General features: G+C 45.7%; 60 protein-coding genes and 2 tRNA genes (1 of these 62 running past the window's edge). 48 read left to right on the top strand and 14 right to left on the bottom strand.

The window, feature by feature from the left end; genetic code table 11:
• Window positions 1-416, bottom strand: a 416-nt coding sequence (locus tag ICN31_RS02930; RefSeq protein ID WP_255530893.1) for a molybdenum ABC transporter permease, incomplete at its 3' end; no start/stop codon positions are given.
• A gap of 112 nt (window positions 417-528) precedes the next feature.
• Between ICN31_RS02930 and ICN31_RS02935 the strand changes: the two genes are divergently transcribed.
• The 16 genes from ICN31_RS02935 (at window position 529) to mnmH (ending at window position 12,939) form a co-directional block, all read left to right on the top strand.
• Window positions 529-864 (top strand): metalloregulator ArsR/SmtB family transcription factor, encoded by a 336-nt coding sequence (locus tag ICN31_RS02935; RefSeq protein WP_216258419.1) that lies wholly within the window; start codon window positions 529-531, stop codon window positions 862-864.
• Between the two features lie 28 nt (window positions 865-892).
• The gene (gene soxC, locus ICN31_RS02940) at window positions 893-2,293 is read left to right on the top strand and encodes a sulfite dehydrogenase (RefSeq protein ID WP_216258422.1); all 1,401 of its coding nucleotides are present in this window, start codon (window positions 893-895) and stop codon (window positions 2,291-2,293) included.
• On the top strand, window positions 2,277-3,374 hold the full coding sequence (locus ICN31_RS02945; RefSeq protein ID WP_216258424.1) for a c-type cytochrome: 1,098 nt from the start codon (window positions 2,277-2,279) through the stop codon (window positions 3,372-3,374). The genes soxC and ICN31_RS02945 overlap by 17 nt, the downstream gene beginning before the upstream one ends.
• Window positions 3,375-3,440: 66 nt before the next feature.
• A complete protein-coding gene (soxY, locus tag ICN31_RS02950) occupies window positions 3,441-3,893 on the top strand; it encodes a thiosulfate oxidation carrier protein SoxY (protein ID WP_088526221.1) in 453 nt (150 codons plus the stop codon).
• Between the two features lie 56 nt (window positions 3,894-3,949).
• Complete coding sequence (gene soxZ, locus ICN31_RS02955) at window positions 3,950-4,258, top strand: thiosulfate oxidation carrier complex protein SoxZ (RefSeq protein WP_087909856.1); 309 nt, start codon at window positions 3,950-3,952, stop codon at window positions 4,256-4,258.
• A 44-nt stretch (window positions 4,259-4,302) separates the two neighbouring features.
• Complete coding sequence (gene soxA / locus ICN31_RS02960) at window positions 4,303-5,115, top strand: sulfur oxidation c-type cytochrome SoxA (RefSeq protein ID WP_216258426.1); 813 nt, start codon at window positions 4,303-4,305, stop codon at window positions 5,113-5,115.
• 19 nt (window positions 5,116-5,134) lie between these two features.
• Entirely contained in the window at window positions 5,135-5,773 is a 639-nt protein-coding gene (gene soxX, locus ICN31_RS02965; protein WP_216258428.1) for a sulfur oxidation c-type cytochrome SoxX, read from the top strand.
• 70 nt (window positions 5,774-5,843) lie between these two features.
• Window positions 5,844-7,574 carry a thiosulfohydrolase SoxB gene (gene soxB / locus ICN31_RS02970; RefSeq protein ID WP_255530894.1) on the top strand — a complete coding sequence of 577 codons (1,731 nt, stop codon included), beginning with the start codon at window positions 5,844-5,846 and terminating at the stop codon, window positions 7,572-7,574.
• 22 nt (window positions 7,575-7,596) lie between these two features.
• Entirely contained in the window at window positions 7,597-8,034 is a 438-nt protein-coding gene (locus ICN31_RS02975) for a DsrE family protein (RefSeq protein ID WP_216258430.1), read from the top strand.
• An 11-nt stretch (window positions 8,035-8,045) separates the two neighbouring features.
• Window positions 8,046-9,008, top strand: a complete 963-nt coding sequence (locus ICN31_RS02980) for an MBL fold metallo-hydrolase (protein ID WP_216258432.1) — start codon at window positions 8,046-8,048, stop codon at window positions 9,006-9,008.
• Between the two features lie 58 nt (window positions 9,009-9,066).
• Entirely contained in the window at window positions 9,067-9,384 is a 318-nt protein-coding gene (locus tag ICN31_RS02985; protein WP_255530895.1) for a hypothetical protein, read from the top strand.
• 20 nt (window positions 9,385-9,404) lie between these two features.
• A complete protein-coding gene (locus ICN31_RS02990; RefSeq protein WP_216258434.1) occupies window positions 9,405-10,526 on the top strand; it encodes a YeeE/YedE family protein in 1,122 nt (373 codons plus the stop codon).
• Between the two features lie 25 nt (window positions 10,527-10,551).
• Window positions 10,552-10,989, top strand: a complete 438-nt coding sequence (locus tag ICN31_RS02995) for a YeeE/YedE family protein (protein WP_216258436.1) — start codon at window positions 10,552-10,554, stop codon at window positions 10,987-10,989.
• 1 nt (window position 10,990) lies between these two features.
• The gene (locus ICN31_RS03000; RefSeq protein WP_216258439.1) at window positions 10,991-11,434 is read left to right on the top strand and encodes a YeeE/YedE family protein; all 444 of its coding nucleotides are present in this window, start codon (window positions 10,991-10,993) and stop codon (window positions 11,432-11,434) included.
• A gap of 55 nt (window positions 11,435-11,489) precedes the next feature.
• Window positions 11,490-11,834: a TIGR01244 family sulfur transferase gene (locus tag ICN31_RS03005; protein WP_216258441.1), complete on the top strand. Its 345-nt coding sequence runs from the start codon at window positions 11,490-11,492 to the stop codon at window positions 11,832-11,834.
• Window positions 11,835-11,865: 31 nt separating this feature from the next.
• Window positions 11,866-12,939, top strand: coding sequence for a tRNA 2-selenouridine(34) synthase MnmH (gene mnmH, locus ICN31_RS03010; protein ID WP_216258442.1), 1,074 nt, complete (start codon window positions 11,866-11,868; stop codon window positions 12,937-12,939).
• 4 nt (window positions 12,940-12,943) lie between these two features.
• Here mnmH and ICN31_RS03015 read toward each other — a convergent pair whose 3' ends face one another.
• Window positions 12,944-14,122, bottom strand: coding sequence for an acyl-CoA dehydrogenase (locus tag ICN31_RS03015; RefSeq protein WP_216258444.1), 1,179 nt, complete (start codon window positions 14,120-14,122; stop codon window positions 12,944-12,946).
• Window positions 14,123-14,213: 91 nt separating this feature from the next.
• Between ICN31_RS03015 and ICN31_RS03020 the strand changes: the two genes are divergently transcribed.
• Together ICN31_RS03020 and ICN31_RS03025 are read left to right on the top strand one after the other, a co-directional pair.
• Complete coding sequence (locus ICN31_RS03020) at window positions 14,214-14,924, top strand: queuosine precursor transporter (RefSeq protein WP_216258446.1); 711 nt, start codon at window positions 14,214-14,216, stop codon at window positions 14,922-14,924.
• A gap of 97 nt (window positions 14,925-15,021) precedes the next feature.
• A complete protein-coding gene (locus ICN31_RS03025; RefSeq protein ID WP_216258448.1) occupies window positions 15,022-16,629 on the top strand; it encodes an ABC-F family ATPase in 1,608 nt (535 codons plus the stop codon).
• A gap of 35 nt (window positions 16,630-16,664) precedes the next feature.
• On the opposite strand, the gene ICN31_RS03030 is transcribed toward ICN31_RS03025, so the two are convergent.
• The 4 genes from ICN31_RS03030 to ICN31_RS03045 are packed head-to-tail and all read right to left on the bottom strand — an operon-like array spanning window position 16,665 to window position 20,156.
• Complete coding sequence (locus ICN31_RS03030) at window positions 16,665-16,925, bottom strand: DUF1289 domain-containing protein (protein WP_216258450.1); 261 nt, start codon at window positions 16,923-16,925, stop codon at window positions 16,665-16,667.
• Window positions 16,922-18,097, bottom strand: coding sequence for a GNAT family N-acetyltransferase (locus ICN31_RS03035; RefSeq protein ID WP_216258452.1), 1,176 nt, complete (start codon window positions 18,095-18,097; stop codon window positions 16,922-16,924). Before ICN31_RS03035 ends, ICN31_RS03030 begins: the two co-directional genes overlap by 4 nt.
• Window positions 18,097-18,483: a lactoylglutathione lyase gene (gene gloA, locus ICN31_RS03040; RefSeq protein WP_216258454.1), complete on the bottom strand. Its 387-nt coding sequence runs from the start codon at window positions 18,481-18,483 to the stop codon at window positions 18,097-18,099. Before gloA ends, ICN31_RS03035 begins: the two co-directional genes overlap by 1 nt.
• A 2-nt stretch (window positions 18,484-18,485) precedes the next feature.
• Entirely contained in the window at window positions 18,486-20,156 is a 1,671-nt protein-coding gene (locus ICN31_RS03045; RefSeq protein ID WP_216258456.1) for an electron transfer flavoprotein-ubiquinone oxidoreductase, read from the bottom strand.
• 168 nt (window positions 20,157-20,324) lie between these two features.
• Between ICN31_RS03045 and ICN31_RS03050 the strand changes: the two genes are divergently transcribed.
• The 16 genes from ICN31_RS03050 to ICN31_RS03125 all read left to right on the top strand — a co-directional run bounded on the left by ICN31_RS03050 (window position 20,325) and on the right by ICN31_RS03125 (window position 34,363).
• Window positions 20,325-21,026 (top strand): CoA transferase subunit A, encoded by a 702-nt coding sequence (locus ICN31_RS03050; protein WP_216258458.1) that lies wholly within the window; start codon window positions 20,325-20,327, stop codon window positions 21,024-21,026.
• Window positions 21,027-21,066: 40 nt separating this feature from the next.
• Window positions 21,067-21,717 carry a CoA transferase subunit B gene (locus ICN31_RS03055; protein WP_216258462.1) on the top strand — a complete coding sequence of 217 codons (651 nt, stop codon included), beginning with the start codon at window positions 21,067-21,069 and terminating at the stop codon, window positions 21,715-21,717.
• A gap of 79 nt (window positions 21,718-21,796) precedes the next feature.
• Window positions 21,797-23,620, top strand: coding sequence for an alpha/beta fold hydrolase (locus tag ICN31_RS10675; protein ID WP_216258464.1), 1,824 nt, complete (start codon window positions 21,797-21,799; stop codon window positions 23,618-23,620).
• A gap of 13 nt (window positions 23,621-23,633) precedes the next feature.
• Entirely contained in the window at window positions 23,634-25,646 is a 2,013-nt protein-coding gene (locus ICN31_RS03065) for a bifunctional (p)ppGpp synthetase/guanosine-3',5'-bis(diphosphate) 3'-pyrophosphohydrolase (RefSeq protein ID WP_216258466.1), read from the top strand.
• 18 nt (window positions 25,647-25,664) lie between these two features.
• A tRNA-Val gene (locus ICN31_RS03070) sits at window positions 25,665-25,741 on the top strand.
• A 111-nt stretch (window positions 25,742-25,852) separates the two neighbouring features.
• On the top strand, window positions 25,853-27,775 hold the full coding sequence (gene thrS, locus ICN31_RS03075; protein ID WP_216258468.1) for a threonine--tRNA ligase: 1,923 nt from the start codon (window positions 25,853-25,855) through the stop codon (window positions 27,773-27,775).
• Window positions 27,776-27,828: 53 nt separating this feature from the next.
• Window positions 27,829-28,353, top strand: coding sequence for a translation initiation factor IF-3 (infC, locus tag ICN31_RS03080; RefSeq protein WP_206075464.1), 525 nt, complete (start codon window positions 27,829-27,831; stop codon window positions 28,351-28,353).
• Between the two features lie 128 nt (window positions 28,354-28,481).
• Window positions 28,482-28,679, top strand: a complete 198-nt coding sequence (gene rpmI / locus ICN31_RS03085) for a 50S ribosomal protein L35 (RefSeq protein ID WP_011902674.1) — start codon at window positions 28,482-28,484, stop codon at window positions 28,677-28,679.
• 25 nt (window positions 28,680-28,704) lie between these two features.
• Window positions 28,705-29,070, top strand: a complete 366-nt coding sequence (gene rplT, locus ICN31_RS03090) for a 50S ribosomal protein L20 (protein ID WP_028818624.1) — start codon at window positions 28,705-28,707, stop codon at window positions 29,068-29,070.
• Between the two features lie 26 nt (window positions 29,071-29,096).
• Complete coding sequence (gene pheS / locus ICN31_RS03095) at window positions 29,097-30,143, top strand: phenylalanine--tRNA ligase subunit alpha (RefSeq protein WP_216258470.1); 1,047 nt, start codon at window positions 29,097-29,099, stop codon at window positions 30,141-30,143.
• Between the two features lie 17 nt (window positions 30,144-30,160).
• The gene (gene pheT, locus ICN31_RS03100) at window positions 30,161-32,617 is read left to right on the top strand and encodes a phenylalanine--tRNA ligase subunit beta (protein WP_216258472.1); all 2,457 of its coding nucleotides are present in this window, start codon (window positions 30,161-30,163) and stop codon (window positions 32,615-32,617) included.
• Between the two features lie 48 nt (window positions 32,618-32,665).
• A complete protein-coding gene (locus ICN31_RS03105) occupies window positions 32,666-32,989 on the top strand; it encodes an integration host factor subunit alpha (RefSeq protein WP_216258475.1) in 324 nt (107 codons plus the stop codon).
• Window positions 32,967-33,317 carry a MerR family transcriptional regulator gene (locus ICN31_RS03110; protein ID WP_216258478.1) on the top strand — a complete coding sequence of 117 codons (351 nt, stop codon included), beginning with the start codon at window positions 32,967-32,969 and terminating at the stop codon, window positions 33,315-33,317. Before ICN31_RS03105 ends, ICN31_RS03110 begins: the two co-directional genes overlap by 23 nt.
• A gap of 25 nt (window positions 33,318-33,342) precedes the next feature.
• Window positions 33,343-33,419, top strand: a tRNA-Pro gene (locus tag ICN31_RS03115).
• A gap of 30 nt (window positions 33,420-33,449) precedes the next feature.
• A complete protein-coding gene (locus tag ICN31_RS03120; RefSeq protein ID WP_255530896.1) occupies window positions 33,450-33,869 on the top strand; it encodes a PaaI family thioesterase in 420 nt (139 codons plus the stop codon).
• 209 nt (window positions 33,870-34,078) lie between these two features.
• Window positions 34,079-34,363, top strand: a complete 285-nt coding sequence (locus ICN31_RS03125; RefSeq protein WP_216258481.1) for an H-NS family nucleoid-associated regulatory protein — start codon at window positions 34,079-34,081, stop codon at window positions 34,361-34,363.
• 61 nt (window positions 34,364-34,424) lie between these two features.
• Here the strand turns inward: ICN31_RS03125 and ICN31_RS03130 are convergent, their stop codons facing one another.
• On the bottom strand, window positions 34,425-35,123 hold the full coding sequence (locus tag ICN31_RS03130; protein ID WP_216258483.1) for a helix-turn-helix domain-containing protein: 699 nt from the start codon (window positions 35,121-35,123) through the stop codon (window positions 34,425-34,427).
• 296 nt (window positions 35,124-35,419) lie between these two features.
• On the opposite strand from ICN31_RS03130, the gene ICN31_RS03135 reads away from it, so the two are divergent.
• The 9 genes from ICN31_RS03135 to bamC all read left to right on the top strand — a co-directional run bounded on the left by ICN31_RS03135 (window position 35,420) and on the right by bamC (window position 46,823).
• The gene (locus tag ICN31_RS03135; RefSeq protein WP_216258485.1) at window positions 35,420-38,275 is read left to right on the top strand and encodes a 2-oxoglutarate dehydrogenase E1 component; all 2,856 of its coding nucleotides are present in this window, start codon (window positions 35,420-35,422) and stop codon (window positions 38,273-38,275) included.
• 40 nt (window positions 38,276-38,315) lie between these two features.
• A complete protein-coding gene (odhB, locus tag ICN31_RS03140; RefSeq protein ID WP_216258487.1) occupies window positions 38,316-39,509 on the top strand; it encodes a 2-oxoglutarate dehydrogenase complex dihydrolipoyllysine-residue succinyltransferase in 1,194 nt (397 codons plus the stop codon).
• A gap of 12 nt (window positions 39,510-39,521) precedes the next feature.
• Window positions 39,522-40,958, top strand: a complete 1,437-nt coding sequence (gene lpdA / locus ICN31_RS03145) for a dihydrolipoyl dehydrogenase (protein ID WP_216258489.1) — start codon at window positions 39,522-39,524, stop codon at window positions 40,956-40,958.
• Window positions 40,959-42,062 (top strand): cell division protein ZapE, encoded by a 1,104-nt coding sequence (gene zapE / locus ICN31_RS03150; protein ID WP_216258490.1) that lies wholly within the window; start codon window positions 40,959-40,961, stop codon window positions 42,060-42,062.
• A gap of 9 nt (window positions 42,063-42,071) precedes the next feature.
• Entirely contained in the window at window positions 42,072-42,923 is an 852-nt protein-coding gene (locus ICN31_RS03155; protein ID WP_216258492.1) for a 3',5'-nucleoside bisphosphate phosphatase, read from the top strand.
• Window positions 42,924-42,952: 29 nt separating this feature from the next.
• Window positions 42,953-44,155, top strand: coding sequence for a tryptophan--tRNA ligase (locus tag ICN31_RS03160; RefSeq protein ID WP_216258494.1), 1,203 nt, complete (start codon window positions 42,953-42,955; stop codon window positions 44,153-44,155).
• Window positions 44,142-44,729 (top strand): bifunctional 2-polyprenyl-6-hydroxyphenol methylase/3-demethylubiquinol 3-O-methyltransferase UbiG, encoded by a 588-nt coding sequence (locus ICN31_RS03165; RefSeq protein WP_255530897.1) that lies wholly within the window; start codon window positions 44,142-44,144, stop codon window positions 44,727-44,729. The genes ICN31_RS03160 and ICN31_RS03165 overlap by 14 nt, the downstream gene beginning before the upstream one ends.
• A 76-nt stretch (window positions 44,730-44,805) precedes the next feature.
• Window positions 44,806-45,678, top strand: coding sequence for a 4-hydroxy-tetrahydrodipicolinate synthase (gene dapA, locus ICN31_RS03170; RefSeq protein ID WP_216260727.1), 873 nt, complete (start codon window positions 44,806-44,808; stop codon window positions 45,676-45,678).
• On the top strand, window positions 45,675-46,823 hold the full coding sequence (bamC, locus tag ICN31_RS03175) for an outer membrane protein assembly factor BamC (protein ID WP_216258496.1): 1,149 nt from the start codon (window positions 45,675-45,677) through the stop codon (window positions 46,821-46,823). The genes dapA and bamC overlap by 4 nt, the downstream gene beginning before the upstream one ends.
• Window positions 46,824-46,882: 59 nt before the next feature.
• Here the strand turns inward: bamC and ICN31_RS03180 are convergent, their stop codons facing one another.
• Window positions 46,883-47,050: a hypothetical protein gene (locus ICN31_RS03180; protein WP_216258498.1), complete on the bottom strand. Its 168-nt coding sequence runs from the start codon at window positions 47,048-47,050 to the stop codon at window positions 46,883-46,885.
• A gap of 96 nt (window positions 47,051-47,146) precedes the next feature.
• A complete protein-coding gene (locus ICN31_RS03185; RefSeq protein WP_255530898.1) occupies window positions 47,147-48,283 on the bottom strand; it encodes a cupin domain-containing protein in 1,137 nt (378 codons plus the stop codon).
• A 161-nt stretch (window positions 48,284-48,444) separates the two neighbouring features.
• On the opposite strand from ICN31_RS03185, the gene ICN31_RS03190 reads away from it, so the two are divergent.
• On the top strand, window positions 48,445-49,053 hold the full coding sequence (locus tag ICN31_RS03190; protein WP_216258502.1) for a peptidylprolyl isomerase: 609 nt from the start codon (window positions 48,445-48,447) through the stop codon (window positions 49,051-49,053).
• A gap of 15 nt (window positions 49,054-49,068) precedes the next feature.
• Here ICN31_RS03190 and cysE read toward each other — a convergent pair whose 3' ends face one another.
• Both cysE and ICN31_RS03200 read right to left on the bottom strand, forming a co-directional pair.
• Complete coding sequence (cysE, locus tag ICN31_RS03195; RefSeq protein WP_216258503.1) at window positions 49,069-49,827, bottom strand: serine O-acetyltransferase; 759 nt, start codon at window positions 49,825-49,827, stop codon at window positions 49,069-49,071.
• A gap of 23 nt (window positions 49,828-49,850) precedes the next feature.
• Window positions 49,851-50,600, bottom strand: a complete 750-nt coding sequence (locus ICN31_RS03200; RefSeq protein WP_216258506.1) for an RNA methyltransferase — start codon at window positions 50,598-50,600, stop codon at window positions 49,851-49,853.
• Between the two features lie 129 nt (window positions 50,601-50,729).
• Here ICN31_RS03200 and ICN31_RS03205 point away from each other — a divergent pair, with 129 nt between their 5' ends.
• A complete protein-coding gene (locus tag ICN31_RS03205; protein ID WP_088525137.1) occupies window positions 50,730-51,518 on the top strand; it encodes an inositol monophosphatase family protein in 789 nt (262 codons plus the stop codon).
• Window positions 51,519-51,539: 21 nt separating this feature from the next.
• Here ICN31_RS03205 and ICN31_RS03210 read toward each other — a convergent pair whose 3' ends face one another.
• From ICN31_RS03210 to ICN31_RS03220, 3 genes are read right to left on the bottom strand one after another with little or no spacing between them, the layout of a single operon-like run.
• Window positions 51,540-52,328 carry a UDP-2,3-diacylglucosamine diphosphatase gene (locus ICN31_RS03210; protein ID WP_216258508.1) on the bottom strand — a complete coding sequence of 263 codons (789 nt, stop codon included), beginning with the start codon at window positions 52,326-52,328 and terminating at the stop codon, window positions 51,540-51,542.
• Entirely contained in the window at window positions 52,325-52,828 is a 504-nt protein-coding gene (locus tag ICN31_RS03215; RefSeq protein ID WP_216258510.1) for a peptidylprolyl isomerase, read from the bottom strand. Before ICN31_RS03215 ends, ICN31_RS03210 begins: the two co-directional genes overlap by 4 nt.
• Window positions 52,828-53,685, bottom strand: a complete 858-nt coding sequence (locus tag ICN31_RS03220; RefSeq protein WP_216258513.1) for a M48 family metallopeptidase — start codon at window positions 53,683-53,685, stop codon at window positions 52,828-52,830. The genes ICN31_RS03215 and ICN31_RS03220 overlap by 1 nt, the downstream gene beginning before the upstream one ends.
• Window positions 53,686-53,772: 87 nt before the next feature.
• On the opposite strand from ICN31_RS03220, the gene cysS reads away from it, so the two are divergent.
• The 3 genes in view from cysS to ICN31_RS03235 are tightly spaced (at most 9 nt apart) and all read left to right on the top strand, a layout consistent with a single transcriptional unit that may run on beyond the window.
• On the top strand, window positions 53,773-55,191 hold the full coding sequence (gene cysS / locus ICN31_RS03225; protein WP_216258515.1) for a cysteine--tRNA ligase: 1,419 nt from the start codon (window positions 53,773-53,775) through the stop codon (window positions 55,189-55,191).
• Entirely contained in the window at window positions 55,176-55,847 is a 672-nt protein-coding gene (locus ICN31_RS03230; RefSeq protein WP_216258517.1) for a DNA-3-methyladenine glycosylase, read from the top strand. The genes cysS and ICN31_RS03230 overlap by 16 nt, the downstream gene beginning before the upstream one ends.
• 9 nt (window positions 55,848-55,856) lie before the next feature.
• Window positions 55,857-56,325: the 5' end (the start) of an acetyl-CoA carboxylase carboxyltransferase subunit alpha gene (locus tag ICN31_RS03235; RefSeq protein WP_216258525.1), read on the top strand. It continues 503 nt past the right edge of the window; the window shows 469 of its 972 coding nt (coding positions 1-469); the start codon lies at window positions 55,857-55,859; the stop codon falls past the right edge of the window.

A 56,325-nucleotide genomic window follows, 5' to 3' on the forward strand; every position in this document is an offset into this window, starting at 1 on the left:
AGAACGGCTGCGCTAGTGATGCCACGCCAAGCTAATGGCAACTCAATTAAGCGAAAAATTTGCCAATGAGAAAGCCCGCTTACTTGGGCGGCCTCAATAATTTCTGGGTTGATCGCTTCAAATGCACGCTGTATTGGCTGTATGGCAAATGGCAAATTGACAATGAGGGAGGCAATCAGAATGCCGGTGAATGAAAATACCAGCGGTATACCCAAAAAGCTTTTGCTACTCAGTCCTACCAATAGGTAATAACCCAACACGGTGGGGGGTAGCACAAGGGGTAGAGCTAAGGCAGCCTCAATCCAGGATTTGCTTTTGCCCGCCTTTTGCAGCCTATGGGCAACCCAGATTCCAAATGGCAGAATCAGGGCCAGAGTCCACAAGGCAAGCTTTAAAGAGAGAAGAATGGCATCCATATCCATCAATGGATTGTAGCTTTAGAAGTCTTAGGGTATTTCACTATAGGAGCTTGGCTCAGAATGATATTAAATATGCTTATATACGCATATATTCATATTAATAGAGACCATGCAAGCTAAAGTTCAAAAAGCCACAAAGAATTTGTCTCCAAAGCAGATGGAGAAGGTTTTTTTTAAAGTAGCAGAGTATTTCACTGTTCTTTCAGAGCCAGCCCGTTTGCGCATCATGTATGCCGTTTGCTCCGGGGAGAAATCGGTATCCGAAGTTCTAGAAATGTGTGGCACAAGTCAGGCTAACGTATCTCGGCACCTACAAGCATTGCATAAAGCAGGAATATTACTTAGACGTAAAGAGGGTGTCACGGTGTATTGCTCCATTGCAGATAATGCAACAGTAGAGATGTGCCAGACTGTCTGCGCAAAGATTGCTGAAAGTATTCATTAATGAGTAATAATTTTTCATTAGAGGTCAAATGACTAAGAAGCAAATTGAATTAATTGCTCAGGATATCTCAGCGGTTGAGAAGCCTGCTAATAGAGCCCGACTGGTGAAAGCACCAGAGCATTTCATATCTCAGGAGTTGATTAGTGATATCAATGCCAACGGTCTTGATGAAACCCGTCGCGGCTTTTTGCGCAAAGGATTCTTTTCTGCCCTAAGTGGTGCCGCCGCTGGCTTGGCTGCCCCAATGGCATTTGCCGCAGGTGAAGGTGACTCAGCCATTCTAGAAAAGCAAGAATGGCAGACCACTTTGGGTAAGAACGTAGCCACCATGCCATATGGGATGCCATCGATTTATGAAGCCAATTTGATCCGTCGTGAATCACCTGGCTTAACCCGTGTAGCTGCATCTTCAGTTGCCTTTACGCCTCTACAAGGTTTATTCGGAACGATTACTCCAAGCGGTTTACATTTCGAGCGCCATCACCAGGGTTGGTACAACCTCAATCCTGAAACGCATCGTTTGATGGTGAATGGCATGGTGAAGAATGCCCGCGTCTTTACGATGAATGACTTAATGAGGCTGCCATCAGTTTCACGTACACACTTTATTGAGTGCGGCGCTAATACTGGCTTAGAGTGGGGTAACGTTGCTGTGCCAACTGTGCAATACACCCATGGCATGTTGTCTTGTTGCGAATTTACTGGTGTACCACTCAAGGTATTGCTTGAGGAGTGCGGCGCTGATCTAAAAAAAGGCAAGCTTTTGCTTGCTGAAGGTGGCGATGGCTCAGGGATGACGCGCACAATTAATTTAGAGAGCTGCTTGGACGATACTATTGTTGCTTGGGGTATGAATGGTGAGATGCTCCGTCCTGAAAATGGCTTCCCATTACGCCTCGTAGTGCCTGGTGTGCAGGGTGTCAGCTGGGTGAAGTGGTTGCGTCGCCTTGAAGTGGGTGATATGCCATGGAATGCAAAAGATGAAGCAGTTCACTACATTGATCTCATGCCAAATGGGATGCACCGTCAATACACATCGATTCAAGAATGCAAATCTGTTATTACTACGCCATCAGGCGGTCAGCAATTACTAGATAAAGGTTTTTATAATGTCAGTGGTATGGCTTGGTCAGGACGCGGCAAGGTCAAGCGTGTTGATGTTTCGTTTGATGGTGGCAATAACTGGCGTACAGCGCGCTTAGAGACACCGGTTCTCACAAAATCGATTACCCGCTTTAATATTGATTGGATTTGGGACGGATCACCAGCAATTTTACAATCCAGAGCAATGGATGACACCGGTTATGTGCAACCATCAATCAAGATGCTGCGGGATGTTCGTGGTAATCGCTCGATTTATCACAACAATGCAATTCAGTCTTGGAAGTTAGATTCAAATGGCGAGGTGAGCAATGTTCAAGTTGGATAAATTATTTGCTCGCCTGGCACTTTTAAGTTTGGCAGTATTTTCTGCTCAACTGACTTATGCGCAAATCGCACAAAGCATTCAAGGCCCCACTAAGTTTCCTGGTATTGGGCGCAATGCCACCCCTGCGGAGGTAATTGCTTGGGATATTGATGTACGCCCCGACTTTAAAGGTCTACCAAAGGGCTCTGGATCTGTTGCGCAAGGTCAGGTGATCTGGGAAGCGAAGTGCGCCAGTTGTCACGGGGTATTTGGCGAGTCAAACGAGATCTTTACTCCAATCGCGGGTGGCACCACTATCGATGATGTGAAGACTGGCAAAGTTGCTTCTTTAGGTGATCGCAAGCAACCTCAACGTACAACCTTAATGAAAGTTCCCACGGTTTCTACTTTGTGGGATTACATCTATCGCGCAATGCCTTGGAATGCTCCAAGATCATTAACTCCGGATGATACGTATGCTCTGGTTGCATTTATTTTGAGCTTGGGTGAAATCATTCCTGATGATTTTGTCTTGAGTAACACCAATATCGCTGACGTTCAAAAAAAGATGCCTAATCGTAACGGCATGTCTCTAAATCACGGCTTTTGGAGTGTGAACGGTAAGCCCGATATCAACGCACAGGCCTGCATGAATAATTGCGTCAAGTTTGTGCAAATAGGGTCTGAATTGCCTGATTTCGCCAGAAATGCCCATGGCAATATTGCAGAGCAAAATCGCCTCTATGGCCCATACCGAGGATCAGATACGACTAAGCCACCAATTGCCAAGTTGCCAGGTGCAACGGGCGAGGGCTTAGCACATGCTGCTGATACCCCTGTTGCCACCACTAAGAGTCCTGCTGCATTATTTAAGAGCCAAAACTGCTCAGCATGTCATGCACCGAATGCGAAGTTAGTTGGACCATCCATTGCTGCTATTGCAGCGAAATATCAAGGCCAAGGCGGGGGTCAAGAAAAGCTGATGGCTAAGGTTAAAAATGGAGGTTCAGGGGTGTGGGGTGCCATTCCGATGCCACCACAGCCTCAATTATCTGATGAGGATAGGACGATTCTTGTTCGCTGGATGCTGACTGGACAATAGTTTTAATGAGGTTTTTTGAAATACCACTATATTTGATGCTATGAGTAGATTATTAAAGGAGTTTTTATGAATCAGCAGCGACGCAGTTTATTGAAATATTCAGCCGTTTTCGGCTTGATGGCTTCTGCGGGTCTTATCAGCGTAGCCCAAGCTCAAGAGTGGAATAAAGCCGCTTTTGAAGGCAAGAGCCTTGATGAGGTATTCAAAATCTTGGGTGCTGGTAGCCCAGACAAATCAGGCGCTATTACTTTAAATGCTCCTGATATTGCAGAGAACGGAGCAGTAGTTCCTGTTGGAATTACAACCACTCTTAAAGCAGAGCAGATGGCTATTTTGGTTGAGAAAAACCCAAGCTCTTTAGCGGCACAATTTTTTATTCCTGCTGGCACAGAACCATTTGTTACTTCTCGTATCAAGATGGGTCAAACCTCTAACGTATATGGCTTGGTAAAAGCCGATGGCAAGTGGAGCATGGCAGTGAAGGAAGTAAAAGTTACTTTGGGTGGTTGTGGCGGTTAATGACCCCAGGCCCAAGCAAATACCATTAATTAATTACTAGATTACAAGAGGAAAACATGGCTGATCCGATGCGCGTTAGAGCTGCTGAGAATGGTGGAATTGTGGATGTAAAAATTTTGATGAAGCACGATATGGAATCTGGTCAGCGTAAGGACGCTGCTGGCAAAACTATTCCTGCATGGTTCATCAGCACAATCAATGTCAAAGCCAATGGCAAAGATGTATTGAATGGTCAATTTGGTCCTGCAGTTTCTAAGGATCCATTTTTGAACTTCAAATACAAAGGTGCTAAAGGGGATAAGATTGTTGTTAGCTGGGTAGATAGTAAAGGTGACAAACGCACCGACGAAGCGACCGCTTCTTAATGCCAGTAATTTTCACCGCCTCGATGGTTTTGAAAGGGTAACAAATGCAGCGTAAATTCACCTTAGGCTTAGCCTTAGGAATATTGGCAACAATGTTGTCAATTTCATCAACGACCTATGCCCAAAATGCAACGGACGATATTGCGAAGTATCGCGAGATGATTGCAGATGGAAACCCATCCGAACTCTACGAGGCTGCAGGTGAAGAGCTTTGGAAAAAACCTGCCGGCCCGAAAAATGCAACTCTTGAGAAGTGCGATTTGGGTTTGGGGCCTGGAGTTGTCAAAGGTGCGGCAGCACAGTTACCACGCTACTTTAAGGACACTAATAAAGTTCAAGATCTCGAGTCCCGCTTGATGACTTGCATGCAAAAGCTGCAAGGCCGTGACCCTCAAGAAATGATTGATGCTCCTTTTCAGAAGGGCCCTAAGAAGGATATGGAAGCGATTGTTGCTTACGTAGTCACTTTATCTAAAGGCGACAAAATTAAGGTAAGCACAAATCATCCTAAAGAAAAAGAAATGTATGAGCTTGGTAAGCGTGCATTCTTTTTCCAGGGCGGACCAATGGATTTCTCATGCGCCTCTTGCCACGCTGAAGATGGCAAGCGGATTCGTTTGCAGGATTTACCAAATATCACCACCCAAAAAGGTGCAGCTTTGGGTTGGGGATATTGGCCAGCATATCGTGTCTCAAGTGGACAGTTCTGGACAATGCAACAGCGCTTAAACGATTGCTATCGTCAGCAGCGCTTCCCATTCCCAATATATGGCTCTGATCTGACTGTGGCTTTGTCTATGTATATGTCAAAAAATGCCAATGGCGGTACTGTTGAAACCCCTGGTTTAAAGCGTTAATGGATAAGAGACAGAGAATATGAATATGAAAAACATGAAATCCCTCTTAGCTATTGGCAGCTTTACGTTAGTAGCAATTGCAATGCAAGGATCTGCAATTGCTCAACAAGCAAACGATCCTAAGTTTAATAAGATGATTAAGGATGGTTTTAAAGCTGAAGGTATTGCTGGCTTAGATCGTATTGATCAGGATGCAACCCAAAAGTTTTGTTCTGATCCTATGTTTGCTAATAGCAAGCAGGGTGAAAAGATGCGCGAGAAAATTCAGAAAATCAATATGGACAGCATTAAGCAGCCCTCTGATGGTAAATATATCGGTGATTGGAAGAAGGGCGAGGCAATTGCGCAAAGTGGTCGTGGCGCTACGTGGACTGATAAAGCGGATGCTCCAGTTGGCGGCGGTTGCTACAACTGTCACCAAATCGATAAGAAAGAGATTTCTTATGGAACGATTGGCCCAACACTTTGGAACTATGGCAAGTTACGTGGTTCTTCACAAGACGTTATTACCTATACCTGGAATCGTATTAATAACTCCAAGGCCTATAACGCTTGCAGCAATATGCCACGGTTTGCACACTTCAAGCTCTTAACAGAGCAGCAAATGCAGGATGTGATGGCTTTATTGCTGGATCCCGCCTCTCCAGTGAATCAGTAAGTGAAGAAGCAAAAGAGATAAAAAAATATAAAAAACAGGCCGACAGGCCTGTTTTCATAAAGGGGTAGATATGTCTTTGAGTCGTCGTGATTTTTTGCAAGCCTTGGCGATTGCTTCGGCTGGCGGAATGAGTTTGCAATCTAACTTTGCTAATGCGCAAAGTACGGCACAAAAGTTTTATGACTTACCGAAGTTCGGTAATGTGCATTTCTTGCATTACACAGATTGTCACGCCCAGTTATTGCCCATTTACTTTCGCGAACCGAATGTAAACCTCGGTATTGGCGGCCAAGAGGGCAAGACTCCACACTTGGTTGGCGAATATTTACTAAAAGCCAATGGTATTGCTGCTGGCTCTCGTGATGCGCACGCATTTACTTATTTGGACTATGTAGCAGCGGCTCAGAACTACGGCAAGATGGGCGGCTTTGCGCATATGGCTACCCTCATTAAACAAATGAAAGCCAATCGCCCTGGAGCGCTCTTGCTTGACGGTGGTGATACTTGGCAAGGCTCTGGTACGGCGTTATGGACCAATGGCCAAGATATGGTGGATGCCGCTCTCGCATTGGGTGTTGACGTGATGACGGCCCACTGGGAGATGACGCTAGGTGAGAAGCGCGTAATGGAAATTGTGAATGGAGACTTCAAGGGCAAGATTTCTTTCATTGCACAAAATATCAAGACAGCAGACTTTGGTGATATGGTATTTAACCCTTATGTCATGAAAGTTCAAAATGGCATTCAAGTAGCCATCATTGGCCAAGCCTTCCCATACACACCGATTGCAAATCCTCGCTATTTCACTCCTGATTGGACCTTTGGTATTCAGGAAGAGAATATGCAAAAGACCATTGATGAGGTTAGATCAAAGGGGGCAAAGGTAGTTGTGCTTTTGTCTCATAACGGTATGGATGTGGATTTGAAGATGGCCTCCCGTGTTCGTGGTTTGGATGCCATCTTGGGTGGGCATACCCATGATGGTGTGCCTATTCCGGTGAAGGTGAAGAATGCTGGCGGTATAACACTAGTTACCAATGCTGGATCTAATAGTAAGTTTTTAGGTGTGTTGGATTTTGATGTGAAGGGTGGCAAGCCAATAGATTTCCGTTACAAGCTTTTCCCGATCTTCTCAAACATGATCCCTGCCGATCCAACTATGAGTAAGTTAATTACGAAAATCAGAGCCCCGTATGAGGTAAAGCTCAATGAGAAGCTGGCAACTACCGAAGGACTTTTATATCGTCGTGGTAACTTCAATGGCAGCTTCGATCAACTTATCCTTGATGGTTTGATGGCGCAGAAAAATGCTGAGATTGCTTTCTCACCGGGATTCCGCTGGGGTACCAGTCTTTTGCCAGGGCAGGCGATCACCCGAGAGAACCTTTTGGATCAAACAGCGATTACTTATCCATACACCACGGTCACCAATATGACTGGTGAAACGATTAAAACCATCTTAGAAGATGTGGCAGACAATTTATTCAATCCTGATCCATATTATCAACAGGGTGGGGATATGGTGCGTGTAGGTGGTATGCAATACACCATTGATCCAGTCCAGACTGCTGGCAAACGTATTACCGATATGCGCCTCAATGGTAAAGCAATTGAAGCAAGTAAAACTTACAAGGTTGCCGGCTGGGCACCGGTTAGTGAAGAGGCTAAGAGTCTTGGTGGCGAAGCAATTTGGGATGTTATGGAGAGGCATTTAAGAGACGTTAAGGTGGTAAAAGCCGTCAAGCTGAATGAGCCAGTTATCAAGGGCCTTAGCAAGAACCCAGGCATGGCTTCCATTTAATTAATTCGTAAAGGTTTTAGTAATGAGAAAAATTATCCAGTTTATTTTTGCAGCAACTCTTGCCATTGGCATTGCATCACTTGTCAGCGCCCAATCTTCAGGCTCTACTAAAGTGGTTTATCACATTGATGATGCTGAAACTCAGGGCTTGAAAGGATTGCGCAATATTCGTAATCACTTAGATGTTTCTCCCCAAACCACCATAATTGTTGTGACCCATGCCAATGGAGTGGATCTTCTCATGGAGGGGGCTAAGGATAAAAAAAATAATGTGGAATATGCGCCATTAGTAGGAGCTCTCAAATCTCGTGGCGTAAAGTTTGAGGTTTGTGAGATTACGCTAAAAAATCGTAATCTCAAAAAGGATCAATTCACTCTGGATGCAGATTTCACTCCATCCGGAGTAGTGCGTGTTGCTGACCTACAATACAAAGATGGGTTTGCTTACATCAAACCATAATTAGTGGACTAATGAATATTCGTTTGATCAAGAAGGTAGCAGGGATCCTCACGGGATCCCTTATCTTTTTTGGCAGTGCCTATGGGCAAAATGCTAAACCTGTCGATAGCATTCAATTAAAGCCTGTTCAAGTTGCGCCTCACACGTATTTCATCCAAGGCTTTGCGGAAATGGGTAGTAGTACTAATCAAAATTTCATTTCGAATGCTGGCTTTGTAGTCACTCCTGCTGGTGTTGTAGTTTTTGATGCACTGGGATCACCCATCCTTGCGCAAAAATTAATTTCTGAAATTAAAAAAATCACCCCACAAAAAGTTGTCGCGGTGATTGTGAGTCACTACCATGCGGATCACATCTATGGATTGCAAGAATTTAAAAAGATTGGTGCGAAGATTTATGCTCAAGGTGAAGGTAGAAACTATCTTTCCTCGGAAACAGCTAAGCAACGCTTGATTGCCTCACGCATCGATTTTTCGCCCTGGGTCAATACCAATACGAATCTCATTTCGGCAGACGTTTGGATTGATCAAAAATTGAAACTGTCGATTGGTGGGGTGGATTTTTTCATTAGTCGAGTAGGGCCTGCTCACGCACCAGAAGACTTAATGGTTTACGTACCATCAGAAAAAGTCCTGTTTGCTGGAGATCTCGTATTTAGGGGGCGCATTCCTTTTGTTGGTAATGCTGATAGCAAAGGTTGGCTTAAGGGTTTAGATGAGATTGAAAAATTCAATCCCAATATCGTCATTCCTGGGCATGGGAATTATTCCGTTAAGCCCTCTGAAGATATTGCCTTCACCAGAAATTACCTTAAATATCTGCGGGAATCGATGTCTGCGGCTGCTATCAATATGGATCCCTTTGAGGATGCCTATAAACAAGCGGATTGGTCAGAATATGAAGGAATGCCACTATTTCGGGCTGCCAACCGGATGAATGCCTATAACGTCTACCTGTCTATCCAGGCCGAGTAGGGCAATTTTGGCCATTGGGCCTTAAAATAGGAGATTAATGCTAAATCCTTGATTTGTAATGAAAATGATTCTTCTTCGCTATCTTTCTGCAATTACCTTGAGTGTGCTCATGAGTGCGCCAGTGATCGCTGCTCCTGATCTAGCAAATGGTAAGACCATTGATCAGCAAAAGTGCTATGCCTGCCACGCTAAGAAATCTGGCTTTGGCAATGGCGACATGATCTACACGCGCAGTGATAGCAAGGTGAAGTCATTGGCTAATTTAAAAAGAATGGTGGGCTTATGTAATAGCGAGCTCCGTCTAGATCTTTTTCCCGAAGATGAGGCTGATGTTGTAGCTTATCTCAATCAACAGTTTTATAAATTCAAACCTTAATTTTTTAAAATATTGTCGCTATGGATGTCGTAGATATTAATTCTCTTGGTAGGTCAGTCCTTTGGGGTACTTTTGCTATTACTTTTTTGCTTGGTGCCTTGATGCAAAAAACGGGCTTTTGCAGCATGGGTGCTGTCTCTGACATCTTCATCATGTCTAGCTGGGATCGTTTAAAGCAGTGGTTCCTAGCAGTTGGCATCGCCATTATTGGATTTTCATTGATGTCTTATCTAGGGCTCATCGATCCTTTAAAAAGTTTTTATACCGGCAATAGATTCCTATGGCTTTCGACCATTGTGGGCAGCGTTGTGTTTGGCTTTGGCATGGTTCTAGCCTCAGGATGCGGTAGCAAAACCTTAGTTCGTATTGGCGGCGGTAATTTAAAGTCCATCATTGTATTTATGGTCTTGGGTTTATTTGCTTATATGACAATGCGTGGTTTTCTGGGAGTGATACGTACCAACACACTCGATACGATCTTTATTGCTTTTAGTACCCCGCAAGACTTGCCAAGTCTTCTGAGTGGTCCTTTAGGTATCGCCCGTACTAATCTGCATCTTGTCTTGGGACTGGTTATCGGTTCTGTATTTATTATTTACGCTCTAGTGAGTAAAGCTTTTTGGACTGCCGAAAACCTGATCGCAGGAATTGGTGTTGGTTTAGCGATCACTGCAGTGTGGTGGGTATCGGGTAATTTGGGTTACGTTGCTGAAGACCCTAACACCTTAGAAGAGGTATTTTTAGTGACCAATTCTGGGCGTATGGAAAGTCTATCTTTTGTTGCCCCTTATGCTTATTCCTTGGATTGGCTCATGATGTATAGCGATACATCTAAAGTTCTCACAGTCGGTATTGTTGCCGTCCTTGGGATGATCTTGGGATCAGCTCTCATTGCTATTGCAAGTAAAACTTTCCGCTGGGAGTCATTTCGTAATACTGAAGATACGGCAAATCATCTTGTTGGCGCAGCTTTGATGGGCTTTGGTGGAGTTACAGCATTAGGCTGTACAGTAGGGCAGGGATTAAGTGGTATCTCTACTTTAGCCCTCGGATCCTTTTTGGCCTTACCTGGATTTATTCTTGGTGCCTATTTAGGAATGCGCTATTTGCAATTTCGTCTTGCTCCAAATCCTTGCAGTTAATGATCAATAGACTGGATGTCCATTAATGGAAATTGACTGGCTTTCTTTCACGCCCATTCCGTCTTTACTGGGTGGAATGATTCTCGGTATCGCTGCAGCACTCTATGTTCTTTTGCATGGCCGCATACTGGGTATCAGTGGGATCATTTCTGGATTACTTCATCCTACATTGACCGACTCTGCTTGGCGCCTGAGCTTGGTGTTTGGTTTAATCTCGGCTCCATTTTTAGCGGCATTATTTTTTGGCATCATTCCAGTGATTGTGATTGCCGCTAGTTGGTTAGTGATTGTGATTGCCGGTCTTTTGGTTGGCTTTGGCGCGCAATATGGTTCGGGCTGTACTAGTGGCCATGGCATTTGTGGCTTGTCTCGTTTATCACCCCGCTCATTAGTTGCGACACTCGCTTTTATGTGTGCTGGTTTTGTCATGGTATTTGTCATCCGCCATTTGATAGGTGGCTAAGATGAAACACTATTTTGGCCTTCTTAGTCAGTATGCGATTGGTGTACTTTTTGGATCGGGCTTAATCATCTCTGGTATGAGCAATCCACAAAAGATTTTGGGATTTTTAGATTTAGCGGGAAATTGGGATCCATCGCTCGCATTTGTCATGATGGGTGCAGTGCTGATTGGTCTTGCCGGCTTTTATGTTGTTAGCAAGAGAAGTCAGGCCTTTTTTGGTGGAGCCCTTCATATTCCAACGAGGAGGGATATCACTAAGCCTTTGCTGATTGGCAGCCTGATCTTTGGGGCGGGCTGGGGGATTGCAGGCTTTTGTCCTGGCCCAGCCCTAGTTGCTCTTGGGGCAGGCCATCTCAAGGCCTTTGTTTTTGTGGCTGCCATGTTGGCTGGTATGGAGATCTGCGAGCGCTTCTTTGTCGGCCATAGAAGTAAACCCAGCCTCTGAGCAAGCCTGATTTAGAATTAACCCTATTGCATATTTATTCAATGTAGAGGGTTTCATGAGTCTTCCTATTACTTGCCATAACGCTCAATTTGGTACGCTTGGTCAAATTGATCCCAGTCATTTGGCCGAAATTGCCAAGCAGGGCTATAAAAGCGTCATTAACAATCGTCCTGATGGCGAAGAGGGCCCTCATCAGCCAACTAACGCATCTATTGCGGCAGAAGCAGAAAAGCTTGGTCTGAATTATGTTTATCTACCAGTGGTTCCAGGTGCGTTCACGCCAGCAGAAGTACAAGAAATGGCCCGCCTCCTAAAAACTCTGCCTGGTCCCATCTTGGCATTTTGCCGCTCTGGTGCTCGCTCTACCAATTTGTATCACCTCGCCTTGCAAGTAAGCTAACTGATTTCAGTTAGCTGAACTAGCACAAGGTATGCAATCTAGTAATCCTCATATTCTTAAGCTGGATCAATTTCTTTCTGAGTTAGACAGCTTTGATCTTGTGATTGATGTGAGATCGCCAGCGGAGTTTGCTTTAGATCATATTCCTGGGGCTGTTAATTTTCCGGTACTCAGTAATGATGAGCGCGCACAAATTGGAACTCTATATAAGCAGGTTTCTCCATTTGCGGCCAAGAAGCTGGGCGCTGCTATGGTATCTAAAAATATTGCAGAGCATATTGAAAATCATTTATTAGAATTGCCGCGTGAATGGCGACCACTTATCTATTGCTGGCGTGGTGGTGAGCGCAGCGGAGCCTTTACCCATATTCTGAATCGCATAGGCTGGAAAGCTATGCAACTAGAAAGTGGTTATCAAGGCTTTAGGCGAACCGTGATTGACGCTCTTGACCAGGCCGCAAATGCTTTCACCTTCCAGGTAATCTGCGGCATGACCGGTAGCGGTAAGACCAGGGTGCTGCAAGAAATTGGCTCCCTTGGCGCACAGATCCTAGACTTAGAAGGTTTAGCGATTCATCGTGGCTCTGTCTTGGGTAATGAGCCCAATATCGATCAGCCCTCGCAAAAAGGTTTTGAAACAGCCCTTTGGAATGCGCTACGCAAATTAGATCCATCACAAGCTGTCTTTGTTGAGTCAGAGAGTAAGAAGGTCGGAGGGCTTCACATTCCAGATGTCTTAATGGAAAAGATCCGCAATGGCACTTGTATTGAGTTGAGATCAAGCACGCAGACACGGGTTTCTTGGTTAATTCGTGAGTACCATCACTTTCTCACGGGCACAGACAACTTCAAAGATAAGCTAGCCTTGCTGACTGCTCACTATGGCAAAGTCCAAATCGCCAAATGGAATGAAGCGATTGACGCGGGTAACTTTCCAGAGCTGGTTGAAGAGTTGTTGGTTAAACACTATGACCCTTCCTACCAATCATCGATTATCAGAAATTTTCCTCAGTACAAGATGGGGAATTTTGTGCAACTCGAAAATGATAGCGATGAGGCCTTTGCTCAAGCTGCAAAGGCCATCGTGGCAAAGATGGGCTCCTAGCTAATCAGCTAAACGCCTGAATACCCGTTTGCGCACGACCCAAAATGAGTGCATGAATATCGTGTGTGCCTTCATAGGTGTTCACTACCTCAAGATTGAGCATATGACGAATCACGCCATACTCATCTGAGATGCCATTACCACCGTGCATATCGCGTGCCATGCGAGCAATATCTAAAGACTTGCCGCAGGAGTTGCGTTTCATGATGGAGGTAATTTCTGGGGCGGCAATACCTTCGTCTTTCATACGACCTAAGCGTAAGCAGCCTTGAAGAGCTAAGGTGATTTCAGTTTGCATGTCTGCTAATTTTTTCTGAATCAATTGATTAGCAGCAAGAGGTCTATCAAACTGCTTGCGATCTAGAGTGTATTGGCGAGCGGCATGCCAACACCATTCTGCCGCACCTAGAGTGCCCCAAGAGATGCCGTAACGAGCTGAGTTTAAGCAGGTAAATGGACCTTTTAGGCCACTGACTTCCGGGAATTCATTTTCGGCTGGCACAAACACTTCATCCATCACGATCTCACCAGTAATGGAAGCGCGTAAACCCATCTTGCCGCTGATCTTGGGAGCGCTTAAGCCCTTCATACCTTTTTCAAGGATGAAGCCGCGAATGATGCCCTCATCATTTTTTGCCCACACTACGAATACATCGGCAATTGGGGAGTTGGAGATCCACATCTTAGATCCCGTTAAAGAAAATCCTCCAGGGACTTTCTTAGCGCGGGTAATCATACCGCCAGCATCAGAGCCATAGTTAGGTTCAGTTAATCCAAAGCAGCCAATCCATTCGCCGGTGGCTAATTTAGGCAGATACTTTTGTTTTTGTGCTTCGCTACCAAATTCATTAATCGGCACCATGACCAAGGATGACTGCACGCTCATCATTGAGCGGTAACCAGAATCCACACGCTCGATCTCGCGAGCAATCAGACCGTAAGAAACATAATTTAAGTTAGCGCCGCCGTATTCCTCCGGAATAGTGATGCCCAGAAGACCTAATTCACCCATTTCGCGAAAGATTGACGCATCGGTTGTTTCGTTGCGAAAGGCGTCATGAATACGTGGCATGAGACGCCCTTGAGCATACTCAGCAGCTGCATCACGAATCATGCGCTCCTCTTCGCTCAATTGTGTATCGAGGAGGAGGGGGTCTATCCAATTAAAGCTCGCTTTACTCATTACTTAATCATCCTATTGTTTGTGTCCTAACTTCCTGCGAAGTTTCAGGAATCGGGCTATTCTTGTTTCTATTATCCCTTTTTCCAGGCTTATGGACTCACCTAGACGACACCATCGCTATTACGACCTGCTTTTGGCGGCCTTTGTGGTGGTCTTGCTCTGCTCGAACTTTATTGGAGCAGGAAAAGCGGCCGTGATTGATCTTCCTCACTTTGGTGAAGTGACTTTTGGTGCTGGAATTTTATTTTTCCCGATTGCCTATTTCTTTGGGGACATCTTTACTGAGGTGTATGGATATGCCTATGACCGCCGTGCAGTTTGGGCGGGCTTTGCGGCTTTAGCCTTTGCTGCCGTGATGGCCCAAATTGTGATTGCGCTACCTGTTGCTCCCGGCACATACATGGCGAACTATCAACAGGGCTTAGAAACGGTTTTCGGCAACTCCTGGCGTATTGCCCTAGCTTCGATGTTTTCTTTTTGGTGCGGTAGTCTGACTAACGGTTACGTATTAGCCAAAATGAAAATTTGGACTAAAGGGCGCTTTCTATGGACGCGCACTATTGGTAGTACGGCAGTAGGAGAGCTCGTTGACTCCTCCTTTTTCTATATGCTGGCGTTTTATGGCATCTGGCCTACACATGAGATTATTCAAGTGGCACTAGCTCAATATGTCCTGAAAACTTCTTGGGAGGTCCTAGCTACCCCCTTAACCTATTGGGTGGTGAATTTTCTCAAGCGCAAGGAAAATGAGGACCATTACGACATTCATACGAATTTCACCCCATTTAAGGTCAAAGTCTAATTTAGACATTTGTATCCTGAACCCGTTAAAATAACGGTCTTTGCCCCCAATCTGAGGGTATCTGTTGAATTGAATTTCAGAAAGCTAGAAACTATCCGTGTTGTCCGCATCTAATATCACTATGCAGTTTGGGGCAAAACCCCTGTTTGAAAATATTTCCGTGAAGTTTGGCGGCGGTAACCGTTACGGCCTCATCGGCGCAAACGGTTGCGGTAAATCCACTTTCATGAAAATTCTAGGTGGCGAACTTGAGCCCACTAGCGGTAACGTCAGCTTAGATCCAGGAGTTCGCTTGGGTAAATTGCGCCAAGATCAGTTTGCTTATGAAGATGTGCGCGTTCTCGATGTGGTGATGATGGGCCACGAAGAGATGTGGAAGGCCGCCGCTGAACGTGATGCGATTTACGCCAATCCAGATGCGACCGATGAAGATTACATGAAGGCTGCCGAGCTTGAAGGTAAGTATGCTGAGTACGGTGGTTATACCGCTGAAGCAAAAGCAGGTGAGTTGTTGTTAGGTATTGGCATTCCGATTGAGCAACACAATGGTCCGATGAGTAACGTCGCCCCTGGCTGGAAATTGCGCGTATTGCTAGCGCAAGCATTGTTCTCTGATCCGGATGTACTTCTTCTAGATGAGCCAACCAACAACTTAGATATTCACTCGATTCATTGGCTCGAAGATATTCTCAATGATATTAAGAGCACCATCGTCATCATTTCTCATGATCGCCATTTTCTTAATGAAGTCTGTACGCATATGGCTGATATGGACTTTGGTACTCTCAAGGTCTATCCAGGTAACTATGACTCCTACATGCTTGCTTCTGTGCAAGCGCGAACACAGCAGCTTAGTTCTAACGTCAAAGCGAAAGAAAAAATTGCTGAATTACAGGCTTTCGTGGCCCGCTTCTCTGCTAATGCTTCCAAGGCTCGCCAGGCTACCTCACGTCAGCGCCAGTTAGAAAAAATTGAGATTGTTGAAGTAAAACCTTCTTCACGTCAAAACCCATTCATTCGTTTCGATACTGAGAAAAAATTGCACAATATGGCAGTAGAGTGCAATGGGTTGACCAAAACCTATGACCGCGTAATTTTTAAAAACTTTAAGCTCGGCGTTCGTGCGGGTGAAAAGATTGCCATCATTGGTCAGAACGGTGCTGGTAAAACAACGCTATTGAATTCAATTTTAAGTAAACGTTTTGAGGGTATTGCTGTAGATAGTGGTGATGTGAAGTGGGCTGAGAATGCTAAGGTTGGCGTCATGCCTCAGGACAATACCGAGATGTTCGCCAAAGACGAATTACTCATGGACTGGATGAATTGGTGGCGTAACACCGGTGATGACGACCAGGTGATTCGTGGCACCCTTGGGCGTTTATTGTTCTCTGGCGATGACATCGGCAAATCTGTCAAAGTTCTATCTGGCGGTGAAAAGGGCAGAATGATTTGGGGCAAGCTCATGCTCCAAAAATATAACGTTCTTGCAATGGATGAGCCAACTAACCATATGGATATGGAATCCATTGAAAGTTTGCAAATTGCCTTAGAGAAATTCGATGGCACCCTGTTATTTGTATCTCATGACCGCGAATTTGTGTCCGCACTAGCTAATCGCATCTTAGAAGTGAAGATGGATGGTACGGTTGTAGATTACTCAGGTACTTACGAAGAGTATTTACGGAGCCAAGCATTGGCTGGTTAAAGATTCAATTGATCAGCAATAAGCCTGTGTAGAGATTACGCAGGCTTATTTTCTTTTGCTTGCCTCTGAAAACGCATCGCAGTGCCGTCTTCACGAACGCGCTTCCACACCGAGGCCTTTTCTTCGTCAGAGAGAAAAACCCAATTACTGACTTCGCTCAATGTGCGACCACAGCCTTGGCAAATCTCATCGTAAAGCGTGGTGCAGACCCCGATACAAGGAGAGTCAGATTCATCATCTCCAGTAGAGAGTGAATATGAGCCGTCTTGGGTTTGTGGATTGCTATCTGAATTCATAGCTGTACTTTAGTCGATTTCAGCGGGCTATGCTCGCCAAGCTCATCTACGTAAGCGCCAATACCCGCTTGCTCACGTTCCAGAAAGTGTTTAACAGCCTTAGCAAACTTAGGGTCTACGATGTAATGGGCTGATTGAATGGTAGTTGGTAAAAAGCCCCGCGCCATTTTGTGTTCGCCTTGGGCTCCGCCTTCAAAAGTTTGAATACCTTCTTGAATGCAGTATTCAATAGCTTGGTAATAGGCTGTTTCAAAGTGTAGGCAAGGGATATGTTCTATTGCACCCCAATATCTTCCATAGGCCTTAGAGGAATCTTTATCAACGACTAGTAGTGAAGCCGCAATAGGAGTTTGATCACGCTGGGCGATGATGAGATGTAAATTGTCTGGCATACGCTGTGCCCACAACTTAAAAAAGGCTTCATTTAAGTAGGGGTTAGATAGATGCTCTACATAAGTATTTTGATAGCAGCGGTAAAAGAATTCCCAGTCTTGGTCGGTCGACAATTTTCCAGGAACGTGTCTGAAGTTAATCTGCTCTCTAGAGACATGCTCTCGTTCACGCCGAATATTTTTACGACGCTTCATCGTAAGGGCGGCTAAAAAATGCTCAAAACTTTGGAATACTTGGTTATGCCAGTGAAACTGCACCGAGTCACGCAACATAAACCCTTGATCCTCAAACGCCTGAACTTCAGAGGCTAATGGAAAAAGGATATGCGCAGACGAGAGATGATTCGCTACCAATAGTGATTTGAGCCCCGCAATGATGTTCGAGTAAATCTCGGATGTATTTTTCTCAGGGGAGCACAGGATGCGAGCGCCTTGAACGGGGGTAAAGGGAATGGCGCAAAGTGCTTTTGGGTAATAGTTCATACCCTGTTGTTCATAAGCTTGAGCCCATGACCAATCAAAGACAAACTCTCCGTAAGAATGTTGCTTTAAATAGAGAGGTATTGCCCCGACCAATGTATCTTGATCTTTTAAACCAAGATGGGCAACCTGCCAACCAGTCCTGCCACCCACACATCCGGTTTCTTCAAGAGCCGATAAGAATGCGTGATTTAAAAAAGGGCCTGCATCTCCAGGTAAAAGCTTGTTCCACTCAGATGCAGGGATCTTGGCAATACTGTCAATAATTTCTAGCTGGTATTGCTCCGGTTCTGTTGCCATTAACGCTGGATAAGTTCTATCTTGTAACCATCGGGATCGGTTACAAAGGCAATGATGGTGTCACCACCAGCTACAGGACCAGCCTCGCGGGTGACATTACCACCTGCTGCTTTAATCTTCTCGCAAGCGGCATAAGCATGAGGAACGCCAATGGCAATATGCCCATAAGCAGTACCCAAGTCGTAAGAAGAGACTCCGTGGTTATAGGTGAGCTCAATCTCAGCTTGGCCATCGGCATTGCCTTTACCAAAGGCAACAAAGGCTAGGGAATATTTCTGAGAAGGACGTTCGGTAGTGCGAAGTAAATTCATACCCAAAACTTTGGTGTAGAACTCAATCGAACGATTCAAATCGCCGACGCGCAGCATAGTGTGAAGGATCATCATATTTACATTGCCGAGTAGTTGGGGCCACCACCACCTTCTGGTGTGATCCAGGTGATATTTTGGCCAGGGTCTTTAATGTCGCACGTTTTGCAGTGGACGCAGTTTTGAGCATTAATCTGTAAACGGGGTTTACCATCGGTTTCTACATATTCATATACACCTGCAGGGCAATAGCGTTGCTCTGGACCAGCATAGGTCTTCAAGTTGATGTCTACCGGCACAGAATCATTCTTCAGAGTTAAATGAATAGGCTGATTCTCGGCGTGGTTGGTGTTGGAGATAAATACCGAAGAGAGACGATCAAAGCTCAGCTTGCCATCAGGTTTTGGATAGATGATCGGTTGATGCTGTGCTGCGGGCTCTAGACATTCATGATCTGCATGTTTGACATGAACTGTCCAAGGCACATTGCCGCCTAAGAGTTTTTGCTCTAAGCCCACCATGAGAGTGCCAAGGTAGAGCCCTTTAGACATCCAAGGCTTAAAGTTACGAGCTTGATTTAGTTCGGTATGCAGCCAGCTATTTTGGAATGCGGCTGGATAAGCAGAAAGAACATCAGCCGAGCGATTTTCAGAAATGGCGGCTACTGCCGCTTCTGCTGCCAACATACCTGTTTTGATTGCGGCGTGACTGCCTTTAATACGTGAGGCATTTAAGAATCCTGCATCACAACCAATGAGTGCGCCACCTGGAAAGACTACCTTAGGCAGGCTATTTAATCCACCAGCAGTTAGTGCACGTGCGCCGTAAGCAATTCGCTTGCCACCTTCAAATGTTTCACGGATCTTGGGATGTAATTTATAGCGTTGGAATTCTTCAAAAGGAGAGAGGTATGGATTCTTATAAGCAAGCCCAACCACTAAGCCAACAGCAACTTTGTTATCCCCTAAGTGATACAGAAAGGAGCCGCCATAGGTATCACTCTCCAAGGGCCAGCCAGCAGTGTGAACTACTAGACCAGGCTTACTCTTGGAGGGTTCGACCTCCCAGAGTTCTTTAATACCAATACCGTAGCTTTGTGGATCAGCATCTTTGTCTAGAGAAAAGTGAGAAATGAGCTGCTTACCAAGATGGCCGCGAGACCCTTCAGCAAAGAGTGTGTACTTCGCACGCAGTTCCATGCCAAGCTGGAACTGATCAGTTGGCCTGCCTTCTCTATCTAGACCCATGGAGCCGGTAATCACACCACACACTGCGCCTTGCTCGTTGTATAAAATTTCTGCTGCAGGAAAGCCAGGAAAAATTTCTACACCAAGGCTCTCTGCTTGTTGCCCTAGCCAGCGAGTAACGTTAGCCAAGCTAACAATATAGTTACCTTCATTTTTAAAGCAGTCGGGAAGTACCCAATTAGGAACTTGATAGGAGTTATCAGAAGTTAGGAATAAAAATTGATCTTGGGTCACTTCAGTTTCAAGCGGGGCACCCATTTCTTTCCAATTAGGAAATAGCTCGCTGAGGGCCTTGGGGTCCATGACAGCTCCAGACAGAATGTGGGCGCCAATTTCAGAGCCTTTTTCAAGAAGGCAGACACTGATATCTTTGCCAGAGGACTGGGCCAATTGTTTGGCTTTAATTGCTGCGGATAGACCAGCGGGGCCGCCACCAACGATGACTAAGTCATAGTCCATAGACTCTCTGGGCCCAAATTGCTCTACTAGTTCTGCAGCGTTCATTCCAATCCCTTAAAAATAGGCTTTTCAGCCCTATTAGTTTAGTGCGAATAGCCAAAAACCAATTTGGTGCCCAAGTAATGCCTCAGTTGTACCTCAGCTGCCTAGACTTTAGGGTCTGAGGCGTTATGATTGCTTTTTTACCCATTTTGGCAATATTAGGAAAAAGTGATGAATAAAACCTACCCATCAGCAGCAGATGCCTTGAGGGATATTTTAAAAGACGGACAAAAACTCGGTGTTGGCGGTTTTGGTCTATGCGGCATTCCTGAGGCCTTAATTGAGGCAGTAAAACAACTTGGCGCGCAAAATTTGACTGCGGTATCCAATAACGCGGGCGTCGATGGTTTCGGCTTAGGCTTGCTATTGAACTCTCGTCAAGTAAAAAAGATGGTTGCTTCTTATGTTGGTGAGAATAAAGAATTTGAGCGTCAATATCTTGCAGGCGAACTAGAACTAGAGTTCACTCCACAAGGTACTCTGGCAGAAAAATTACGCGCTGGAGGTTGCGGCATTCCTGCTTTTTACACAAAGACTGGTGTTGGCACATTGGTTGCTGAGGGTAAAGAGGTGAAAGAATTTGATGGCGAAAAGTACATCATGGAGCGCTCGATTATTACTGACATTTCGCTGGTAAAAGCTTGGAAGGCAGACCGCTCGGGTAATTTGGTTTATCGACACACTGCTCGCAACTTCAACCCAGTTGTTGCTATGGCAGGAAAGATTACAGTGGCTGAGGTAGAAGAGATTGTTGAGAATGGTGCTTTAGATCCTGCCGAGATTCATACTCCTAGCATCTACGTGCATCGCCTTGTAATTAATGCAAGCCCTGAGAAGCGTATTGAGCAGCGCACCATTTCAGCCGCACGCTAATTACCCCAAAGAACACTTAAAAGAATTTAGAAAGATCAAAATGCCTTGGACTAGAGATGAGATGGCAGCACGTGCTGCCAAAGAGTTAAAAGACGGTTATTACGTAAACTTGGGTATCGGCATTCCTACCTTAGTTGCCAATCATGTGCCTGCTGGTATAGAAGTATGGCTGCAGTCTGAAAATGGTTTGCTGGGTATTGGACCGTTTCCAACGGAAGATCAGATTGATGCTGATTTGATCAATGCCGGAAAACAAACTATTACAACTTTGCCTGGCTCTTCCATTTTTTCATCAGCCGATGCTTTTGGAATGATTCGTGGTGGAAAAATCAATATTGCATTTTTAGGTGCGATGCAGGTAAGTGAGCAAGGTGATATCGCCAACTGGATGATTCCTGGCAAGATGGTTAAAGGCATGGGCGGTGCGATGGATTTGGTTGCAGGCGTAAAGCATGTAGTTGTCTTGATGGAACATGTTGCCAAAAAGAAAGATGGCTCAGAAGAACTCAAGATTTTGCCTAAATGCACCTTGCCATTAACTGGCGTGGGGGTCATTAGCCAAATCATTACTGACCTGTGTGTATTAGATATCACTCCAAAAGGTCTGAAATTGACTGAATTAGCCCCTGGTGTCACTAAAGAAGTGGTGATTTCTAAAACGGGTGCCCCTGTCGATACAGCGGGTTTCTAACAACTTCATTATTTAATGAAATAATGGGATCACCATGTCGGGATCCCATCATTCACCCTCAGTAAAACCAAAAGCTCAGATGAGTTCTGAACTTGATCCTTCTCTGCACGCCCATAAAAAGGGCGATGCACAGCATGCCCATAGCAAGCAAGTTTCAAACCAAAACCTACTGTTGATTGCCCTTGTGCTGACTCTTGGTTTTGCAGGAGTTGAGGGCGCCGCTGCTTATTTTGCTAATTCTTTAGCCTTGATCTCGGATGCCGGTCACATGGTGACTGATGCTGCTGCTCTAGGTTTAGCGCTCTTGGCGCAAATTATTTCTCGTCGCCCCCCTTCACCAAAACATTCTTTTGGTTTTGGTAGGGCGGAAGCGCTGGCTGCTTTTGTAAATAGTATTGCGATGTTAGCTTTAGTGGTGTGGATTGTGTTTGAGGCGATTAGTCGCTTTTATGATCCACATCAAGTGGATGGCTTTACAGTTACTGTGGTAGCTGGTATTGGCCTTCTCATGAATATTGTGGTTGCCTGGGTTCTATCGCGTGATAAGAAAAGCGTCAATACCCGCGCTGCTCTGGTTCATGTCATGGGTGACTTACTTGGATCGATTGCTGCTTTGATTGCCGGTATCGTGATTCAGTTGACGGGATGGATGCCAATTGATGCGATTCTATCTATCCTAGTTTCTCTTTTGATTCTCAAATCCACCATTGCTATTCTCCATGAGTCTTATCACTTCCTGATGGAGGGCGTTCCACTTCATATCGACTATTTGCAAGTAGGAAAAGATTTGAGAGGAGTGCCTGGCGTATTAGCTGTGCATGATCTACACGTTTGGGAGATGACCCCCAGTTTCCCAGCATTGATTGGCCATATTGAGATTGCTGAGATGCAAGAGTGGCCGCAAATTATGTCCCGCATCAACACTATGCTTTTAGATCAACATGGCATTGACCATGTGACCTTGCAGCCAGAGGTGTTTGGCACCATGGATGATCACACTCATGATGAGCATTTTCAGGATGATGCGCTCTCAGTGCCAGTCAATCACCAAGGCGATACTTTTTACGTGCAGTGTATGGATGGTGAGAGCACTCATCGTATGGCTTATCACGCTTGGGGCAATCCCAGAAATCCCAAAGTATTGCTATGCGTACATGGACTGACAAGGCGCGGAAGTGACTTTAAGACTCTCGCTGAAGCAATGTGTAAGGACTATTACGTGGTTTGCCCAGATGTCGTTGGCAGGGGAGATTCTGATCGCTTAAGTAATCCCATGCAATATGCTGTTCCGCAGTATGTTGCTGATATTGCTCAGCTTGTAAAAACGCTAGGCGTATCTCAAGTCGACTGGTTTGGAACTTCCATGGGCGGTTTGATTGGTATGGTTTATGCAGCGATGCCAAACTCCCCAATTCGTAAAATGTTGATTAATGATGTGGGGCCAAAAATTGAGGCTGAAGCTATCAAGCGTCTAGGCTCCTACGTAGGCCAACCCTTTTCATTTGCTAACCGTACCGATGCCTTAAATAGACTTAACACTATCTGTGCTAGCTTTGGTGAGCATACCCCCGATGAGTGGGAAACTTATAACGGCCCAATGTTGATTGAACGCAATGGCCTATGGATCATGCATTACGATCCCGATATTGCCGTGCCGTTTGCATCCGTAAATCCCATTATGGCCAAGGCAGGCGAGATGGCGATGTGGCATGCATTTAAGCAAATTCATATTCCGATGTTGATTGTGCGTGGCGCTCAATCAGACTTGCTCTCTGCAGCTACAGTTGAGCAGATGTGTAAAGTAAATCCGCATGCTCGCAGTATTGAGATTCCAAATGTGGGCCACGCACCTGCATTTGTAAAAAAAGAACAAGTTGCTCTAGCACAAGAATTCTTTAGCTAAGGCTTGGTTGCCAATGGCAAATGTTTCTAGCAAACCAATATATATTGATGCTTGGTACGATGAGCCAGCCGAAGCACATGCCGCTGGCGTCTTGCGAATTCTGCAAGCACTTGGCCTTGATGAGGCTACATTAACTGCTGCTAGTAATATTGCGCGCACCCATGGCAGAGAAGCGCTTATCAAGCTGATTGGCGAAGAGTCTGCAAAGCTATTAATTGGCTACCGAGGTTTGCGTCAGGCGCAAGCAAAATTGGTGCGTGATGATGGTGGCTTAAGTGTTGCAGGCCAAGAAGAAATGTTGCGTAAGATGCTTTTAGCTTTCGGCGACGATCTTCGGGTAGTCCTCATCTATTTGGCTTCTCGTCTGCAAACGCTGCGCTGGATTACTCATGAAGAAATAGCTATGCCTGCTCCTTGGGCTAAAGAGATTCTCAATATCGACGCCTCATTGGCCAATCGTCTGGGTATCTGGCAAATGAAGTGGGAGATGGAGGACTTGGCATTTAGAGCCATGTCACCCGATACCTATCGCAATATTGCGAAGATGCTCGATGCCAAAAGAATTGAGCGTCAATCATTTATTGATCGGATTGTTTTACAGCTTCAAGAAGAATTGAAGTTAGCGCATATCGATGGCGAAGTTCTTGGTCGACCAAAACATATCTATAGCATCTGGAAAAAGATGCAAGGCAAGTCACTGGACTTTGCTGATCTCTACGATGTGAGAGCATTTCGTGTCTTAGTTACGGATGTCAAGTCCTGCTACACAGTCTTAGGCATTGTGCACAACGTTTGGCAGCCAGTGCCGCGCGAGTTTGATGATTACATTGCGCGTCCCAAACCAAACGGCTACCAATCACTCCATACGGTAGTCATGAATGAAGATGGAACGGCCTTTGAGATTCAGGTTCGTACTCAAGACATGCACCAACAAGCAGAGTATGGTTTAGCAGCCCACTGGCGTTATAAAGAGGGGGCTTATATTGGCATGGCTACTCCACCCAATTCTGCCAAAGCAAGTAAACCTGGTGTTGTACACCAACAAGGTACCGATAGCGCAGAAGTCGCCTATGAAAGACAGATTGCTTGGGCAAGACAGTTGATTTCTTGGAAAGAGGATGCCTGGGAGCAACTTAAGCATCACGAGATTGATGATCACATCTACGTACTCACACCATTAGGAAAAGTTCTTTCTCTCGAAAAAGGGTCTACGCCAGTTGACTTTGCCTATGCCGTACATACGAGTCTAGGCCATCGTTGTAGAGGTGCGCGCGTTGATGGTGCAATGGTGCCTCTAGAGACCGCATTGCAAAATGGTCAGACGATTGAAATTGTTGCTGTCAAACACGGCGGCCCATCGCGGGATTGGATCAGTCCAGATAAGCATTATTTACGCTCCCATAGAGCGCGCTCAAGAGTGCGGGCTTGGTTTAATGCTCTTGATGATGAAGAGGCTGGTCTTACAGCCAAGCCCATAGAAGCTAAGGCCGAATTAATCCCAGAAGAAAAACTAGCTACGCCAGAAATTGTTTTGCGCAGTAGTACTCGTAAAACTGGACAAGGTAGCGATGTCTTAGTGGTGGGCGTAGATTCTTTACTCACGCAATTGGCTCGTTGCTGCAGGCCAGTCCCGCCGGATACGATTGCAGGGTTTGTAACGCAGGGCAGAGGCGTCTCCATTCATCGTCGCTCATGCAAAACCTTTAGAGGACTTTTGGAAAGAGCTCCTGAACGCGTGATTCAAACTGCTTGGACTACAACAGCCAAATCCACTAGAGAGCAAGATCAAAAGCGCGTGTTCCCAGCAGATTTGGTGGTGATTGGCTTAGATCGCCAAGATCTCATGCGCGAGCTGTTTGAGATCCTGACTCGCCAAGGGGTGCATGTCATTGATTTGCGTAAATCTGCTAAAAAAGGCCTAGCCCAGATCCTTTTAACGGTGGAAGTACAGGACTCTGAAGTACTACGCCTCATTCAAAATGCTCTGGAGGAAGTTAAAGGGGTCACCCAAGTGCGTCGCCGGTGATAAACTCTATGGCTGTATAGGCTCGTAGCTCAGCTGGTTAGAGCACCACCTTGACATGGTGGGGGTCGTTGGTTCGAGTCCAATCGAGCCTACCAACGAATAAGACCCGATGGGGAAACCCAAGGCGCGGATGCCCATAAGCTGCCGCGCTTTATTTTTAGGTCATAGTAGTAAAACGGAAGTTCAGTAAATAAGATGGAGTCATCATGCTAGTTGTTACTCTGCCCGATGGATCAAAACGAGAGTTTGAGGCCTCCGTTCGCGTAGCGGATGTTGCCCAAAGTATCGGAAGTGGTCTTGCAAAAGCAGCTTTAGGTGGCGTTGTTGATGGCAAGATGGTTGATACGAGTTTTGTGATTGACAAAGATAGTCAGCTCGCCATCATTACCGACAAGAGCCCTGAAGCGCTTGAGATTGTGCGCCACTCGACAGCGCATTTATTGGCATATGCTGTAAAAGAGTTATTCCCAGAAGCGCAAGTAACCATTGGTCCAGTGGTAGAGAACGGTTTTTATTACGACTTTGCCTATCACCGGCCCTTCACGCCGGATGACTTAGTTGCTCTTGAAAAGAAAATGACTGAGCTCGCTAAAAAAGATGAGCCAGTAACACGCACTGTCATTCCAAGAGATGAGGCAGTGAAATTTTTCAAAGATCAGGGTGAAAATTACAAGGCAGAACTCATTGCGAGCATTCCGCAGGGTGAAGATGTCTCGCTTTATGCTGAGGGCAAGTTCACTGATTTATGTCGCGGACCCCATGTACCTTCTACTGGAAAGTTAAAGGTATTTAAGCTTATGAAGCTTGCTGGTGCTTACTGGCGTGGTGATAGTAAGAATGAGATGTTGCAGCGTATCTACGGTACTGCTTGGTTGCGTAAAGAAGATCAAGATGCGTATTTGCATATGCTGGAAGAATCTGAAAAGCGTGATCACCGTCGCCTAGGTAAACAGCTTGATTTATTTCATTTCCAAGAAGAGGCTCCAGGCTTAATTTTTTGGCATCCCAAAGGCTGGTCAATTTGGCAGGAGGTTGAGCAATACATGCGTCGCGTGTATCAGCAAGAAGGTTATCAAGAGGTTAAAGCCCCCCAAATTTTGGATCGTGCACTTTGGGAAAAATCGGGCCACTGGGAAAACTATAAAGAAAATATGTTTACTACTGAGTCGGAGAATCGTGCTTATGCATTAAAGCCGATGAATTGTCCTGGCCATGTACAAATTTATAACTCTGGCTTGCATAGTTACCGTGAGCTGCCATTGCGCTTTGGTGAATTTGGCCAATGTCACCGTAATGAACCATCAGGTGCTTTGCATGGTTTGATGCGTGTGCGTGGCTTTACACAAGACGATGGTCATATTTTTTGTACTGAAGATCAAATTCAGTCTGAAGTAGCCAACTTTGATAAAGCGGTCCGCGCCGTGTACCAAGATTTTGGATTTACTGAAGTGGCCGTGAAGCTGGCTTTACGTCCTGCCAAGCGAGTTGGTGATGATGCCATCTGGGACAAAGCGGAAGAGGCCCTTCGTGGTGCTTTGAAGGCTTCTGGTCAAGAATGGGAAGAATTACCAGGCGAGGGTGCTTTTTATGGTCCAAAGATCGAATATCACCTCAAAGACTCGATTGGACGAACTTGGCAGTGCGGCACGATACAGGTGGATTTCTCGATGCCAGAGCGTTTGGGGGCTGAGTATGTGGCTGAAGACAATAGCCGTAAGACCCCAGTCATGCTTCACAGGGCAATTGTGGGTTCTTTAGAGCGTTTTATCGGTATTTTGATCGAAAACCATGCTGGAAATATGCCCGTTTGGCTTGCCCCAACGCAGGCTGTAGTCCTCAATATCTCCGGAAATTCTGCTGCATATGCACAACAAGTGCAGCAATCGCTGAAAAAACAAGGGTTTAGAGTCGAAGCAGATTTGCGGAATGAGAAAATTACGTATAAAATACGCGAGCACGCATTACAGAAGATCCCATTTTTGTTAGTTGTTGGGGATAAAGAATCTGAAAGTAATACGGTGGCCGTTCGTGCCCGTGGCGGAGTCGATTTAGGTGTAATGCCTCTTGATGCTTTCGTTGCCCGACTCCAGCAGGATATATCCCAGAAAGTCGGACCCGAGCCTAGCTAGGGCTCAGGTAGATTTCGTACGGTTTTTATTGTTTTTTTAAAGGAATTAAGAAGATCGCTACTGAAAAATTGCAGCGCATTAACCGGGAAATTACTGCTCCTGAAGTGCGTTTGATTGGAATTGATGGAGAGCCCATCGGTGTAGTTAAATTGAGTGAAGCCTTGGCTGCAGCAGAAGAGAAAGAAACCGATTTGGTGGAAATTGCTCCGACAGCTGAACCACCTGTAGTCCGGATCATGGACTTCGGCAAATTCAAGTACCAAGAAGCCAAGCGGATGCATGAAGCAAAGCTGAAGCAAAAAGTGATTCAGGTGAAGGAAGTGAAATTCCGTCCCGGCACTGATGATGGTGACTACGGTGTAAAGCTACGCAATCTAATCCGCTTTTTAGAAGATGGCGATAAGACAAAGATTACGCTGCGGTTTCGGGGTCGTGAAATGGCCCACCAAGAAATCGGAGTCAGAATGTTGGAACGTTTGAAGTTGGACCTTGTAGAGCATGGCCAAGTTGAACAGTTTCCAAAAATGGAAGGCCGCCAGATGGTGATGGTATTGGCCCCCATTCGCAAGGCTAAGTAATCAGGTTCTACCTGGTTCTTATGTAGGGAGGCACTAAAAAAGTGCTGGCAGTTAGAAGTGCTTCTGGGTACAGGAAGAGTAACCGTCGGTTACCACCTATGTTGCACAAGTGAATGAAGGGGTGCTTTATGCCCAAGATGAAGAGCAAGAGTAGCGCTAAGAAGCGCTTCACGGTTCGCGCAGGCGGAACGATCAAACGAGGTCAGGCTTTCAAACGCCACATCCTCACCAAGAAGACCACTAAGAACAAGCGTCATTTGCGTGGTTCCACAGAAGTTGCGAAAGCTGACGTCAAGTCAATTCGCTCCATGCTTCCTTACGCTTAACCTCAGACTAGATTAGGAGAATTCAATGCCAAGAGTCAAACGTGGGGTTACAGCAAGAGCCCGTCATAAGAAAATCACTGATGCCGCAACAGGTTACCGCGGTCGTCGTAAAAACGTATTTCGTATTGCTAAGCAAGCGGTTATGCGTGCTGGTCAATATGCCTATCGTGACCGTCGTAATAAGAAACGTGTATTCCGCGCTTTGTGGATTGCCCGTATCAACGCGGCAGTGCGTGAGCATGACATGACCTATAGCGTATTCATGAATGGTATGAAGAAGGCCTCAATCGATCTCGATCGCAAAGTGCTTTCTGATATGGCCATTGCTGACAAGCCGGCTTTTGCCGCTTTGGTTACTCGGATTAAATCCGTAGTAAACGCTGCAGCTTAATTCTTAGTTTTCTAAACTAAGCTGCAATGGTTTCTCTCGACCACATTGTCGAGGATGCTAAACGTGATTTCCTCGGGGCTGCTGATGCAGCAGCTCTTGAGGACGCGAAAGCCAAGTATCTCGGTAAATCAGGTGTTCTCACTGAGCGTTTAAAAGCGCTTGGTGGAATGTCGCCTGAAGAGCGCAAGAGTGCTGGCGCCCAAATTAATCAAATCAAAACTCAGGTAGAAGATGCATTGCAAGAGCGTCGCCAGTCTTTGGCTGATGCTGTGTTGACGCAACGTCTTGCTGCGGAGTCGATCGATGTTTCTATGCCAGGCCGTGGCCAAGCAGTAGGCAGTTTGCACCCAGTGATGCGTACCTGGGAGCGAGTTGAGGAGATCTTTAGCTCCATTGGTTTTGATGTTGCAGATGGCCCAGAAATTGAAACTGACTGGTTTAATTTCACCGCTTTGAATAGCCCAGAGAATCATCCGGCTCGTTCCATGCAGGATACTTTCTATATTGATGGCAAAGACTCTCATGAGAAGCCTTTGCTATTACGTACCCATACCAGTCCGATTCAGGTGCGCTATGCCAGTGAGCATGTCAAGAAATATGCCAATGCTGATGTGATGCCCCCAATCAAAGTGATTGCACCCGGTAGAACGTATCGCGTTGATAGTGATGCAACCCATTCGCCGATGTTTCATCAGGTTGAAGGTTTGTGGATTGCAGAGAGCGTTTCATTTGCCGATCTGAAGGGCGTATACACTGATTTCTTAAGAACTTTTTTTGAAACCAACGAATTACAAGTTCGTTTCCGCCCATCCTATTTCCCATTTACTGAGCCGTCTGCAGAAATTGATATGGCCTTTGGTAGTGGCAAGCTTGCCGGCCGTTGGTTAGAGATTTCTGGAGCAGGGCAGGTGCATCCCAACGTTCTGCGCAATATGGGCATTGATCCAGAGCGCTATACCGGCTTTGCCTTTGGATCTGGTTTAGAGCGTCTATCTATGTTGCGTTATGGCATAGATGACTTACGCCTCTTCTTTGAAAATGATTTACGTTTCTTAGCGCAGTTTCCTGCTTAAGAAAGTACAGATAAGTTATGCAATTTTCCGAATCTTGGCTCCGGCAGTATGTAAACCCATCACTCGATAGTGATGCTTTAGGCCATGCTATGACAATGGCGGGTTTAGAAGTTGAAGAGCAGCACTCTGTTGCCCCCGCATTTACTAAAGTTGTGGTTGCACAAATTCTCTCTGCTGAGCAGCATCCTGATGCTGACCGTTTGCGCGTGTGCAAAGTGGATGCTGGAACAGGTCAAGAGTTACAAATAGTTTGCGGTGCGCCTAATGCACGTGTTGGCATCAAGATTCCCTGTGCCTTAGTAGGCGCAGAATTGCCCCCAGCAGAAGCCGGTGGCAAGCCTTTCATGATTAAAGTAGGAAAACTCCGTGGAGTAGAAAGTCAGGGCATGTTGTGCTCTGGTCGTGAGCTTGGCTTGGATGATGGTCATGAGGGTATCCTAGAGTTGCCCTTAGACGCCCCTGTTGGTAAAGATATTCGTGAATATTTAGATCTCGATGATCAAATCTTTGTCATTAAGTTGACGCCGAATAAAGCAGACTGCTTATCTTTAATGGGTATGGCAAGAGAAGTTTCTGCCATTACTGGAGCCGCACTCTGTGCTCCCAAATGGACTCCACCAGCAGTATCAATCCAAGATAAACGTAAAGTCACAGTAGAGAATAAAGAGCTTTGTGGCCGCTTTGCAGGTCGAGTGATTCGTGGCGTTAATCCTAAAGCAACAACTCCTAACTGGATTGTGCAGCGCTTAGCGCGCGCCGGTCAAAGAAGTATTTCTGCATTAGTCGATCTTTCGAACTACGTCATGTTAGAAATGGGTCAGCCGACCCATGTGTTTGATATCGATAAGCTAGAAGATGATATTTCAGTTCGTTGGGCTAAGTCCGGCGAAACTCTTGAGCTCCTTAACGGCCAAACCGTGACATTACAGGGCCCAGATTCTGCTAGTAAGGTGCAAGAAGCTGGTGTAGTGGCAGATCAAAAAGGCCCAGTAGCACTTGCAGGTATTATGGGCGGCAATCATTGCGCTGTGAGTGATGACACTCAGAATATTTATGTTGAAGCAGCCTATTGGTTGCCTTCAGCTATTCAGGGACGTGCTCGTCGTTTTAATTTCAGCACCGATGCAGCACACCGTTTCGAGCGTGGTGTAGATCCACAAAATACCGTCAATTGTCTTGAGTACTTATCGGCCCTCATTCTAGAGGTCTGTGGAGGTCAAGCAGGTCCAGTAGATGACCAGGTTCTAAACGTGCCCGAGCGCAAAAAAGTGAAGTTACGTTTAGCGCGCGCTGAAAAAGTCATTGGCATTCCGCTAACTGAGCAGATTGTTGCTGACGTCTTTAAGCGCCTTGGCTTTGAATTTAAGCATGAGGGTGATGCATTCGTTGTAACTCCTCCTAGCTATCGCTTTGATATTGAGATCGAAGAAGATTTAATCGAAGAAGTTGCCCGGATGTACGGCTTTGAGAATATTCCAGATCAGCCACCGATAGCTTCTTTGAAGATGAGTGCAAAACCGGAATCTAAGCGTGGCATTCATGTATTGCGTCAGCGTTTTGCTTTGCAAGGCTATCAAGAAGCTGTTAACTTTGGCTTTACTGATCTTGAAAGCGAACAGCGCCTTACTGCCACTGCCGAGAAAGAGGCCATTGCAGTCTTGAACCCGATTGCAAGTCAATACTGCGTGATGCGAAGCACTCTTTGGGGTGGCTTACTTATTAATCTGAAGGCCAATTTGAATCGTGGTGCAGGGCGTGTTCGTCTTTTTGAGACTGGTCGTGTATTTAAGCGTGATCCTAGTGTTAAAGAAGCTCCAGGCAAGGTAGCCGGCTTTAGTCAAATACAAAAAGTAGGGGGCTTGGCTTACGGCTCTTTTGTAGCAGAGCAGTGGGCAAGCGCTAATCGTGCGGTAGATTTCTTTGATGTGAAGGGTGACCTTGAGAGAGTTCTAGATCCCCTGCATTTTGTGACTGAGGCTGCACGGCATCCCGCTTTACACCCAGGTCGCTCTGCACAAATTTTCCTCAAAACACATTCTGGAAAAATTTCAGTTGGTTGGGTAGGTGAATTACACCCAGGTTTGCAACAAGTATATGAGCTGCCACAAGCACCCGTTTTGTTTGAATTAGATCTCGACCCAATCAGAGAGCTCGGTTTACCGCAGCCCGGGGAACTGAGTAAGTTTCCTGCGGTGCAACGTGACTTAGCTCTAGTGGTTAAAGAAGATGTTTCCGCACAATCTTTACTTGATGCAATGATGGCTAGTAAGCAGAATTTTGTTCGTGCCATTGAACTCTTTGATGAGTTCAGGCCGAAGGCAGGATCAAGCAGTATGGCTGATGATGAAAAGAGTTTGGCTTTCCGCGTGATCCTGTTAAACCCTAATGAAACATTACAAGACCCCCAAATTGATGCAGTTATGGCCTCTTTACTGAGTGCCGTAGAAAAAAAATGCGCAGCCCGTCTGCGCTAGGTTTAATATTAGGCAAATAGCAAAAAAACGTTACAAAAGAGACTAGCAATGAGTGACTTAAACATCAATGACACCGTTACCAAGAATGAGCTTTCAGAAGCGCTCTTTGATCAAGTAGGACTCAATAAGCGTGAAGCTAAAGATATGATCGATGCTTTTTTTGATCGCATTGGCCACTCGCTTGAGTCCGGTGTTGAAGTAAAGATTTCTGGTTTTGGTAATTTCCAGTTGCGCAACAAATCGGCTCGTCCTGGCCGAAATCCAAAAACAGGTCAAATGATTCCGATAGCAGCAAGACGTGTAGTGACATTTCATGCAAGTCAAAAGCTTAAAGATGTAGTGGAGTCACATGCTCGAGAAAACCGAGTTTGATGCTAGCTCGGCTCTGCCGAGCTCTCAACTTCCCCCGATACCTTCTAAACGCTATTTCACGATTGGTGAAGTAGCAGAATTATGTGGCGTACGTTCACACGTATTGCGTTACTGGGAGCAGGAGTTTTCACAACTTAGCCCCCAAAAACGCCGCGGTAATCGTCGCTACTATCAGCACCATGAAGTGGTGTTGATTCGTAAAATCAGAGCGCTTCTTTATGAAGAGGGCTTTACCATCAGCGGCGCTAGAAACCGCCTTGATGAAGTGCGCGGCGAGCTCCGTCTGCGCGATGAATTGCAAGCGGTTCTGCAAATTCTGTCTAAATAGTTACTGATACAATTTTGTCTCTTGTCGGGGCGTAGCGCAGCCTGGTAGCGTACATGCATGGGGTGCATGTGGTCGGAGGTTCAAATCCTCTCGCCCCGACCATCAATTTTTAATGTTTTAATGGATCACAATATGAGTCCAACAACCCCGAATTCCGACAATCAAGAACGAACCAGTTTCTTTGGTTTGGATATTCCTTTTTTGCATCATCTTGGGGTTGTCCCAGAATATGCACGGGATGGTAAGTCCCGCGTTAGTCTTGAGTTAAAGCCAGAATTTACCAATAGCTTTCAGGTTGCCCAGGGCGGTGTAATTATGACTTTGCTCGATTTTGCAATGGCCTCTGCAACAAGAAGTGCCCATAATCATCCTTTGGGCGTGATCACGATTGATATGACTACGAGCTTTTTGCGTCCAAGTATCGGCAAAATTGTGGTTGAGGGGAATGTTCTCAAGGCTGGAAAGACTATTAATTACTGTGAAGCAGTCGTTTTAAATGATGCCGGAGAGATTACTGCTAAAGCGAGCGGTACATTTACTCTGAGAAAATAGTAATGACCATGAATTCACCATAATAAATTATATTATTTATAATGATTATATTGATAAATACATATTTTCTAATAATATAAGCCTTTAAACATAAGGTTAATAATATATATATTGATCTCTAAGTTAATTTATATATAATGAGGTATTAAATATTTTAATTTACTTAATTGAGCTATTTTAAATAACCGAATACTTGGAGAAAAAAATAGATGTCTTCATATAAAGAGCTATTAGCTCAGCGCGAGCATTTAGATAAGCAGATTAAAGAGGCAATTGCCCGTGAAAAGGCTGATGGTATTGCTAAGGCTAAGGTGATCATTGAGCAATATGGCTTAAGTGCTTCAGACTTGTTCAGTCGCAAAGCAGGCGTTAAAAGTGGTGGTGGCAAGGTTGCCCCTAAATACCGCAATCCATCTACCGGTGAAGCCTGGACAGGCCGCGGCAAGGCGCCAAAGTGGATTGATGGCAAGGATCGCAGCGATTACTTGATCTAAATACCATTTCTTGTATTAAAAAAGGCCGCTGATGCGGCCTTTTTTATCGTCATCAATCCATTTATAGGCATTTCTTTCCTAGTGCTTCGATAAAGATCGGCTCCAAAAGTTCATGTCGACCCCCTTGAGGCCATGATTGATCTACCTCAATATTAGTTGCGGGGTAGCCAATGATGAGGGGATTGTGTTCAATCAGGCCATTTTCTAGCTCTTCTTGAATATTTTCTGCATATGGAGGCCTATGACTGCTGTTTTCATCGGCTAGAGCAACAACTCCTGGGTGAAGCTTAATAAATCCTTCATCTACTAATATAGGAATCCTCTGTGTATCTTTGTTTTTACTCAGATAATGGATCAAGTGAACCTGCTCTACTGGAGGAATTAGGGCATCTAAAAAGATCAAATCAGGCGCAATAGAGACTGCCTTCATCAGGCCCTCCAAGCTATCAATGGCGACCTCCATTTCCACCTTTAATTGCCAGTCTTGAATCGACTCTAGGAGATCTTGGCTGTTTTCAGCTCTCCGGAATATGCCCATAGCAATGCAGTTTTGGCTGGATTTTTGCCGCATTGCTCTTTTTCTACGTTGTAGCTGTTGTTCTAGAGAGCTGGCCAATATCCGTCTGTGGCCACCTCTAGTCTTCCAGGCGATTAATTCACCTAATTCGACCATTTTTTGGACAGTTCCAAGAGAGACCTGCAAAATCTTGGCGCTTTGCCTGGTGCTGAGATACTCCATGTCTGGGGTGATGGTTTTCATATTTCCCTTAATTTCATTAATTCACTCGAAGATTTAGAGAATAAAAATCAAACCCAAGGGAATCTGTCAGGAAACCTTGAAAGCCCGGTAGGAAAGTTCTTATTAATTTTTCCAGCTAGATAATTACCCTCAAATCACAACAGATAGGAAAGTCCTTTTGTAGAAAGTGGTCAATCGTGTTAAATTAACCCCGTAGCAGCAGTATTTGCACAGATCAATTCGTGAAACGGTGAAGCCGCGTAACGGATGGTTATAACCACAGTTTTAGTCGGGAAACCCGATGAAAGGTGAGCATCATGATGCAGGAATCAAGAGATAACTCTTATCTCTTTGGCGGTAACGCACCCTATGTAGAGGAACTCTACGAATCCTATTTGCACGATCCAGCTTCTGTTGCTGATCATTGGCGCACTTATTTTGATAATGTGAAACAAGTCCCTGCGGTTGATGGTTCGTCTCGAACTGACATTGCTCACGGACCCATTGTTGCGTCTTTTGCCCAGCGCGCTAAGCAAGGCCCCATCAGAACGATTTCTGATTCAGCGGACTCCGACATGGGACGTAAACGGGTTGCAGTACAGCAGTTGATCGCTGCGTATCGTAACGTTGGCAATCGCTGGGCAGATATTGACCCTTTAAAGCGCACTGAGCGCCCAGATATTCCTGAGTTGGATCCAGCATTCTATGGATTTACTGATGGCGATATGGATATCGTCTTCAATATTAGTAATACATTCTTCGGTAGAGCCGAAATGAGCTTGCGTGACTTACTGCAAGCATTGCGTGAAACATACTGCGGCACGATTGGTGCGGAGTACATGTTCATCGCCGACCAAAAGATTAAGAAGTGGTGGCAAGAGAAGTTAGAGTCTGTGCGCTCAAAACCCGCATTTAATGTGGAAAAAAAGCGTCAAATTTTAGATCGTGTTACTGCAGCAGAAGGCCTAGAGCGCTATCTACAAGCCAAGTATGTTGGTCAAAAACGCTTCTCCCTTGAGGGTGGAGATAGTTTCATCGCCTGTATGGATGAATTGATTCATCAAGCGGGCGCCAAAGGGGTTCAAGAAATCGTCATTGGTATGGCCCACCGTGGTCGTCTCAATGTTCTTGTGAACACTCTGGGCAAAATGCCAAAAGATTTATTTGCAGAGTTTGAGCACAAAGGCCCTGAGACTTTACCTGCAGGTGATGTGAAGTACCACCAAGGTTTTTCTAGTGATATCTCTACACCAACTGGACCAGTCCACGTTTCTTTAGCATTCAATCCTTCCCATTTGGAGATTGTGAATCCTGTAGTAGAAGGTTCAGCTCGGGCCCGCATGGATCGTCGTGGTGATGTTTTAGGACAACAGGTATTACCTGTGCTGGTTCATGGTGATGCTGCAATTGCTGGTCAAGGAGTTATGCAAGAGACTTTGTCGATGGCAGAGGTGCGCGGCTACTCAACCGGCGGCACAGTTCACATTGTGATCAATAACCAAATTGGTTTTACAACTTCAGACCCACGAGATTTGCGCTCTAGTTTGTACTGCACAGACATCATGAAGATTATTGATGCGCCGGTATTGCATGTGAACGGCGATGATCCTGAGGCAGTGGTATTGGCAACTCAATTAGCCATAGAGTTTCGTACGCAGTTCCACAAAGATGTAGCAATCGATATTGTTTGCTTCAGAAAACTGGGCCATAACGAGCAAGACACACCCTCGATGACTCAGCCTTTGATGTATAAAATTATCGCTGCTCATCCTGGCACACGTAAGCTATATGCAGACAAGCTAGAGGCAGAAGGCACATTGCCTGTTGGTACGGGAGATCAGATGGTCAAGGATTTCCGAGCTGCAATGGATGCCGGTATACAAACTTCTGACCCAGTCCTCAGTAATTACAAAGGTAAGTTTGCAGTAGATTGGGCGCCATTTTTGAATAAGAAATGGACAGATGAAGCGGATACAGCCATTCCCTTGACAGAGTGGAAGCGCTTGGCTGAACGTGTTTCTACTGCACGAGAAGGCTTTAAAGTTCACCCCCTAGTTGAAAAGGTTTTAAATGATCGCGCAGCAATGGGGCGTGGCGAAACGAACATTGACTGGGGTATGGGCGAGCATATGGCATTCGCATCCTTGGTCGCGAGTGGTTACCCAGTCCGATTGTCAGGTGAAGATAGCGGTCGTGGAACCTTTACGCATCGCCATGCGGTTTTACATAATCAAAATCGCGAGAAATGGGATACCGGTGTTTACATTCCACTGCGCCATATTGCTAAAGATCAAGCACCATTTTTAGTGATTGATTCTATTTTGTCTGAAGAGGCGGTTCTTGGGTTTGAGTATGGCTACGCTTCAGCTGAACCCAACACCTTAACCATTTGGGAAGCGCAATTTGGCGACTTCGCTAATGGTGCTCAAGTGGTGATCGATCAATTTATTGCCTCGGGTGAGGTGAAATGGGGTCGCGCTAATGGCTTAGTCATGATGTTACCGCATGGATATGAGGGTCAAGGCCCAGAGCATTCATCTGCTCGTCTTGAGCGCTTCATGCAGTTGTGTGCCGATACTAATATGCAAGTGATTCAGCCAACTACGGCAGCGCAGATCTTCCACGTATTACGTCGCCAGATGATTCGTCAATTCCGCAAACCGCTGATCTTGATGACACCTAAATCATTACTTCGTAATAAAGAGGCTTCTTCTCCTTTATCTGAATTTACCAAAGGCAAATTTCATACAGTATTGCCTGAACGTGATGACACTATTGATGCCAAACAAGTCACTCGTTTGGTCATGTGTTCCGGTAAGGTGTATTACGACCTCGTGAAACAGCGTGCAGAGAAGAAGATTGCCGACGTTGCCATCATTCGCTTAGAGCAGCTTTATCCCTTCCCACATAAGGCACTTGCCGCTGAGTTGAAGAAGTATCCCAAGATTGCAGAGGTTGTGTGGTGTCAAGATGAGCCGCAGAATCAAGGCGCTTGGTTCTTCGTCCAACATAATATTTTGGAGAATATGTCTGAGGGCATGAAGTTAGCTTATGCAGGGCGTCCTGCATCTGCTTCACCTGCCTGTGGATATGCTCATCTCCATCAAGAACAGCAGAAGTCTTTATTGAATGCAGCATTTGCCAATCTAAAAGGTTACGTGATCACGAAATAATCGTGCTCACACCTCAACATACATATAACTAGGATTAATCATGGCTATTTTTGAAGTTAAAGTTCCACAACTCTCTGAATCAGTTGCTGAGGCAACTTTATTGCAGTGGAAAAAGAAAGTCGGCGATGCCGTTGGTCAAGACGAAATCTTGATTGAGATTGAAACTGACAAAGTCGTTCTCGAAGTACCATCACCTTCTGCTGGCGTCATTACTGAAATCGTAGTGGCCGATGGCGGCACTGTTGTAGCTGAGCAATTGATTGCTAAGATTGACAGCACTGCAGTAGCTGCTAAGTCTGCGCCTGCAGCAGTAGCTCCAGCCGCAGCTCCTGCAAAAGCTGCTCCAGCGGCTAAAACTTCTTCTGCAGCTGCAGCCCCTTCAGCAGCAAAAATTCTGGCGGAAAATAATCTGAGCTCTGCACAAGTAACTGGCTCGGGTCGTGATGGTCGCATTACTAAAGGCGATGCTTTAAATGCTGCCGCTGGTGGTGCAAAATCCGCCTCTATCCCAACTGCATCCATTCCAATGGGTGATCGCCCAGAAGAGCGCGTTCCCATGAGTCGCTTGCGTGCTCGTATTGCTGAACGTTTATTAGAGTCACAAGCAAATAACGCCATATTGACTACATTCAATGAAGTCAATATGGCTCCAGTCATTGCGCTTCGCAATAAATATAAAGACCAATTTGAAAAGACCCATGGTGTGAAGTTAGGCTTTATGTCTTTCTTTGTGAAAGCAGCAACACATGCTTTGAAGAAATTCCCCTTACTCAATGCCTCTGTAGATGGTAATGACATTGTGTACCACGGTTACTTCGATATTGGCATCGCCGTAAGCTCTCCGCGTGGCTTGGTAGTGCCCATCCTGCGAGATGTTGACCAAATGAATTTAGCTGATATTGAGAAGAAGATTGCTGAGTTTGGACTTAAAGCTCGTGAAGGTAAATTGTCGATTGAAGAGTTGACTGGCGGTACATTCTCCATCTCTAACGGCGGTGTATTTGGTTCTATGCTCTCTACGCCGATTATCAACCCACCACAATCTGCTATCTTGGGTATCCACGCCACTAAGGACCGTGCTGTCGTTGAAAACGGTCAAGTAGTAGTGCGCCCAATGAACTACCTTGCTTTGTCATACGACCACCGCATCATTGATGGCCGTGAGGCTGTGCTTGGTTTGGTTGTCATGAAGGATGCTTTGGAAGATCCAGCACGTCTACTTCTTGATTTGTAAGAAGGGAAGATCATGAGCCAAGCTTTTGATGTAGTGGTAATTGGTGCTGGCCCTGGTGGCTACATCGCCGCAATTCGTGCAGCGCAACTAGGTTTTAAGGTTGCCTGCGCAGAATCGAGTTCTTATGATGATCCAAAAGGCGAGCCTCGTTTAGGGGGTACGTGCTTGAACGTGGGCTGTATTCCGTCGAAGGCTTTGCTAGCTTCTTCTGAAGAGTTCGAGAAGATTAGTCATCATGCTGCTGATCATGGCATTAATGTTGGATCTGTCAGCATTGATTCTAAAAAGATGGTTTCTCGTAAAGATGACATTGTTACGAAGATGACTGGTGGTATTGCGTATCTCTTTCGCAAGAATAAAATCACTTTATTAAAAGGTCATGCCTCCTTTGAATCTAAGGGCGCTGATGGCTATCAAATCAAGATTGACGGTAAAGATAAGTCAAGCGTTACGGCAAAGAACGTCATCATTGCGACTGGTTCTAAAGCCCGTCACTTGCCTGGTTTGACAGTCGATAACGTTTTGATCTGCGATAACGAAGGTGCCCTCAAGTTCGATTCAGTACCCAAGAAGCTAGGTGTTATTGGCGCTGGTGTGATTGGCTTAGAGCTTGGCTCTGTATGGCGCCGCTTAGGATCAGAAGTCGCTGTTCTCGAAGCACTGCCATCTTTCTTGGCTGCATGCGATATGGGCATTGCTAAAGAAGCCCAAAAGCTATTCATTAAGCAAGGCTTGAACATCAATATGGGCGTGAAGATTGGTGATGTCAAGGCTGATAAGAAGGGTGTGGTCGTTAATTACACTGACAGCGCTGGTAAGGCGACTAAGTTAGAGTGCGATCGCTTGATTGTTTCTGTTGGTCGTGTTCCAAACACGGATAAGTTAGGATTAGACAAGATTGGTCTTAAGGTGGATGAGCGTGGTTTCATTCCAATTGACGATCACACTTGCGCTACTGCTGCACCTGGCGTATACGCCGTTGGAGATGTCGTGCGCGGACCGATGTTGGCCCACAAAGCAGAGGATGAGGGCGTGTTGGTAGCAGAAGTGATTGCTGGCCAAAAACCGCATATCGATTACAACTGCATTCCTTGGGTGATTTATACCGATCCTGAAATTGCTTGGGTTGGTAAGACTGAGCAAGCCCTGAAAGAGGCTGGCATTGCCTATAAAGCTGGTCAATTTCCATTTGGGGCTAATGGCCGTGCATTGGGTATGGGTCGCGCTGATGGGTTTGTCAAAATCTTGGCTGATGCTAAGACCGATGAAATTCTTGGTGTTCATATCATCGGCCCAAATGCTTCAGATTTAATTGCTGAAGCTGCAGTGGCGATGGAATTTAAGGCGGCAGCTGAGGATATTGCACGCATCTGTCATCCGCATCCAAGTCTGTCAGAAGTCATGCGCGAAGCAGCATTGGCAACTGACCAACGCGCATTAAATATGTAATTGAAAACCATTGAGTACTACGAACAAGAGTTAAAAACGCGCGGGTATCATACCGATCCCGCGCAGCTTCGCGCTGTAGAGCGTTTACAGCAGTGTGAAGATGAATGGATTGCTTACAAAGAAATTCGCAGTAACAATCTTAAGAAGGCACTATTTAAGCCAGTGCTGCCCCGTGGTTTGTATTTATGGGGCGGAGTAGGGCGTGGCAAATCCTTTGTGATGGATTGCTTTTATGCTGCCTCCCCAGTAGAAAAAAAGATTCGTATTCATTTTCATGAGTTCATGCGTGAGGTTCACCGCGAATTACATGAGCTATCGGGTATGGCAGACCCTTTGGACGAGCTTGCTAAAAGAATATCGCAACGCTTTCGCTTGATTTGCTTTGACGAGTTCCATATCAACGACATTGCTGATGCAATGATTTTATATCGCCTCTTAAGTGCCCTATTTGAAGATCGTGTGCAATTTGTGATGACATCCAACTATCGTCCAGATCAGTTGTATCCCAATGGCTTGCATCGTGATCGTTTGATACCAGCTATTCAATTACTCGAAGAAAGATTGGATGTTCTCAATCTGGATGCAGGAAATGACTATCGTCGTCTGCAGATGGCACAAGTAGAAGCCTATTTAACGCCAGCCAGTGCGGAAACTCAGGTGAAGCTGGGTCAAATGTTTCAAACGCTGATAGGTAATCGCAAAGAGGTTGCGATGCCGGTCTTGAATATTGAGTCTCGTGAGCTTAGGCCCTTGCATATGGCTAATGGCGTTGTATGGTTTGATTTTCAAACTTTATGCTGCGGCCCGCGCTCTCAAAATGACTATCTTGAGATTGCCAAGCAGTTTCATACCGTAATTGTCTCTGGAGTGCCTTACATGCCTCCTAGGATGACCAATGAAGCACGTCGCTTTATTTGGCTCATTGATGTCTTATATGACCATAAAATCAAATTAATCATCTCTGCTGAGGTTCCAGCCCCAGATCTGTATACCGAGGGCCAAATTACGGCAGAATTCTCCAGAACGGTGTCACGCCTCATTGAGATGCAGTCCCGTGACTACTTAGACGCACCGCGCCGGGTAATTGATACCAGCTTGACCTAAAATAGGGTCATGAGCAGCTTTTCACCTATTAATGCCGATTTGCATTGCCATTCAGTAGTCTCTGATGGCACTTTGACGCCTGAACAGCTCGCAGAGCGTGCCAAATCTAATGGTGTGAATTTATGGGCGCTCACAGACCATGATGAGTTAGGTGGTCAGCAGCGCGCCAAAGATGCAGCTAGCGCTTTGAATATGGATTACCTTGCTGGCGTAGAAATTTCAGTCACGTGGATGGGGCAAACCATTCACATTGTTGGCCTTGGTATTGATGCTAACCATGCTGGGATTCTGGAGGGACTCCGTCGCACGCGCGAAGGTCGCACAGATCGTGCTCAACTCATGGCAGATCAATTATTAAAAGTGGGTATTCCTGGTGCTTATGAAGGTGCGCTCCATTTCGCAGGCAACGATCAGTTGATTTCCAGAACCCACTTTGCACGTTTCTTAGTAGAGCAGGGCGTTTGCCGTGATACTGAACAGGTATTTAAAAATTACCTGGTTGAAGATAAGCCAGGCTATGTTCCGCATATGTGGGCAACATTGGATAATGCGGTTGCTTGGATTAAGGCTGCTGGCGGAGTTGCAGTCATCGCTCATCCGGGACGCTATAGCAGGCTAAATGCGATGCAGATGGATGAGCTCTTTAAGCACTTTAAAGATATTGGCGGTTTGGCAATTGAGGTCATCACTGGAAGTCATAGTCCAGACCAATACCAAACCTTTGGGAAGATTGCTCAGCAGTATGGTTTCTTGGCGTCTCGAGGATCAGACTTTCATGATCCTGATGAGAGTCATATTGACCTCGGTAATTTGCCGCATTTACCAGACCACCTCACACCAGTATGGTCTGCATTTCATTGATTCATTAACAATAAAGATAAAGAATAAAGATGTTTGCTGAACGTGTTCTCTCCGGTATGCGACCTACGGGTAATTTGCATCTTGGCCACTACCATGGCGTACTCAAGAATTGGGTGCGATTGCAATCTGAGTATCCCTGCTTTTTCTTTGTTGCAGATTGGCATGCTCTAACTACTCACTATGAAACCCCCGATGTGATTGAGCAATCTGTTTGGGATATGGTGATTGATTGGTTGGCTGCAGGCGTAGATCCAAATCAGGCAACTTTATTCATTCAAAGTAAGGTCCCAGAGCATGCAGAACTTTTTTTGCTACTTGCCATGGGAACCCCATTGGGTTGGCTTGAGCGGGTGCCGACCTATAAAGACCAGATTGAAAAGTTAAAAGAAAAGGATTTACAAACCTACGGCTTTTTAGGCTATCCCTTGCTACAAGCTGCCGATATTCTGATTTATCGCGCTCAACATGTACCAGTCGGTGAAGATCAAGTACCCCATGTAGAAATGACACGTGAAGTAGCACGCCGTTTTAATTATTTATATGGTCGTGAACCTGGTTTTGAAGAAAAAGCTTTAGAGGCTGTAAAAAAGTTAGGTAGTAAACGCGCCAAAATGTATGCGGAGTTACGTGTTGCGTTTCAGGAGCGTGGCGATGATGAGGCTTTAGAGCAAGCTAAAGCATTACTACAAGAAGCACAAAGCTTATCAATGGCAGATCGTGAGAGATTATTTGGTTTCTTAGAAGGCTCACGAAAAATTATTCTTCCTGAGCCGCAGGCATTATTAACTTCAGCATCGCGCATGCCAGGAATTGATGGTCAAAAGATGTCTAAGTCTTATGGCAATACGATCAGCATTCGCGAGGCACCTGAAGAAGTTATTAAAAAAATCCGCACGATGCCTACCGACCCCGCTCGCGTCCGCAGAACAGATGTGGGTGACCCTGCGCGCTGCCCAGTATGGCAATTGCATGTTGTGTACTCCAATGAAGAAACCAAGCAATGGGTTGAAAAGGGTTGTAAATCAGCAGGCATTGGCTGTCTTGAATGTAAGCAGCCAGTAATCGATGCCATTCTTGCAGAGCAGCAACCGATGTTTGAGCGTGCGCAGAAGTATTTGGATGATCCAAGTCTTTTGCGATCCATCATTGCCGATGGTGGTGATAAAGCTCGCAAAGTTGCTCAAGAAACGATGCGTGAGGTCCGCGAAGCGATGGGCCTTGACTACGATTAAGGCTGTTGGCTTGCTTGGTTCGCACGATTCAATTGTGAAACCATCTTCTTGGGTGGTGCGTTTTGCACCACTGATTCCCAAGGGCGCTATAGCACTCGATCTTGCATGTGGGTCAGGTCGCCATTCTCAGTTATTGGCTCATCTGGGTCATTGCGTCTTGGCTGTAGATCAAGATATCTCAGCGATCCAGAATGTACTGTCTTCCGCCATTACTCCAAAATGTCTCAATCTTGAGGAAGGTGCTTGGCCTTTATCTGGGTCAAAGTTTGGCGGTATTGTGGTGACCAATTACCTATATCGCCCTCATCTGGATCGTTTGCCTGAACTATTGGAAGAGGGCGGGGTTCTGATTTATGAAACTTTTGCCCTAGGCAATGAAAAGTTCGGCAAACCATCAAACCCTAATTTCCTTTTAAATCCTGGGGAATTATTGGCTTTTGCCGCTCGCCATGGCCTCAAAGTCCTTGCCTATGAGGATATTTATGTGGACGAGCCCAAACCAGCCATGGTTCAGCGCCTTTGCGCTGTAAAAGGGATGTTAAAAGACCGCATTCCGTTACAATTTCAAGCTTAAGACAGTCCATATCGGTGCATATTCGGTGACAAATACAGTTCAATCTAAAAGCAACAAAAAGACCATTGCTGGCAGCATGCCTGCCATCGTTACTCCGATGCATGAAGATGGTAGCTTGGATTACCCTGGCTTGCGATCTTTACTAGATTGGCATGTGGCTGAAGGTTCTGATGGCATCGTCATTGTTGGTACTAGCGGTGAATCTCCAACGGTCTCTGTAGAGGAGCACTGCGAATTAATTCGTGTTGCGGTAGAGCAAATTGCTGGTCGTATTCCGGTGATTGCAGGTACCGGTGGCAATTCTACGATTGAGGCTATTGAATTAACCCAGTTCGCTAAAAAAGTAGGCGCTGATGCTAGCTTGCAGGTTGTTCCTTATTACAACAAGCCAACACAAGAGGGTATGTATGCCCACTTCAAAAAGATTGCTGAGTCTGTTGATCTACCGGTAATTTTATATAACGTTCCCGGTCGTACAGTCGCTGATTTGGCTGGGGATACTGTTTTACGTCTAGCGGGTGTTCCGGGGATCATTGGCATCAAGGATGCAACTGGAAGCTTGGAACGGGGCACTTTGTTGATTGCGGACTTAAAGCGTTCAGGCCATGCTGACTTTTCAGTATTTTCGGGTGATGATTTAACTGCTGCAATGCTGATGCTCATGGGTGGCAAGGGCAACATTTCAGTAACGGCCAATGTTGCGCCGCGTTTGATGCATGAGTTATGCGTTGCAGCGATGTCAGATGATGTGAAAAAAACCCGCGAGATTCAATATAAATTGCTAGCAGTACACAAGGCGATGTTTACGGAAGCAAATCCAATCCCAGTGAAATGGGCCCTTCATGAAATGGGTAAGATCACTGCGGGCATTCGCTTGCCGTTAACTCCTTTAAGCGCTTCTTTACGTGAATCCTTGAAGGCGGCATTAAAACAGGCTGACTTGATATGAAGAATTTGATGCAACTACTTCGCCATTACATGGCGATTCTTGGTCTTGTGATCATAGCCGCAGGTGCCTTGACAGCTTGTAAATCAGTTACTAGTAACGATACTGTTGATTACAAAGCTACTGGAGCGGTGCGCGGCCCTAATTTATCTTATCCGCCGGATTTGATTACCGCTCAAGCAGATCGTCGTTATATTGTTCAAGACGGCACTGCAACGATGTCGGAATATAACGCAGCGATGAAAAAATCAGTTCAGATGCGCAATAGCGTGATGACCGGCATACCAGGAATGCGAATTGCACGAGATGGTGAGCGTCGTTGGTTGGTGGTTGAAAAACCCGCCACAGAGCTTTACCCGCAGGTTAAGGATTTTTGGCAAGAAAACGGTTTCTTGTTAGTGGTTGATTCACCATCTACTGGGATCATGGAAACCGATTGGGCAGAAAATCGTGGCAAGATTGCTCAGGATTGGATTCGCTCAACCATTGGTGGCGCTTTAGACTCTATCTATGACACTGGTGAGCGCGACAAATATAAAACCCGTTTAGAGGCTCCCAAGCCTGATGAAACTGAGATTTACATTACGCAAAAAGGCGCTCTGGAAAAGTGTGTGACGGATGCAACGAGTCAGTGTATCTCCACCATATGGACTAGCCGTCCTAATGATCCTGAATTAGAGGCTGTATTCTTAGCGCGCTTAATGGAGCGTCTGGGCATGACTCAAGAGCAGGCCAAGGCAATGGTCGCAGCGCCTTTAGGCCCCAAGACTCCAAAAGCAAAATTAGTCCAAGAAGCCAATAAACAGACTTATATCGTATTGAGCGCTGGTTTTGATCGCTCATGGCGTGATGTAGGTTTGGCTCTGGATCGTTCTAACTTTACAGTCGAAGATCGCAATCGTTCCGCGGGTGTTTACTATGTTCGTTACGTAAATACCAAAGATGTAGGTGATACCAAGGGCTTCTTTTCAAATCTCTTCAGCAGTAAGGATGACGCAATGTTGAAGGCCAAGAAGTATCAAGTGGTCGTTAAGAGTACTGGAGAGAATTCAGCGAACGTCTATGTTCAAGATGCCGATGGTAAGCCAGAAAATACACCGGCTGGCGTCCAATTATTAACCTTACTCAATGATCAGTTAGCAAAATAGATCAGTTCAAGTAATAAAAAAAGCCGCTTTAGAGCGGCTTTTTTTCATCCAGAAGAAGATTACTTCTTAGCGTCAGCAGCAGGAGCAGCGGGAGCAGCAGCAGGAGCTTCAGCAGCAGGAGCAGCTGGAGCAGCAGCAGGAGCTTCAGCAGGTTTTGCTTCTTCTTTTTTACCGCAAGCGGCTAAGGCGATAGCTAAGATTGCAACGAATACGAGTGACTTCTTCATTTGTGATTCCCTCTAAAAAATTAAACAACAATGATCTGTAATTGTGATGAAAATTCCTAGGGATTGCCCCTAGGTGATTTCCAGTATAGATTATATCTATACTGACTTTGCACTCTCAAAAACCAGCCAGCCTGCAAGGTAGGCTTCATAAAGGGTACTCTGATTACTAAGTTGCGGTTTCGTGCCCACCAGTGCTTTTTTGGCTGAGAGGATTCGCCAAGCTTGTGCGATATCCTCGGGCTGACCTTGGCTCATATTTTCGCCATTGCAAAAGACTTCTTTGCCAAGACTCAGAATGCGTGTTTGGGGGCTTGGTAGAAGCTTCTTTAAACCAAGTTGTTTGGAAAATCGACTAGGGCTTAGAGGCTTTGCTGGGCCCTCAAAAAAAGCCTGTGGTTTAGGTTCGGATAGGTAGGCTGTGATGCCAGGTAAAAACCGATGTACTTGATCTAATTGCAACTCGCGAAGCTTGACTGTGATTTGCTTGATGAGCTCTTCTGGAAGTTGCTCGGCATTCAGGCTGGCTTTTTGCCTTGGATCGGCAAATTTCTGTTCAAGCTCAGGCATTTCTTCTAGAGATTCAGCTAAGCGCCATAAACCTTCTTGTAGTAATTCTTTAAAGCTAGGAGACCTAAAGCCAACAGACCAAGTTTGACAACCTGCATCCAGAGCAACACCATCATGGGCAATATGTGGTGGCAAGTAAAGCATATCGCCTGGCTCTAAGACCCAGTCATGCTCAGGCTTAAAGTGCTGCAAAATTTTGAGAGGCAGATTGGGGCTCAGACTTAAATCTTTTTGCTGGGATATTTGCCAGCGTCTTGTGCCAGACATCTGAATTAAAAAAACATCGTAAGAGTCAAAGTGGGGTCCAACGCCACCACCAATTCCGGCAATGCTAATCATTAAATCATCCAGACGGGCATCTGGGATAAAGCGAAACCAGGAGAGAATTTTTGCAGCAGCAGGGTGATGGGCTTCCATCCCTTGAAGTAGTAGCGTCCAATTGGGTTTACTCAATGCTGGGATAGATTTTTTTGAAAATGGACCAGCGTTAAAGCTCCATGGATTTGATTTAATGAGTCTGGATTCAACCCCATCTTGGCTGGCAAGTGCAATCAGTTCACTTGCAGTGATAGGGCTGCCCAAGCTTTCCTGATTTTGTTCGGCTAGCGTAAATGCAGGAATGGCTCCACGGATCAATAGCGGTTTTTTGTGCCAATAGCTTTCCATGAATAAATTGGGGCTAATCCCCCCAAATAATGCCCAAGGCTCATTTAGAGGCAGATTTTGAGGGGCCTTGGGGGGCTGATAGGGTTTGCTCAAGTAAAATGAAGTCATAAAGTGAAAGCTTAGCAAAAACTCATAAAAAACGAATGTTCGACAGATTTCGCATGAAGATTGAAAAAAATACCATCGTATCCCTTCGCTATAAGTTAACTGATGCTCAAAATAATGTCATTGAAGAACCAGATTCTCCGATGGTATACCTGCACGGCGGTTATGAGGGGACTTTCCCAAAAATAGAAACTCTTTTAGATGGCCAAGATATTGGTTATGAAACAACTATTCAGCTTGAGCCAAGCGAGGCTTTTGGTGAGTATGATCCAGAGCTTCTGAAGATTGAGCCACGCACGCGTTTTCCTGAGCCACTTGAAGTGGGTATGCAATTTGAAGGAATACCAGACGCTGACGAAGCATCAGATGTAACAGATGATCCTGATTCTGATGATGAGCCACTGATTTATACAGTGACTGATGTTGCAGATAGTCAAGTAGTGCTTGATGGTAATCATCCCTTAGCAGGGATGGCTTTGCGTTTTTGGGTTCAGGTTGAAGACATCCGCGCTGCTACAGAAGACGAGATCCAAAATCGACATCCAAAAGGGGGTGAGAGTTTTACTTTTGGAATGCCCAATGATGATGGGGATGATGCAGATGAGGAAGCTTTTTCAGGATCTGCCTCAGGCTCAATAAGCCCCAACCCACGTACACTTCATTAAATAGTATTACCGCTTTTACTCTTTAAGCCACTCTTTGATGGCATCCAAGTCCCGCTTGGTATCGCTTGAACTTGAGGCATCAGTTGGGGCGTTACTCAGCTTGGCTAATGCTTTTTCTAGCGCAGCAATCTTGGCTTCTTGTTCAATCGTTGCATCAATTAAGCCCTTGAGCGCCATTGATACTGGGTCATCGACATTTGGCGTTACGCCATAAGCAGAAAAATATTCTTTTGTTTTGCTGTCAGCGCTTTGTGGCAAGTCTGGGTGCAGGATGCGTGCAGGTATTCCAACAGCAGTGGCACCCGCTGGGATTTCTTTTAAGACTACTGCGTTTGATCCAACCCGTGCACCGTCGCCAACAGTAAATCCACCAAGCACTTTTGCGCCAGCGCTCACAACTACACCTTTGCCCAAAGTGGGGTGGCGTTTAACGCCTTTATAAAGTGAAGTTCCACCTAAGGTTACGCCTTGATAAATTGTGCAGTCATCGCCGATTTCAGTAGTCTCACCAATAACAATGCCAAGACCGTGATCTAAAAATACACGACGACCAATCTTTGCGCCCGGATGAATTTCAATACCGGTAATGAACCGAGAGATCATGGATAAGACGCGCGCAATCCACTTAAGACCTAGGTTCCATAAAAAGTGAGAGATGCGATGTAGCCAAACGGCATGCAAGCCCTGGTAGCAAGTAATAACCTCAAGGCGGTTTCTTGCGGCGGGGTCTCTGGCAATAATGGAGTCGACTTGGTCGAATAGTGAATTAGACATGGTTTGATTTTAACGGGATGCGCTTATTTTCTCTGGAGCATCTGTTTGGCAATCCCCCGCAAGAGATCGATTTCTTCTTTATGCAGCCGGCTACGAGCAAATAATGCCTGCAAGCGAGGCATGAGCTTTTTGGGATGATTGGGGTCTAGATAGCCTATGGCCTCAAGGCCTTCACGCCAATGGTCGAGCATGGCTGCTATGGCAGCAGGATCGGCTAATTGCGCCAATTCCTCACGATTTACCATCATTTCTGGCTTGCCAGTCTCACTCAGGCCCTCTCTGAGGGTGTAGGCACAGACCATGAGGGCTTGGGCTAGGTTAAGGGAAGGGTATGCAGGATTGGCGTCTAACCAAACTCTATGAGTACATAAAGATAGGTGATCGTTGTCTAAACCTGTTCGCTCTGGCCCAAATACTAAAGCGACTCTTCCTTGGTTGGCTACAGATTCCTGTATGAGGGCGCGAGCTGATACCCAGTCTATAGCTGGCGGACCAAATTCCCGATCTCGGCTGGTTAGGCCAAGCACTACTGAGCATCCTTGAATTGCCGAGGCTAAAGAGTTTGACTCTTGGGATGACTCTAGAACATCAACCGCACCGCTTGCCAAAGCAATGGCTTCTGACTCTTTGGCCACATTCTGCATTTTTGGGTTAATCAGACGTAGATCACTAAAGCCCATTGTTTTTAGGGCTCGCGCCGCGGATCCAACATTGCCAGGATGACTGGTTTCAACTAGAACCCAGCGTAGTAATTGGGATTTCTCGGGATTCATAGGTTGCTTATCAGTATCAAGGGAGGCTCAAAGCACTAATCGTTTAGAATCAGGGTATTCGCTTGGTATTGTCATGCAGTTTAGGCAATATTACAGGCTCGTTCTTATTTAATTTGTCCATCAATACTTATGCATCCCATGTTAAATGTGGCCGTAAAGGCTGCCCGTCGTGCTGGAACTGTGATTAACCGAGCTTCTCTTAATTTAGAGCGCTTACAGGTTGATCGCAAACAACACAATGATTTCGTAACCGAGGTGGACAAAGCCGCAGAAGCGGCAATCATTGAAACACTCAGTGAGGCCTATCCAACCCATGGATTTTTGGCTGAAGAAACGGGCGAACATAACATCGACGCAGAGAACGTGTGGATCATTGATCCACTGGATGGCACAACCAACTTTATTCATGGCTTTCCGCAATATGCAGTGTCGATTGCATTGGCAGTTAATGGCGTAACTCAACAAGCAGTAGTTTATGACCCAACGCGTGATGAGTTATTTACGGCTACTCGTGGAGCTGGCGCATATTTAGATCGCCGCCGCTTACGTGTTGCCACCCAAGATCGCCTAGTAAGCTCTTTACTGGGCACTGGTTTTCCATATCGCGAAGATCAAGACTTGGAAAAATATTTAAAAATCTTTGCAGAGATGACGCGACAGTGCGCTGGCTTACGCCGCCCTGGTGCTGCATCCTTAGACTTAGCTTATGTTGCTGCAGGTCGTTACGATGGCTTCTTTGAAAGTGATCTGAAGCCCTGGGACATGGCAGCAGGAGCCTTATTGATTACCGAGTCAGGTGGCTTGGTTGGCAATTATCGCGGTGAAGAAGGCTTTCTCAAAAGTGGCGAAGTGATGGCCGCGAATCCTAGAATCTTTGCACAGATGGTGCAGTGTTTATCCAAATACTCTAATACCTAAGAATTTAATAAACTGATCTGTTTAAGTTTTGCTCAGATCGATAGAGCGTACACCTTGATTATTAATAGATAGTGCGCTTGCTCTTGGGACAGTTCTCACTGGGTGATCTAGATCCCAGTCTGATAATACCCAGCGTTGCCACGTTTGCTGACCTAATTGCTCATGGTGATGGGCAGGTAAATGGGTATGGCCATGTATTAACTTATCCATAGACCATTTCTTCATGATTGCAGCACATGCCTCTAGGGTCACATTGGTTCGCATACCATTGCGCGCAGTTGATTTACTTGCGCTATGTTGATATTGGGTGTGACGATTGCTACGAAGGCGGTTAGCAATTGAGCGGCGCCAGTTGAGCGGCATGCTTAAGAACAATTTCTGGATCCAAGGCTTCCTGACGATACCGCGAAAGATCTGATAGCCAATATCTGCGGTACACAAAGAGTCACCATGGCAGACAAGATATTTTTCGCCAGCGATTTCAATGAGGGATGGGTCAGCCAAAAGAGTCATGCCTGTTTTTTTCAAAAAACTATGGCCAATTAAGAAATCCCGGTTACCGTGAACATAATAGGTTTTAGTTTTCGCTGACAGATTCGCCAGTGCGCTCAGTACTTCCTGCTGGAATGGTGAACTCGAAGAAGTGTCATCGCCTACCCAATACTCGAACAGATCACCTAGAATAAAAACAGCTTCTGCCTTGGGAGCTTCCTTTTCACAGAAGTCAAAAAAGCGTTGCGCCGTCAAGGGCATTGACGGCGTCAGATGGATATCTGAGATGAGCAGTGCGCTCGAGTATTGCGGAATCATTCCTCGAGAACGCTTGCCTTATCAATCAGGACGTCTTCAGATGGCACATCTTGATGAAAGCCAGAGCTGCCAGTTTTTACTTTACCAATAGTGTCCACAATGTTCATGCCATCGGTAACTTTGCCAAAGACGGCATAGCCCCAACCCTGAGCATTGGGCGCGGTGTGATTTAAAAAATCATTGTCATTTGTATTGATGAAAAATTGCGCTGTAGCAGAGTGTGGATCGCTAGTGCGGGCCATCGCTACGGTGTAGCGGTCATTCTTAAGACCGTTATTCGCTTCGTTTTCAATCTCAGCACCGGTAGGTTTTTGTTTCATGCCGGCAGTCATGCCGCCGCCTTGAATCATAAAGTTATTAATGACGCGATGAAAGATCGTGCCATCATAGTGGCCGCTCTTGACGTATTGCAAAAAATTAGCAACGCTCTTAGGGGCTTTTTTAGAATCAAGACTCAGTGTGATGTCACCATGATTCGTTTTTAACAGTACTTTAGCCATTATTTGGATCTACTTTCTGGAAGGTTGGTGGATGGAGTATCAATTCGTTGTGTATCAGTTGCATTGAGTGGGCGATTTTCAATCTGATTAAGCTGACGCTTTGGAGGGGGCTTCAATATATCCGTTAGGGCTTTAGACCTTCTGGTGTATTGACCTTGATTGAGTTGCGCATTTTTTGCTGCATTCTCATATGCTTGCGCACCAAGACGAATATAGATTTCGCCTAAATTAGCAGAGGCAATCGCGTAGCTTGGGCGAAGCTTCAAAGCGAGCTCTAAATAATCTCTCGCTTCAATCCAGTTCTCCTGGTTAGCAGCGATTGCGGCTAGATTGTTATAGGGTTCAGGTAGCTCCGGAAATTGCTGGGTAATTTCAATTAAGGTTTTTTTAGCTTGAGTAAATTGACGCATCTCCATTTGTACTCGGGCCTTCACAAAACGCAGTTGTACATTACGCGGGGTCTTCTTGAGTTGAGAGTTAATCAAATCAATCGCATCTTCAAATTTACGAGCTTTGACTAGTTTTTCAACATCAGAGGGGACTGCATTTTTGGTAATAGGATCTGGCTCAATAATTAAGAAGGATAGGAGAGGCAGCGCCACAGTCTCAGAGAGCCCTGAATTTAATGGGTCATAAGCAGTATCGCTAGATAGCCGCGGAGGGTCATTGGGACTGTATCCCCCCAAATAGCCCTGAGGAGCAGTAGAAGATTTCATTTCTTGAGTATTTGCTGCCCGAATTTCCGCATCTGCACGCTGTTGGGCGGGGGTACTGCAGCCTAAAATCAAGCCTGTGGCAAACATTGCAGCAAGAATCTTGAAAATATTACGGGGTGGTGCTGGGATGGTAGCGGGCATAGGGGAGGGGGTATAAAACTGGCTCATTCGATATACTCAGCGCTCAGTCTAACAAATTGGCGCTACTTGCCCCACCTTTATAGCCCTATGCTGCAAATCTATAACACCCTAAACCGCTCAAAGCAGGCATTTGAGCCCATCGTACCGGGCCAGGTGAAGATGTATGTCTGCGGCATGACAGTGTATGACTTCTGCCACATTGGCCATGCAAGGGTCATGATTGTCTTTGATATGGTGGTGAGATGGCTACGCGCAAGTGGTTATGAGGTGCTTTATGTTCGTAATATCACCGATATTGACGACAAGATTATTCAGCGCGCTATTGAAAATGGCGAACCTATTTCTACTCTTACCAATCGCTTTATTGATGCCATGCATGCCGACTCTGATGAGTTGGGTTTAATGCATCCCGACCAAGAGCCAAGAGCAACCGATTTCATTGCTCAGATGCAGGGCATGATTGGTAAGCTCATTGAAAATGAATTGGCGTATCAATCGGACAATGGTGATGTTAATTTCGCAGTGCGCTTGCTCCCAAGATATGGTCAGCTTTCTGGTAAGTCCTTGGATGAACTCAATGCGGGTGAGCGTGTGGCGATTGTTGGTGGCAAACGTGACCCCTTGGATTTTGTTCTCTGGAAAAGCGCTAAGCCACAAGAGCCTGCAGATACCCGCTGGGCATCACCATGGGGTGAGGGCAGACCAGGTTGGCACATCGAGTGCTCCGCAATGTCTTGCGACTTATTAGGTGAGCATTTTGATATTCATGGCGGCGGCGCTGATTTACAGTTCCCCCATCATGAAAATGAGATTGCCCAAAGTGAAGGCACTTTGTATGGCAAAAATCGCAAAGAGGACGATGCTCCATTCGTAAATTATTGGATGCATAACGGCCATATTCGTGTCAATGAAGAGAAGATGTCTAAATCTCTAGGCAACTTCTTCTTAATTCGTGACGTTCTGAAAAGCTTTGATCCAGAAGTGCTGCGTTTCTTCATGCTCAAGGCGCATTATCGAAGCCCGATTAATTACAGCGATCCGCAACTGGAAGAGGCACGTGCTGGCTTAGTGAGGCTCTATACAGCCCTGGCCCAAGCTGAAGCTAAGACCGTTACCCTTGATCCTCAAAACTTGTGGGCTAAGCGTTTTGCTGATGCGATGAATGATGACTTCAATACCCCCGAGGCCATTGCCGTGCTGTTTGATCTAGCAAGCGAGGTCAATCGTGCCCAGGGTGCCGAGCAACAGGCCCTAGCTAGCACTATGAGGTCACTCGCTAACTCGCTTAATTTCTTGCAACGTGACCCAACCGAATTCTTGCAAGCAGGATCAAAGCAAGACAGTGGCTTAAGCGCAGCTCAAATTGAAGAACAAATTACCCAGCGACTAGCCGCAAAGCTTGCAAAAGATTTTGCTAAATCTGATTTGATTCGTAAGACACTTTTAGATCAAGGTGTAGTTTTAGAAGATAAGCCAGGCGGCTTGACAGAATGGCGAAGAACTTAGTGACTACAGTTAAAGAAAAATCGATTTTGCAAGAAATTGCCCCAGAATATTGGGAGCAAGCTTGTCGTGAGCTCATGAAGCAGGATCGCATCCTCAAAAAACTCATTCCAAAATATGGCTCTGGTTTTTTAGTGACCCGTGGCGATGCATTTACGACATTAGCTAGAGCGATCGTAGGGCAGCAAATTTCGGTAGCTGCTGCCCAGGCAGTTTGGGATCGAGTAGTGATTGCCAGTAAGAAAAAAGTTATTCCTAAAAATATCTTGCTGCTATCTGTTGAAGAATTACGAGCCGCTGGCTTATCGGGTCGTAAAGTGGAATACATCAAAGATTTGGCTGATCACTTTGATTCTGGACGATTGCATGCCAATCAATGGAAAGATATGGACGATGAGAGCGTCATCAAGGAATTAAGCTCAATTCGAGGAATTGGGCGCTGGACAGCAGAAATGTTCCTGATTTTCAATATGGTGCGTCCCGACATCCTGCCATTAGACGATGTTGGCCTGATTAAGGCCATTTCCCTCAATTACTTCAGTGGAGAGCCTGTAAGCCGCCATGAAGCCAGGGAGGTGTCCGCAAACTGGGCCCCGTGGCGTACGGTTGCCACCTGGTATATGTGGAGAAGTATCGACCCCATTCCGGTTGAATATTAAAATCAGACTATGAAAACGACTTTCCTAGATTTTGAGCAGCAAATCGCCGAATTAGAAACAAAGATCGAAGAGCTGCGTTTTGTGCAAGATGAATCATCGGTTGATATTTCCGATGAGATCAAAACGCTGGCAGAAAAAAGTCAACAACTCACAAAAGATGTCTACGCTAACCTCACACCCTGGCAAGTTTCACAAGTAGCGCGTCATCCACAGCGCCCTTACACTTTGGATTACATCGGTGCATTGTTTACAGACTTTCATGAACTGCATGGTGATCGCACATTTGCTGACGATCAATCTATCATCGGAGGCTTAGCACGTTTCGATAACCAACCTTGTATCGTCATCGGACATCAAAAGGGTCGCGATACCAAAGAGCGTGCGCTTCGCAATTTCGGTATGAGTCGTCCTGAAGGTTATCGTAAAGCGATGCGCCTCATGCGCCTTGCAGAAAAATTTGGTATTCCGGTGTTTACTT

The sequence above is a fragment of the Polynucleobacter sp. UB-Piko-W3 genome (assembly GCF_018881635.1).
Classification (GTDB): Bacteria; Pseudomonadota; Gammaproteobacteria; order Burkholderiales; family Burkholderiaceae; genus Polynucleobacter.

Bases quoted from the DNA above. Each gene is read 5' to 3' on its own strand.
- cysE (WP_216258503.1), bottom strand. From the start codon at position 49,827: ATGTCTAATTCACTATTCGACCAAGTCGACTCCATTATTGCCAGAGAC.
- ICN31_RS03230 (WP_216258517.1), top strand. From the start codon at position 55,176: ATGGCGAAGAACTTAGTGACTACAGTTAAAGAAAAATCGATTTTGCAA.
- cysS (WP_216258515.1), top strand. From the start codon at position 53,773: ATGCTGCAAATCTATAACACCCTAAACCGCTCAAAGCAGGCATTTGAG.
- ICN31_RS03110 (WP_216258478.1), top strand. From the start codon at position 32,967: ATGCTCGAGAAAACCGAGTTTGATGCTAGCTCGGCTCTGCCGAGCTCT.
- ICN31_RS02985 (WP_255530895.1), top strand. From the start codon at position 9,067: ATGAAAATGATTCTTCTTCGCTATCTTTCTGCAATTACCTTGAGTGTG.
- ICN31_RS03160 (WP_216258494.1), top strand. From the start codon at position 42,953: ATGTTTGCTGAACGTGTTCTCTCCGGTATGCGACCTACGGGTAATTTG.
- rpmI (WP_011902674.1), top strand. From the start codon at position 28,482: ATGCCCAAGATGAAGAGCAAGAGTAGCGCTAAGAAGCGCTTCACGGTT.
- ICN31_RS03200 (WP_216258506.1), bottom strand. From the start codon at position 50,600: ATGAATCCCGAGAAATCCCAATTACTACGCTGGGTTCTAGTTGAAACC.
- ICN31_RS03005 (WP_216258441.1), top strand. From the start codon at position 11,490: ATGAGTCTTCCTATTACTTGCCATAACGCTCAATTTGGTACGCTTGGT.
- dapA (WP_216260727.1), top strand. From the start codon at position 44,806: ATGCCTGCCATCGTTACTCCGATGCATGAAGATGGTAGCTTGGATTAC.
- rplT (WP_028818624.1), top strand. From the start codon at position 28,705: ATGCCAAGAGTCAAACGTGGGGTTACAGCAAGAGCCCGTCATAAGAAA.
- ICN31_RS03065 (WP_216258466.1), top strand. From the start codon at position 23,634: ATGGCAAATGTTTCTAGCAAACCAATATATATTGATGCTTGGTACGAT.
- ICN31_RS02975 (WP_216258430.1), top strand. From the start codon at position 7,597: ATGAGAAAAATTATCCAGTTTATTTTTGCAGCAACTCTTGCCATTGGC.
- mnmH (WP_216258442.1), top strand. From the start codon at position 11,866: ATGCAATCTAGTAATCCTCATATTCTTAAGCTGGATCAATTTCTTTCT.
- gloA (WP_216258454.1), bottom strand. From the start codon at position 18,483: ATGATGATCCTTCACACTATGCTGCGCGTCGGCGATTTGAATCGTTCG.
- ICN31_RS03180 (WP_216258498.1), bottom strand. From the start codon at position 47,050: ATGAAGAAGTCACTCGTATTCGTTGCAATCTTAGCTATCGCCTTAGCC.
- ICN31_RS03125 (WP_216258481.1), top strand. From the start codon at position 34,079: ATGTCTTCATATAAAGAGCTATTAGCTCAGCGCGAGCATTTAGATAAG.
- ICN31_RS03120 (WP_255530896.1), top strand. From the start codon at position 33,450: ATGAGTCCAACAACCCCGAATTCCGACAATCAAGAACGAACCAGTTTC.
- odhB (WP_216258487.1), top strand. From the start codon at position 38,316: ATGGCTATTTTTGAAGTTAAAGTTCCACAACTCTCTGAATCAGTTGCT.
- soxY (WP_088526221.1), top strand. From the start codon at position 3,441: ATGAATCAGCAGCGACGCAGTTTATTGAAATATTCAGCCGTTTTCGGC.
- ICN31_RS03045 (WP_216258456.1), bottom strand. From the start codon at position 20,156: ATGAACGCTGCAGAACTAGTAGAGCAATTTGGGCCCAGAGAGTCTATG.
- soxB (WP_255530894.1), top strand. From the start codon at position 5,844: ATGTCTTTGAGTCGTCGTGATTTTTTGCAAGCCTTGGCGATTGCTTCG.
- ICN31_RS03135 (WP_216258485.1), top strand. From the start codon at position 35,420: ATGATGCAGGAATCAAGAGATAACTCTTATCTCTTTGGCGGTAACGCA.
- ICN31_RS02980 (WP_216258432.1), top strand. From the start codon at position 8,046: ATGAATATTCGTTTGATCAAGAAGGTAGCAGGGATCCTCACGGGATCC.
- ICN31_RS03050 (WP_216258458.1), top strand. From the start codon at position 20,325: ATGAATAAAACCTACCCATCAGCAGCAGATGCCTTGAGGGATATTTTA.
- soxX (WP_216258428.1), top strand. From the start codon at position 5,135: ATGAATATGAAAAACATGAAATCCCTCTTAGCTATTGGCAGCTTTACG.
- lpdA (WP_216258489.1), top strand. From the start codon at position 39,522: ATGAGCCAAGCTTTTGATGTAGTGGTAATTGGTGCTGGCCCTGGTGGC.
- ICN31_RS03055 (WP_216258462.1), top strand. From the start codon at position 21,067: ATGCCTTGGACTAGAGATGAGATGGCAGCACGTGCTGCCAAAGAGTTA.
- ICN31_RS02945 (WP_216258424.1), top strand. From the start codon at position 2,277: ATGTTCAAGTTGGATAAATTATTTGCTCGCCTGGCACTTTTAAGTTTG.
- ICN31_RS03155 (WP_216258492.1), top strand. From the start codon at position 42,072: ATGAGCAGCTTTTCACCTATTAATGCCGATTTGCATTGCCATTCAGTA.
- ICN31_RS03130 (WP_216258483.1), bottom strand. From the start codon at position 35,123: ATGAAAACCATCACCCCAGACATGGAGTATCTCAGCACCAGGCAAAGC.
- ICN31_RS03210 (WP_216258508.1), bottom strand. From the start codon at position 52,328: ATGATTCCGCAATACTCGAGCGCACTGCTCATCTCAGATATCCATCTG.
- ICN31_RS03030 (WP_216258450.1), bottom strand. From the start codon at position 16,925: ATGAATTCAGATAGCAATCCACAAACCCAAGACGGCTCATATTCACTC.
- ICN31_RS03220 (WP_216258513.1), bottom strand. From the start codon at position 53,685: ATGCCCGCTACCATCCCAGCACCACCCCGTAATATTTTCAAGATTCTT.
- soxC (WP_216258422.1), top strand. From the start codon at position 893: ATGACTAAGAAGCAAATTGAATTAATTGCTCAGGATATCTCAGCGGTT.
- ICN31_RS03215 (WP_216258510.1), bottom strand. From the start codon at position 52,828: ATGGCTAAAGTACTGTTAAAAACGAATCATGGTGACATCACACTGAGT.
- pheT (WP_216258472.1), top strand. From the start codon at position 30,161: ATGCAATTTTCCGAATCTTGGCTCCGGCAGTATGTAAACCCATCACTC.
- soxA (WP_216258426.1), top strand. From the start codon at position 4,303: ATGCAGCGTAAATTCACCTTAGGCTTAGCCTTAGGAATATTGGCAACA.
- ICN31_RS02995 (WP_216258436.1), top strand. From the start codon at position 10,552: ATGGAAATTGACTGGCTTTCTTTCACGCCCATTCCGTCTTTACTGGGT.
- thrS (WP_216258468.1), top strand. From the start codon at position 25,853: ATGCTAGTTGTTACTCTGCCCGATGGATCAAAACGAGAGTTTGAGGCC.
- ICN31_RS03015 (WP_216258444.1), bottom strand. From the start codon at position 14,122: ATGAGTAAAGCGAGCTTTAATTGGATAGACCCCCTCCTCCTCGATACA.
- ICN31_RS03020 (WP_216258446.1), top strand. From the start codon at position 14,214: ATGGACTCACCTAGACGACACCATCGCTATTACGACCTGCTTTTGGCG.
- soxZ (WP_087909856.1), top strand. From the start codon at position 3,950: ATGGCTGATCCGATGCGCGTTAGAGCTGCTGAGAATGGTGGAATTGTG.
- ICN31_RS03190 (WP_216258502.1), top strand. From the start codon at position 48,445: ATGAAGATTGAAAAAAATACCATCGTATCCCTTCGCTATAAGTTAACT.
- ICN31_RS02990 (WP_216258434.1), top strand. From the start codon at position 9,405: ATGGATGTCGTAGATATTAATTCTCTTGGTAGGTCAGTCCTTTGGGGT.
- pheS (WP_216258470.1), top strand. From the start codon at position 29,097: ATGGTTTCTCTCGACCACATTGTCGAGGATGCTAAACGTGATTTCCTC.
- ICN31_RS03185 (WP_255530898.1), bottom strand. From the start codon at position 48,283: ATGGAAAGCTATTGGCACAAAAAACCGCTATTGATCCGTGGAGCCATT.
- ICN31_RS03000 (WP_216258439.1), top strand. From the start codon at position 10,991: ATGAAACACTATTTTGGCCTTCTTAGTCAGTATGCGATTGGTGTACTT.
- bamC (WP_216258496.1), top strand. From the start codon at position 45,675: ATGAAGAATTTGATGCAACTACTTCGCCATTACATGGCGATTCTTGGT.
- ICN31_RS10675 (WP_216258464.1), top strand. From the start codon at position 21,797: ATGAGTTCTGAACTTGATCCTTCTCTGCACGCCCATAAAAAGGGCGAT.
- ICN31_RS02935 (WP_216258419.1), top strand. From the start codon at position 529: ATGCAAGCTAAAGTTCAAAAAGCCACAAAGAATTTGTCTCCAAAGCAG.
- ICN31_RS03035 (WP_216258452.1), bottom strand. From the start codon at position 18,097: ATGGCAACAGAACCGGAGCAATACCAGCTAGAAATTATTGACAGTATT.
- ICN31_RS03205 (WP_088525137.1), top strand. From the start codon at position 50,730: ATGCATCCCATGTTAAATGTGGCCGTAAAGGCTGCCCGTCGTGCTGGA.
- ICN31_RS03105 (WP_216258475.1), top strand. From the start codon at position 32,666: ATGAGTGACTTAAACATCAATGACACCGTTACCAAGAATGAGCTTTCA.